48 protein-coding genes (1 of these 48 only partly in view) are annotated in these 57,671 nt (G+C 48.3%); 22 read left to right on the top strand and 26 right to left on the bottom strand.

Features of this window, described 5'->3' with window-relative positions:
- On the bottom strand, nt 1-523 hold the 5' portion of the coding sequence (locus ACY0JR_RS05330) for a mannose-1-phosphate guanylyltransferase (RefSeq protein WP_462632906.1). 554 nt of this gene lie to the left of the window's left edge; only the first 523 of its 1,077 coding nucleotides appear in the window; it begins with the start codon at nt 521-523; the stop codon falls past the left edge of the window.
- A gap of 2 nt (nt 524-525) precedes the next feature.
- Nucleotides 526-1,494 carry a KpsF/GutQ family sugar-phosphate isomerase gene (locus tag ACY0JR_RS05335; protein WP_462632907.1) on the bottom strand — a complete coding sequence of 323 codons (969 nt, stop codon included), beginning with the start codon at nt 1,492-1,494 and terminating at the stop codon, nt 526-528.
- Between the two features lie 69 nt (nt 1,495-1,563).
- On the opposite strand from ACY0JR_RS05335, the gene recQ reads away from it, so the two are divergent.
- From recQ to ACY0JR_RS05350, 3 genes are all read left to right on the top strand, one after another.
- A complete protein-coding gene (recQ, locus tag ACY0JR_RS05340; protein ID WP_462632908.1) occupies nt 1,564-3,741 on the top strand; it encodes a DNA helicase RecQ in 2,178 nt (725 codons plus the stop codon).
- A gap of 162 nt (nt 3,742-3,903) precedes the next feature.
- Nucleotides 3,904-5,208, top strand: coding sequence for a phosphoribosylamine--glycine ligase (gene purD, locus ACY0JR_RS05345; RefSeq protein WP_462632909.1), 1,305 nt, complete (start codon nt 3,904-3,906; stop codon nt 5,206-5,208).
- Between the two features lie 326 nt (nt 5,209-5,534).
- Nucleotides 5,535-6,818 (top strand): acetyl-CoA hydrolase/transferase family protein, encoded by a 1,284-nt coding sequence (locus ACY0JR_RS05350; protein WP_462632910.1) that lies wholly within the window; start codon nt 5,535-5,537, stop codon nt 6,816-6,818.
- A gap of 192 nt (nt 6,819-7,010) precedes the next feature.
- Here ACY0JR_RS05350 and ACY0JR_RS05355 read toward each other — a convergent pair whose 3' ends face one another.
- From ACY0JR_RS05355 to ACY0JR_RS05370, 4 genes are all read right to left on the bottom strand, one after another.
- A complete protein-coding gene (locus ACY0JR_RS05355; protein ID WP_462632911.1) occupies nt 7,011-7,427 on the bottom strand; it encodes a BrxA/BrxB family bacilliredoxin in 417 nt (138 codons plus the stop codon).
- Nucleotides 7,428-7,636: 209 nt separating this feature from the next.
- Nucleotides 7,637-8,683: a cytochrome-c peroxidase gene (locus tag ACY0JR_RS05360; RefSeq protein WP_462632912.1), complete on the bottom strand. Its 1,047-nt coding sequence runs from the start codon at nt 8,681-8,683 to the stop codon at nt 7,637-7,639.
- Nucleotides 8,684-8,747: 64 nt separating this feature from the next.
- Complete coding sequence (locus ACY0JR_RS05365) at nt 8,748-9,506, bottom strand: MbnP family protein (RefSeq protein ID WP_462632913.1); 759 nt, start codon at nt 9,504-9,506, stop codon at nt 8,748-8,750.
- Nucleotides 9,507-9,615: 109 nt separating this feature from the next.
- On the bottom strand, nt 9,616-10,686 hold the full coding sequence (locus tag ACY0JR_RS05370) for a cytochrome-c peroxidase (RefSeq protein ID WP_462632914.1): 1,071 nt from the start codon (nt 10,684-10,686) through the stop codon (nt 9,616-9,618).
- Nucleotides 10,687-11,116: 430 nt separating this feature from the next.
- Here ACY0JR_RS05370 and rpsT point away from each other — a divergent pair, with 430 nt between their 5' ends.
- The gene (rpsT, locus tag ACY0JR_RS05375) at nt 11,117-11,377 is read left to right on the top strand and encodes a 30S ribosomal protein S20 (protein WP_123127420.1); all 261 of its coding nucleotides are present in this window, start codon (nt 11,117-11,119) and stop codon (nt 11,375-11,377) included.
- A 744-nt stretch (nt 11,378-12,121) separates the two neighbouring features.
- Here the strand turns inward: rpsT and pyk are convergent.
- Nucleotides 12,122-13,552: a pyruvate kinase gene (gene pyk / locus ACY0JR_RS05380; RefSeq protein ID WP_462632915.1), complete on the bottom strand. Its 1,431-nt coding sequence runs from the start codon at nt 13,550-13,552 to the stop codon at nt 12,122-12,124.
- 3 nt (nt 13,553-13,555) lie between these two features.
- Nucleotides 13,556-13,981 (bottom strand): IPExxxVDY family protein, encoded by a 426-nt coding sequence (locus tag ACY0JR_RS05385; protein ID WP_462632916.1) that lies wholly within the window; start codon nt 13,979-13,981, stop codon nt 13,556-13,558.
- A gap of 175 nt (nt 13,982-14,156) precedes the next feature.
- Here ACY0JR_RS05385 and ACY0JR_RS05390 point away from each other — a divergent pair, with 175 nt between their 5' ends.
- From ACY0JR_RS05390 to ACY0JR_RS05410, 5 genes are all read left to right on the top strand, one after another.
- Complete coding sequence (locus tag ACY0JR_RS05390; RefSeq protein WP_048919546.1) at nt 14,157-14,393, top strand: acyl carrier protein; 237 nt, start codon at nt 14,157-14,159, stop codon at nt 14,391-14,393.
- Nucleotides 14,394-14,469: 76 nt separating this feature from the next.
- Nucleotides 14,470-15,723 carry a beta-ketoacyl-ACP synthase II gene (gene fabF, locus ACY0JR_RS05395; RefSeq protein WP_462632917.1) on the top strand — a complete coding sequence of 418 codons (1,254 nt, stop codon included), beginning with the start codon at nt 14,470-14,472 and terminating at the stop codon, nt 15,721-15,723.
- Nucleotides 15,724-15,725: 2 nt separating this feature from the next.
- A complete protein-coding gene (rnc, locus tag ACY0JR_RS05400; protein ID WP_462632918.1) occupies nt 15,726-16,478 on the top strand; it encodes a ribonuclease III in 753 nt (250 codons plus the stop codon).
- A 363-nt stretch (nt 16,479-16,841) separates the two neighbouring features.
- A complete protein-coding gene (gene nadE, locus ACY0JR_RS05405; RefSeq protein WP_462632919.1) occupies nt 16,842-18,698 on the top strand; it encodes an NAD(+) synthase in 1,857 nt (618 codons plus the stop codon).
- A gap of 163 nt (nt 18,699-18,861) precedes the next feature.
- Nucleotides 18,862-19,494 (top strand): HD domain-containing protein, encoded by a 633-nt coding sequence (locus ACY0JR_RS05410; protein ID WP_462632920.1) that lies wholly within the window; start codon nt 18,862-18,864, stop codon nt 19,492-19,494.
- A 113-nt stretch (nt 19,495-19,607) separates the two neighbouring features.
- Here the strand turns inward: ACY0JR_RS05410 and ACY0JR_RS05415 are convergent, their stop codons facing one another.
- Nucleotides 19,608-22,142 (bottom strand): TonB-dependent receptor, encoded by a 2,535-nt coding sequence (locus tag ACY0JR_RS05415; protein WP_462632921.1) that lies wholly within the window; start codon nt 22,140-22,142, stop codon nt 19,608-19,610.
- Nucleotides 22,143-22,144: 2 nt separating this feature from the next.
- On the opposite strand from ACY0JR_RS05415, the gene ACY0JR_RS05420 reads away from it, so the two are divergent.
- The gene (locus ACY0JR_RS05420) at nt 22,145-22,399 is read left to right on the top strand and encodes a hypothetical protein (RefSeq protein WP_462632922.1); all 255 of its coding nucleotides are present in this window, start codon (nt 22,145-22,147) and stop codon (nt 22,397-22,399) included.
- Between the two features lie 66 nt (nt 22,400-22,465).
- Here ACY0JR_RS05420 and ACY0JR_RS05425 read toward each other — a convergent pair whose 3' ends face one another.
- From ACY0JR_RS05425 to ACY0JR_RS05450, 6 genes are all read right to left on the bottom strand, one after another.
- Complete coding sequence (locus ACY0JR_RS05425) at nt 22,466-23,380, bottom strand: carboxypeptidase-like regulatory domain-containing protein (RefSeq protein WP_462632923.1); 915 nt, start codon at nt 23,378-23,380, stop codon at nt 22,466-22,468.
- Between the two features lie 309 nt (nt 23,381-23,689).
- On the bottom strand, nt 23,690-26,278 hold the full coding sequence (locus tag ACY0JR_RS05430) for a TonB-dependent receptor (protein WP_462632924.1): 2,589 nt from the start codon (nt 26,276-26,278) through the stop codon (nt 23,690-23,692).
- Between the two features lie 629 nt (nt 26,279-26,907).
- Entirely contained in the window at nt 26,908-27,672 is a 765-nt protein-coding gene (locus ACY0JR_RS05435) for a LuxR C-terminal-related transcriptional regulator (RefSeq protein WP_462632925.1), read from the bottom strand.
- 426 nt (nt 27,673-28,098) lie between these two features.
- A complete protein-coding gene (locus ACY0JR_RS05440) occupies nt 28,099-28,737 on the bottom strand; it encodes a hypothetical protein (RefSeq protein WP_462632926.1) in 639 nt (212 codons plus the stop codon).
- Between the two features lie 197 nt (nt 28,738-28,934).
- The gene (locus tag ACY0JR_RS05445; protein WP_462632927.1) at nt 28,935-29,261 is read right to left on the bottom strand and encodes a 2Fe-2S iron-sulfur cluster-binding protein; all 327 of its coding nucleotides are present in this window, start codon (nt 29,259-29,261) and stop codon (nt 28,935-28,937) included.
- A 4-nt stretch (nt 29,262-29,265) separates the two neighbouring features.
- The gene (locus ACY0JR_RS05450) at nt 29,266-30,279 is read right to left on the bottom strand and encodes an NAD(P)/FAD-dependent oxidoreductase (RefSeq protein ID WP_462632928.1); all 1,014 of its coding nucleotides are present in this window, start codon (nt 30,277-30,279) and stop codon (nt 29,266-29,268) included.
- Between the two features lie 191 nt (nt 30,280-30,470).
- On the opposite strand from ACY0JR_RS05450, the gene lgt reads away from it, so the two are divergent.
- Nucleotides 30,471-31,298 carry a prolipoprotein diacylglyceryl transferase gene (lgt, locus tag ACY0JR_RS05455; RefSeq protein ID WP_462632929.1) on the top strand — a complete coding sequence of 276 codons (828 nt, stop codon included), beginning with the start codon at nt 30,471-30,473 and terminating at the stop codon, nt 31,296-31,298.
- A gap of 107 nt (nt 31,299-31,405) precedes the next feature.
- On the opposite strand, the gene msrB is transcribed toward lgt, so the two are convergent.
- The 7 genes from msrB to yidD form a co-directional block, all read right to left on the bottom strand.
- Complete coding sequence (gene msrB / locus ACY0JR_RS05460) at nt 31,406-31,990, bottom strand: peptide-methionine (R)-S-oxide reductase MsrB (RefSeq protein WP_462632930.1); 585 nt, start codon at nt 31,988-31,990, stop codon at nt 31,406-31,408.
- A 316-nt stretch (nt 31,991-32,306) separates the two neighbouring features.
- Complete coding sequence (locus tag ACY0JR_RS05465) at nt 32,307-32,852, bottom strand: metal-dependent hydrolase (protein WP_462632931.1); 546 nt, start codon at nt 32,850-32,852, stop codon at nt 32,307-32,309.
- A 126-nt stretch (nt 32,853-32,978) separates the two neighbouring features.
- Entirely contained in the window at nt 32,979-33,416 is a 438-nt protein-coding gene (locus ACY0JR_RS05470; RefSeq protein ID WP_462632932.1) for a nucleoside deaminase, read from the bottom strand.
- 4 nt (nt 33,417-33,420) lie between these two features.
- On the bottom strand, nt 33,421-34,176 hold the full coding sequence (locus tag ACY0JR_RS05475) for a DUF4184 family protein (protein WP_462632933.1): 756 nt from the start codon (nt 34,174-34,176) through the stop codon (nt 33,421-33,423).
- A 145-nt stretch (nt 34,177-34,321) separates the two neighbouring features.
- Nucleotides 34,322-35,065: a DUF4184 family protein gene (locus ACY0JR_RS05480; protein WP_462632934.1), complete on the bottom strand. Its 744-nt coding sequence runs from the start codon at nt 35,063-35,065 to the stop codon at nt 34,322-34,324.
- A 93-nt stretch (nt 35,066-35,158) separates the two neighbouring features.
- Nucleotides 35,159-35,686 (bottom strand): hypothetical protein, encoded by a 528-nt coding sequence (locus ACY0JR_RS05485; protein ID WP_462632935.1) that lies wholly within the window; start codon nt 35,684-35,686, stop codon nt 35,159-35,161.
- Between the two features lie 79 nt (nt 35,687-35,765).
- On the bottom strand, nt 35,766-35,996 hold the full coding sequence (yidD, locus tag ACY0JR_RS05490) for a membrane protein insertion efficiency factor YidD (RefSeq protein WP_462632936.1): 231 nt from the start codon (nt 35,994-35,996) through the stop codon (nt 35,766-35,768).
- Between the two features lie 66 nt (nt 35,997-36,062).
- On the opposite strand from yidD, the gene ACY0JR_RS05495 reads away from it, so the two are divergent.
- From ACY0JR_RS05495 to ACY0JR_RS05505, 3 genes are all read left to right on the top strand, one after another.
- Nucleotides 36,063-38,369: a S46 family peptidase gene (locus ACY0JR_RS05495; RefSeq protein ID WP_462632937.1), complete on the top strand. Its 2,307-nt coding sequence runs from the start codon at nt 36,063-36,065 to the stop codon at nt 38,367-38,369.
- A 502-nt stretch (nt 38,370-38,871) separates the two neighbouring features.
- The gene (locus ACY0JR_RS05500) at nt 38,872-39,708 is read left to right on the top strand and encodes a PorV/PorQ family protein (RefSeq protein WP_462632938.1); all 837 of its coding nucleotides are present in this window, start codon (nt 38,872-38,874) and stop codon (nt 39,706-39,708) included.
- Between the two features lie 44 nt (nt 39,709-39,752).
- Complete coding sequence (locus ACY0JR_RS05505; RefSeq protein WP_462632939.1) at nt 39,753-41,786, top strand: ComEA family DNA-binding protein; 2,034 nt, start codon at nt 39,753-39,755, stop codon at nt 41,784-41,786.
- A 108-nt stretch (nt 41,787-41,894) separates the two neighbouring features.
- On the opposite strand, the gene ACY0JR_RS05510 is transcribed toward ACY0JR_RS05505, so the two are convergent.
- The 3 genes from ACY0JR_RS05510 to ACY0JR_RS05520 all read right to left on the bottom strand — a co-directional run bounded on the left by ACY0JR_RS05510 (nt 41,895) and on the right by ACY0JR_RS05520 (nt 46,590).
- Nucleotides 41,895-43,346, bottom strand: coding sequence for a hypothetical protein (locus ACY0JR_RS05510; RefSeq protein ID WP_462632940.1), 1,452 nt, complete (start codon nt 43,344-43,346; stop codon nt 41,895-41,897).
- A 120-nt stretch (nt 43,347-43,466) separates the two neighbouring features.
- The gene (locus ACY0JR_RS05515; RefSeq protein WP_462632941.1) at nt 43,467-45,032 is read right to left on the bottom strand and encodes a hypothetical protein; all 1,566 of its coding nucleotides are present in this window, start codon (nt 45,030-45,032) and stop codon (nt 43,467-43,469) included.
- Nucleotides 45,007-46,590: an NAD(P)/FAD-dependent oxidoreductase gene (locus tag ACY0JR_RS05520; RefSeq protein WP_462632942.1), complete on the bottom strand. Its 1,584-nt coding sequence runs from the start codon at nt 46,588-46,590 to the stop codon at nt 45,007-45,009. Before ACY0JR_RS05520 ends, ACY0JR_RS05515 begins: the two co-directional genes overlap by 26 nt.
- A gap of 254 nt (nt 46,591-46,844) precedes the next feature.
- Between ACY0JR_RS05520 and ACY0JR_RS05525 the strand changes: the two genes are divergently transcribed.
- The 6 genes from ACY0JR_RS05525 to ACY0JR_RS05550 all read left to right on the top strand — a co-directional run bounded on the left by ACY0JR_RS05525 (nt 46,845) and on the right by ACY0JR_RS05550 (nt 53,104).
- Nucleotides 46,845-47,246 carry a sugar 3,4-ketoisomerase gene (locus tag ACY0JR_RS05525; protein ID WP_462632943.1) on the top strand — a complete coding sequence of 134 codons (402 nt, stop codon included), beginning with the start codon at nt 46,845-46,847 and terminating at the stop codon, nt 47,244-47,246.
- Complete coding sequence (locus tag ACY0JR_RS05530) at nt 47,237-48,178, top strand: GNAT family protein (RefSeq protein ID WP_462632944.1); 942 nt, start codon at nt 47,237-47,239, stop codon at nt 48,176-48,178. Before ACY0JR_RS05525 ends, ACY0JR_RS05530 begins: the two co-directional genes overlap by 10 nt.
- Before the next feature lie 73 nt (nt 48,179-48,251).
- On the top strand, nt 48,252-49,178 hold the full coding sequence (locus ACY0JR_RS05535; RefSeq protein WP_462632945.1) for a glycosyltransferase family 2 protein: 927 nt from the start codon (nt 48,252-48,254) through the stop codon (nt 49,176-49,178).
- A 23-nt stretch (nt 49,179-49,201) separates the two neighbouring features.
- The gene (locus ACY0JR_RS05540; protein ID WP_462632946.1) at nt 49,202-50,992 is read left to right on the top strand and encodes a hypothetical protein; all 1,791 of its coding nucleotides are present in this window, start codon (nt 49,202-49,204) and stop codon (nt 50,990-50,992) included.
- Between the two features lie 405 nt (nt 50,993-51,397).
- The gene (locus ACY0JR_RS05545; protein ID WP_462632947.1) at nt 51,398-51,826 is read left to right on the top strand and encodes a LexA family protein; all 429 of its coding nucleotides are present in this window, start codon (nt 51,398-51,400) and stop codon (nt 51,824-51,826) included.
- Nucleotides 51,827-51,841: 15 nt separating this feature from the next.
- On the top strand, nt 51,842-53,104 hold the full coding sequence (locus tag ACY0JR_RS05550) for a Y-family DNA polymerase (RefSeq protein WP_462632948.1): 1,263 nt from the start codon (nt 51,842-51,844) through the stop codon (nt 53,102-53,104).
- Between the two features lie 343 nt (nt 53,105-53,447).
- On the opposite strand, the gene ACY0JR_RS05555 is transcribed toward ACY0JR_RS05550, so the two are convergent.
- On the bottom strand, nt 53,448-54,533 hold the full coding sequence (locus ACY0JR_RS05555) for a mannose-1-phosphate guanylyltransferase (protein ID WP_462632949.1): 1,086 nt from the start codon (nt 54,531-54,533) through the stop codon (nt 53,448-53,450).
- Nucleotides 54,534-54,996: 463 nt separating this feature from the next.
- Between ACY0JR_RS05555 and ACY0JR_RS05560 the strand changes: the two genes are divergently transcribed.
- On the top strand, nt 54,997-56,349 hold the full coding sequence (locus tag ACY0JR_RS05560; RefSeq protein WP_462632950.1) for a UDP-glucose dehydrogenase family protein: 1,353 nt from the start codon (nt 54,997-54,999) through the stop codon (nt 56,347-56,349).
- A 2-nt stretch (nt 56,350-56,351) separates the two neighbouring features.
- Complete coding sequence (locus tag ACY0JR_RS05565; RefSeq protein ID WP_462632951.1) at nt 56,352-57,329, top strand: UDP-glucuronic acid decarboxylase family protein; 978 nt, start codon at nt 56,352-56,354, stop codon at nt 57,327-57,329.
- Nucleotides 57,330-57,671 lie beyond the last annotated feature (342 nt).

The raw sequence follows: 57,671 nt of genomic DNA on the forward strand, positions 1-57,671 counted from the left end.
AGGTTTTTACCTTTTTAAGCGGTTTGCTTTCATCATCTATAAACTGAATATAGCCGTAACCGGTATGCGGACGGGTTGGCTTGATACCCAAGGTCACCAGAATCTCACTGTTGGCCGTGGCCGCTAGTGCTTCCCGCACGCAGTTCTTGAAAGCCTCTTCGCGCAAAATCACGTGGTCTGCCGGTGCAATGATGATATTGGCTTTGGGGTTCCGCTTCGCGATTTTAAAACAGGCATAAGCAATACAGGCGGCGGTGTTCCGCCCAATGGGTTCTTGCAGGATTTGATTCTCCGTTAAGTCTGGCAGATGCTCCCGCACCAGGTTAGCGTAGTCGCGGTGGGTGACCACAAAAATATTCTCTGGCGCACAGATGCCTTCAAAGCGTTTGGCGGTGGTTTGGATCATGCTTTCGCCAATGCCCAACACGTCATGGAATTGTTTGGGGTGGCTTACCCGGCTGAACGGCCAGAAGCGACTCCCGATGCCGCCTGCCATGATTACTACGTAGGTGTTGTTATCCATTTTTATACTAATCCTTCTTTTAAAAGATCATGCAGGTGCACAAAGCCAGTGAAGGAACCGCCTTTGGTGACAATGAGTTGGGTAATGTTTTTTTTCTGCATGGTGACCAGGGCTTCTACGGCATATTCCTCGCAATCAATGGTGAGTGGCGAGGGCGTCATGATGTCTGCGGCAGTAATACCCGTCAGATTATCAAAGTTAGAGAGCATACGCCGTAGGTCCCCGTCGGTGATAATACCGGTTAAGTTACCAGAATTATCCAGAACGGCAGTAGCCCCCAAGCGTTTTGAAGAAATTTCAATAATGATCTCCTTTAACGTGGCGCTCATATTTACCTGCGGAGCGGCGTTTAAACTGTAAATATCGCCTACTTTCAGGTAGAGACGTTTGCCCAGGGAACCGCCCGGGTGCAGGGCCCCAAAATCTTCTTTGCTGAAGTTGCGGCACTCTAGCAGGCAAACGGCCAGGGCATCGCCTAAAGCTAAATGCGCGGTGGTGCTGGTGGTAGGCGCCAGGTTATTGGGGCAGGCTTCGCGTTCAATGGTGGCGTTCAGGACATAATCGGCTTGCTGGGCCAGGTAAGAATCCACGTTAGACACCAGGGCAGCCAGGGGCGTGCCTTTGCGTTTGAGCAGCGGAACCAGCACCTTTATTTCTGGGGTATTGCCGCTCTTGGAAAGGCAGATCACGAAATCATGCGGTTGGATCATTCCCAGATCCCCGTGAATGGCATCGGCGGCGTGCATGAAAAGGGCAGGGGTACCTGTGGAGTTAAGCGTGGCCACCATCTTAGAGGCGATGTTCGCGCTTTTGCCAATGCCTGTGACCACCACACGCCCTTTAATCGCTAAAATAGCTTCTACACAGGCCTCAAAATCGGCGTTAAGGTAGTCGGCAAGTTTTAAGATAGCGGTGGCTTCTTCTTCCAACACTTTTTTTGCGATGCTTTTGATATTTTTCGTGATATTCAAGTTAGATTTGTATTAGACAAGACAACAACAGAAAGTACAAACCCTTGTTTCTCACAACAAGCATATTACATGTTAGTAAAACAAGAATCATTAAAGAACAAATTAAAGGAAGTTTTCGGCTATAGTCAATTCAGGGGAAACCAGGAGGCCATTATAGAAAACATCATGGCAGGCAAGAACACGTTTGTGATCATGCCTACCGGTGCCGGAAAGTCCCTTTGCTACCAGCTTCCGGCTTTGGCCATGGAAGGCACGGCCATTGTGATCTCGCCGCTTATTGCGCTGATGAAAAACCAGGTGGACCAGTTAAACGCTTTCGGGGTAAATGCCCAGTTCCTGAACTCCACGCTCTCCAAAGCGGAGATGAACAAGGTGAAGAAGGAAACGGTAAGCGGCGATGTGAAACTGCTGTACGTAGCCCCAGAGTCGCTTACCAAGGAAGATACCCTGGATTTTCTGAAACAGGCCAAAATCGCGTTTGTGGCCATTGACGAAGCCCACTGTATCTCAGAATGGGGACATGATTTCAGGCCGGAGTACCGCAAGATCAGAGGCATTATTGACAACATAGGCAACCTGCCTATCATTGCCCTGACTGCCACGGCTACCCCTAAAGTGCAATTAGACATCCAGAAAAACCTGCAGATGGATGATGCTTCGGTTTTCAAGTCCTCTTTCAATCGTACAAATCTGTACTATGAGGTACGGCCTAAGCACAATACCAAAAAGCAGCTGATCCAGTACATCAAAAAGCACAAAGGCAAAAGCGGTATTATCTACTGCCTCAGCCGCAAGAAGGTAGAGGAAATTGCCGAGCTGTTGCAGGTAAACGACATCAAAGCGTTGCCGTACCACGCCGGTCTGGACTCTAACGTGCGCATGGCCAACCAGGACGCCTTCCTGAACGAGGACGTGGACGTGATTGTAGCTACTATCGCCTTCGGCATGGGGATTGACAAGCCCGATGTCCGGTTCGTGATTCACTATGACACGCCTAAATCCATTGAAGGCTACTATCAGGAAACCGGTCGCGGCGGCCGCGACGGGCTGGAAGGTAACTGCCTCATGTTCTACAGCTACGATGACATTGTAAAGCTGGAGAAATTCAGCAAAGACAAGCCCGTTACGGAGCGCGACAACTCCAAACTGCTTTTGCAGGAAATGGCTTCTTACGCAGATTCAGCCGTTTGCCGTCGCCGTCAGTTATTGCACTACTTTGGCGAAAACTATGACAAAGACTGCGGTTTTTGCGACAACTGCGTGCACCCCAAAGAGAAGTTTGAAGCCGAGCAGGAACTGATCTATGCCCTGAAAGCGGTAGAGCAAACCAACCAACGGTTCGCGATTGACCATTTGGTGCACGTGCTTATTGGCTTGAAAGACCAGTACGTAGAAAGCTACAGCCATGACCAACTGGAAGTATTTGGCGTGGGCAAGGAACAGGAGCCCCAGTTCTGGAATTCCATCATCCGGCAGGCCTTGTTGTTCAATTACCTGGAGAAGGACATTGAGAACATAGGTACCCTGAAGATCACCGAGAAAGGCGCCAAATTCCTACAGAGTCCGCACGCTATCAAATTCGCCAAAGACCATAACTTTGACGAGGAGGTACAGCAGGAAGAGGAGAAAGAGGAAACCCAGGCCGCCGCCGGTCATGACGCCGTGCTCTTTGACATGCTCAAGGCCCTGCGCAAGAAAATGGCCAAAGACATGAACCTGCCGCCGTACGTGCTGTTCCAGGATCCGTCCATTAAAGAAATGGCCACTACGTACCCTACCACCAGAGAAGACCTGGCGCACATTGCCGGGGTAGGTATGGGAAAAGTGCAGAAGTTCGGGAAGCCGTTTCTGGAGCTTATTTCCAAATACGTAGAGGAAAACGACATTGTCACCGCCGCCGATGTAGTGGTGAAAACCACCGTGAACAAGTCTAAGCTCAAGATCTACGTGATTCAGCAGATAGATAAAAAGATGGATTTGGAGGAAATTGCCAACTCTAAAGGCATCACCATGGGTGAATTGATTGAAGAGATTGAGCACATCTGCTACTCCGGCACCAAACTGAACCTGGACTATTACATAGACGGTGTTCTGGACGAGGACCGTCAGCAGGAAGTGGTGGATTACTTCATGCACGCCACCACAGATAACATGGCCGAAGCCATTAAAGAACTAGGTACCGATGACTACACAGAGGACGACCTCCGCTTGATGCGGATTAAGTTCCTCTCTAAGTATGCGAACTAATTTTAGAGTAAAAACAGAAGAGCAGGTGGTGACGCCTGCTTTTCTGTTTTAAGTTCTATGACATCATTTTGGGTGTGTTTCCTGAAAACTAGCCTTAAAACGGTGACAATTTTACCATGATAACCTCGCTTGAGCATCGGCTTAAGCTTAAATCACGCTTGTATGAACGTATTGATAATAGGAGCGGGTGGCCGCGAGCACGCCCTGGCCTGGAAAATTAGCCAAAGTCCTTACGCAGAAAGAATCTTCGTGGCTCCGGGTAACGCCGGCACCGCGCAGATTGCCACTAACGTAGATATTTCCATCACCGATTTTGACGAGCTGGCCAAGTTCGCCACAGATTTCAACATCATGATGCTGGTGGTGGGCCAGGAGGCGGCGCTGGTGGAAGGCATCGCTGATTATTTTGCCGAGAAGGAATTCCTGAAACACATTCTGGTGGTGGGCCCACGCAAAGCCGGTGCCCAACTGGAAGGTAGTAAAGATTTCTCCAAGCAGTTTATGCTCAAATACGGCATCCCAACGGCCCGTTATCAAACCTTCACCGCCGATACTTTTAACCAGGCGCAAGCCTATCTGCAAAACCATCCGTACCCGGTAGTGCTCAAAGCCGATGGTCTGGCCGCCGGAAAAGGCGTAGTCATTGCCCAGAATTATGAAGAAGCAAGCGCCACCATTACCGGCATGCTGCAACAAAATAAATTCGGGGCAGCCGGAAGTAAAGTGGTGGTAGAGGAATTCCTGCAAGGCATTGAGCTCTCGGCCTTTATTCTCACAGATGGTAGAGAGTACGTGCTGCTGCCCGAAGCGAAAGATTACAAGCGCATTGGCGAGGGTGATGCCGGGCTGAACACCGGCGGCATGGGCGCTATCTCTCCCGTTCCGTTCGCCGATGAAGCTTTCATGAACAAGGTGCGCACCCGCATCATTGAGCCTACCTTACAAGGCTTGCAACAGGAAGGCATTCCGTACACTGGTTTCCTGTTCATCGGGCTCATGAACACCAACGGCGAACCCTACGTCATTGAATACAATGTGCGCCTGGGCGACCCAGAGACCGAAGCCATTCTGCCCCGCATCAACTCAGATTTGTTTGAACTCTTCAAGGCGCTGCATGACCATGAGTTGGGCCAGTTCCAACTGGAAGTAGATCCCCGCTCGGCTACTACTATTTTCCTGGTGTCTGGTGGTTATCCAGAGGAGTATGAGAAAGGCAAGCAGATTCAGGGTTTGGAGAATGCTTTGCCAGAAAACACGCTCTGCTTCCACGCCGGTACCAAACAAACCGAGAACGGACAGATAGTAACCGATGGCGGCAGGGTCATTGCCGTGACCGGCCTGGGACAAGACATGGAAGAAGCACTGGAGAGAGCAAACGCCGCCGCTGCCCAAATTACCTGGGAAGGCCGCAACTTCCGCCGTGACATTGGTTTTGACCTGAAGCAGTATCTGGCCGAACGCCTTTAAGATCAGCTAGTAGGTTACCTCAATTCATTTTGTCATCCTGAAAGGATCTTGTGGGCGAACTAGATAAGCGGTTAATAAACGCCCCTACCAATTCACTACTAAGATCCTTTCGGGAGGACAAAGAGAGTAGATAAAGTAAGTTTCAGCCCTATTGGTTAGTACTGTTTGAAAGGAAACGCTTTTATTTTAGAGCCGATTTCCTGAAAATGAGCTTAAAATGACAAAGGCCAGCACTGCCGCTAGCCTTTGTCATTTTTGAGGAGGCGCTAGAAGGTGAACTTTGCGGCAGATTTCCGTAAAACCTAACTCATCAAGCGTCAAAGACCATGTCCCTTCAACCTGACTATACCACTGCCGAGGAAGCCGTTAAACTGATTAAATCTGGAGACCGCGTATTTGTGCACGGAGCCGCCATGACGCCGCTGCGGCTGGTAAACGCGGTTTCGGCCCGTGGACCGGAATTGCAGGAGGTGGAGTTCATTCACATGCACACCGAAGGTCCGGCTCCTTACACCAATCCTGAGCACGCCGGAAGTTTCAAAACCAACGCCTGCTTTGTGGGCGGTAACATCAGACAAGCCCTCAATGAAGGCACCGCCGATTACATTCCCATTTTCCTGAGCGAGATTTCACTTCTCTTCCGCCGGAATATTCTGCCGCTGGATGTGGCTTTGGTGCAGGTGTCACCGCCAGATGCGCACGGATTCTGCAGTTTGGGTTCCTCGGTAGATGTGGCTTTGTCTGCGGTAGAGACCGCTAAGATTTTGATTGCCGAGGTGAATCCGCGGGTGCCGCGCTCGCACGGCGATGGGGTGGTGCACATCAGTAAGTTCCACGCCAAAGTACAGGTAGATGAGCCGCTGCCCGAACATACGAACAAACCGGCTGGGGAGGTGGAAACCCAGATTGGGCAATTGGTCGCCTCGTTGGTGGATGATGGGGCTACGCTGCAGATGGGCATTGGTGGTATCCCAGACGCGGTGCTGGCGCAGTTAGGTAACCACAAAGACCTGGGCATCCATACCGAGATGTTCTCAGATGGCATCATTCCGCTGGTGGAGAAAGGCATCATTACCGGGGCCAAAAAGAAAGTTTTGAAGCACAAGATTGTGTCCTGCTTTGTGAATGGTTCGCAGAAAGTTTTCGATTTTCTGCATGACAATCCGGCGGTGGTGATGAAAGAGACGGTCTTCACCAATGACACGTCCATTATCCGGCAAAACCCCAAGGTGACCGCCATTAACAGCGCCATTGAAGTTGACCTTACTGGTCAGGTCTGCGCCGATAGCATTGGCATGTACCAGTTCTCAGGAGTAGGTGGTCAGATGGACTTTATGCGCGGGGCGGCCTTGTCAGAAGGCGGCAAACCCATCATCGCGCTCCCGTCTATCACCAACAAAGGCGAATCTAAGATTGTGAACGTGCTTAAGGCGGGTGCCAGCGTGACCACCACCCGTGCCCACGTGCAGTACATTGTCACGGAATTTGGGATAGCTGATTTATACGGCAAGAACCTCCGGCAGCGCGCCAAAGAACTCATCCGCATTGCGCACCCCACGCACCAGGAGGAACTGGAGCGTTTGGCCTTTGAGCGGTTTAAGGTATTGTAATTATTAATTGCTAGTTGTTGATTGTTTTCAATAACGGGGTGCGTGTTGTAATACAAGCCATCAAACCTGTGAGGTTTTCAAAACCTCACAGATTTTTCGTTTATAGCCCATTTCCCTCAAAACAACTCTATAACAGAAAAGCCTGACTTCATCAGTCAGGCTTTTCTGTTATAGCTTAAAAACTACTGCAGATTAGCAGTACTCTTCAAAGGCACCTTGCAGGTTGTCTACAATGCGGGTTAAATCATTGCCTTCAATGTGGTGACGCTCAATTACGTGCACCAACTCACCGTCTTTGAATAGCGCGATGGAAGGGGAAGACGGAGGATATGGTAACATGAACTCCCGTACTTTGGCTACGGCTTCGGTTTCCATACCGGCAAACACGGTTACCAGTTTAGAAGGCTTCTGCTCGCTGCTAGCCACCGCCATTTTAAGGGCAGGGCGGGCTTTAGCGGCGGCGCAACCACACACTGAGTTCACGGCCACTAAAACGGTGCCTTCTTTCTGGGTCAATACAGCCTCTACTTCTTCGGGCGTCATTAATTGCTCAAAGCCAACGGAGGTTAGGTCTTCCCGGATAGGGGCTACCATATATTCAGGATACATTGCCATGGTAATGGATGAATTTAAAGGTGAATTCTGTTTCAGGGGTAAAATTACGAAATCAACGGTAAAACACCGCAGCTACCTTTCTGGTTTCCATAAGCATACTAATTCTCTTCTCAGAAACTGTAAATGGGTTCATATAGGTGGTTTTCTTCCCCATTACCTATTTTGAGCTAAGTCCCTGGCCGTTCTCAGGTTCTTTTTCAATATCACTTCTTAGGCGTATAAGCGGGATTCTGAAGGAAATTTCTGTCTGTTAGCGTATGTAAAAAGGAAATGATATCCATCTTTTCTGTGGCGGAGAGGGGGAGGCCTAAGGAGCCATCTTGGCGCATGAAGATGGGGTCAAGGGTGGCGGAGGGAACCATGCCATGGGTATAGTGATCCAGAACCTGCTGAAGGTTCTGAAACCGGCCATCGTGCATGTAGGGAGCTGTAATCGCAATGTTTCGCAACGTGGGTACCTTGTATTTGCCTACATCCTCTGGCCGTTTGGTAATGCGGCTCCTGCCCCAAGCCAGTTGCTCGTGGTCTTCAGGAAAAACAGTGTCTAAACCGTTGTTGCGGTAAGTTTGGTCGGTGAAAAAGCCGGTGGCGTGGCAGGGAGCACAATGTCGCCGCACCAAGGTTAACCCTCTCAGTTCAGCTGTGGTCAGCGTGGCATTGGGTTCCTGGCGTACGTAGCGGTCATAGGAAGAATTGCCGCTGATGAGCGTGCGCTGGAACTGCGCCAAAGCCCGCATAATTAAGGGGGTGGTGATGGAGTCTGTCCCGAAAGCTGCTTTGAACTGGTTGGGGTAAGTGGGGTGCGTTTGCAGTTCCTGGGCTAATTTTCTCAGATCTTGCGCCATTTCATCTGCGTGCATGAGCGGCCCGACGGCCAGTGATTCCAGGTCTTTGGCCCCGCCGTCCCAGAACCAGCCCTGCATCCAGGCCAGATTCTGCAGGGCTGGTACGTGCCTCCGCAAAGGCTGTCCAGATACTCCCACCGAAGTTAAGGCTAAGCCATCTGAGAATGCCTTCTCGGGCTGGTGGCAGGTGGCACAACTGATTTGGTTGTTTCCAGAGAGAATCGGGTCAAAAAACAGCTTTTCCCCCAGCAATATGCCCTCCTGGGTGAATGGATTCCGTTCTGGGAACGGCACGGACGTACCCAAGTTAGTGGGTACAACCACATCGTAGCGAATGGATGTTGGAGTATCGGGTTCAACCTTCGGCGTGCAGCCCATTGCCAAACCGCCCAGCAGGCCTAACAAGCAGCTCGGGAATCCAACCCATACGCGGAATGTTAGAGTAGGAAACAAGCCTCGCCGCATAGATTTATTTCAATTGAAACATCTGCCGGATGTTGTCTGCCACTAATGCAGCATTGGCTCCACCCATGACGCTGGAAAACCCAGTGGCACTCAGGTCTATCACATTGGGGCCGCCGAATAATGTTTTGGTGTTGGTGAGCAGGTCTAACGTGCGGGGTTCCCCGTTGAGGCCCCAATTGGCAGGTAGCGCAAGGGTTACAGTGCGGTAGTTTGCATCATGGCCAATGTGGTACAGAAAGTTCTTAAATGTACCCTCTTTGGTGTTGAAGTACTGGCCTTCGGCTACCAGAAACTTATAGCCCGTGTCCCAGTCCCAAGCCATGTTCTGGTTGGGGTCCAGATCGCCAACCTGATCGGTGGAGTGGTTATGGCTAGGGTCTACGCCTACGCTGAAGGTAAGCGTGGTATATTTCCCCGGAGGAACATCCTGCAAGGTGAAGCTTTCATGGGTGCGTTCTGCGGTTCGCTCAATGAGATGGTAGCTGTTGGGCTCCTGGTACGTGGTGCCGTCTTGCCGGGCAAGCTGCACATTGCTGATGTAGTACCTGAAGGAGTTAAACTTTACCCGGTGCCCGTAGGCGTTGGTGTACTCCTGTTCCAGCGTGAAAGGCTGCGTGTTGAAGGTGTGCTGGAAAGTCAACGTTACCTGACTTGGCCCTGCAGAAGGGACATCATCATTATCTGAGCAACCCAGGGAGAAGAGGGCAAGCACCAATATAAAAGCGGCAGATAGGTTTTTACCAATAGTAGCGAGTGGATTCATACTTATAAAGTAGGGGATTCTGTCTGGTGTGAACAGGAGCAGTTCTCCGTTTTTAGGTATTTTAGAGAAAACAGGCTGGAAGCTTGTTACTTGTTATTCGTTTTTAGGATCATTTAGTAGGATCAGAAAAGCGAGGATCTTTGATAAATGTCTCATCCGTAAGGGTGTGCAGAAAGGCGATGATTTGCCGCTTTTCTTCGGTCGTTAGCCCCAGTGACGTACCCCCAAATTCATTTCGGGCTTCCTCAATGAGGGGGTCCAGGTTGGGGTCATTCATATTAACGTGCTCGTTGTAATGGTCCAGTACTTCTTCCAGGGTCTTGAACCGGCCGTCATGCATGTAAGGTGCCGTGAGCGCGATGTTGCGGAGCGAAGGAGCCCTGAACTTGCCCCTATCACTTTCCTTACCTGTGATCAGCCCCCTGCCCGCGTCTTTTGGTGCTGCATCCAAGCCATTGTTGTGGAACGTGTTAAAGGTTTGCAGGGTACCGCCATGGCAGTCGCCGCAATTGCCACCGCGCAAGCTGATGTTGGGATCTGGGTGGGTGAGAAAAAGACGCATGCCCAGTAATTCATCAACGGTAAGGTTCACTTTCCCTTCCTGGTACAGGTCATACTTGGAATTGGAGGAAATGAGTGTGCGGGTAAATTGGGCCAAGGCTTTGAGCAGGTTCTCTTTGGTGATGGGGCCTTTGCCAAAAGCCTTCTCGAACAGCATTGGGTATTTCCCAATGGCCTGCAACTTGGCTACGGCTACATCCAAGTTCTGGTGTAATTCAATGGGGCTCTCCAGAGGAATCTTCGCCTGTTCTTCCAGTGATTTAGGTCCTCCGTCCCAATTGAATTGGGAGACCCACAGCAGATTGGCCAATGACATGGCACTGCGCGTCCCGGCAATTCCGTCAACTCCTTTGCTCAGCGCTTGTCCGTCTGTGAAGGCGAACTGTTGCTGGTGGCAACTGCCGCAAGACATGGTGTTGTTAGCAGAAAGGGCTTTCTCATAGAAAAGCACTCGGCCCAAAGCTACGCCCTCTTGGGTAAGCAGATTATCGGCTGGAATAGCCTGAATGCCCCCGAAGCGCTGGGGCAGCTCCAGTTGGTAGGGGGTAGGAAGAGGAAGAGGGACGGGTATCTCTTCTTCAGACGAGGCTTCCTTGCAACTTCCCAAAAAATGGGCCATCGTGATGCATCCCCAAAGAAAAAGCTTATGGTAAATACGCATAGGATCGTATTCTATTTTAAAGATAACGGTAAAATGCTCGATTTGCGTATTCAATAGGATTAGAGCTACTTTCAGAAAGGGAGGCCTAAACCAGCACTTAAGAACGGGAATTTAATTGAAAGGGCCTGCTGGCTTACGCTAGACTAAAGGAAAACTGCGCGTAAATCTTTTAGGAAGGGTGTCATATGAACTCTGTAAATGCTACCTTTGCAGGGCAGAACAACACAGGACCGTGCTCCTTTAGTGCTGGCTTAGCCTAAGCCATTGGAGAGAGGACGTAGAAACCTGATTATTTTTAACTGAGTTTCTTGGAATTTAGCAGGCAACCTTGTAGTTTTGCAAACTCATTTAGAATCAGAGTCAAAAGCATTTATCTATATTCACAACCATGGCTAACCATAAGTCAGCATTAAAGAGAATCAGATCTAACAACGCGAAACGCTTGCTGAATCGCTATCAGGCGAAAACCACCCGTACCTTTGTAAAGCGTTTAAGAAACACAACCGACAAAGCCGAGGCGCAGGAGCTGTTCAAGACGGTATCTGGTATGCTGGACAAGTTGGCCAAGAAGAACGTGATTCACAAAAACAAAGCAGCCAACAACAAGTCAAAATTGGCTAAGTTTGTTAATACATTAGCTGCTGCTTAATCTCCTTAGGTAGTATTTACCTTCTTGGGTAATCATTTAAAGCCTTGCTTGAAGCAAGGCTTTTTGTGTTGTAGGTGTTTTTTAAGGCTTTTTTCTGAGAAGTAGGCTTGAAATGCTCAGTGATTGACTGGTGCATGCAGTTGGCTGTTTGCTTGGCTTGTCTGATGTATTTGTGAATGGGGTTTGCCTGTTGCTGGCGAGGCGGGTGGTTGATGCGAGGCCCTTATGCTTTGTTGTTGCATGGTTTCTCTTCGTGCGCTCACGGCCGCGAGGCCCCGTCTTCCCCTCCCGCACTGCCCTTTCGGCCTGAGCTGTACTTTGCGCTTAGTTTTGCCTTTCCAGGGCCAAAAGCGAGGCGCGCTCGGGAAAGACTGGAATTGGGGAAAGTAGCAATGTACTTCTGCCTTCCAAACCAGGGACTCCCCCTTCGAAGGGGGCGAAGGGGATGTTTACACCTGCCGGTCACACGCATTCCCATTGGTAAACATGGTTCAAGTCTGTGACTTGGACCGACAATGTCTGGAAGTTTGCAACTTCCGTGAGGCGTGAGCCTCAAGAAAAGTGGTTCCCTGGTAAGACAGCAGGAAGTACAGAATGAAACAGTCCTACTCCCCAAAAGGTAAGCTTCGTCAATAAAGGCGTAAGCGTAACTTGTCCACAGGCACAGAAAGCAAACAGGCCAGTCTTCCTTGGTGGAAGACTGGCCTGTTACATTTTGGAAATGGGGCCGAAGAGCAGTAGGGCTTAATGCACCACGCTTAGTTTGATCATGTTGGCACGTTTCTTCTCCATGACGGGCATAGAGCCGATGTTGATGAAGATGTCGCCGGTTGCTAAGTGGCCTTCTTTTACCAGGATTTCTTTTAGATCAGCGATGGTCTCATCTGTAGACACGAAGCGGTCATAATAGTAGCCTCTGATGCCCCATACCAGGTTAAGGGTGTTCAAGAGCACGCGGTTGTCCGTGAACACGAAGATGTTGGCTTTAGGGCGGTGCTTGGCTAGCTGAATAGCCGTGTAACCCGACTTGGTGAGGCAGATTAGCGCTTTGGCATCGGTGTCACGGGCCAGGTTCACGGCACTTGCTACAACGGTGTCATTGTAGAAGGTAGGTGACTGCCGGTTGAAGACAAAGTTGCGGTGGTAAACCGCGGCTTGTGCCTCAACTGACTGGATGGTGCGCACCATGCTACGGATGGTCTCAATAGGATAGGCTCCCGCGGCAGTTTCGGCGCTTAGCATCAACGTGTCGGCACCGTCTACTACCGCGTTGGCTACGTCATTGGTTTCAGCACGGGTAGGGCGCGGGTTGGTGATCATGCTTTCCATCATTTGGGTAGCCACAATCACAGGTTTGCCTAGCGCATTGCATTTCTCCACAATCATCTTCTGGAGCATAGGAACGCCTTCCATGCCTACTTCCACCCCTAGGTCACCGCGGGCAACCATGATGGCGTCTGTGGCTTCAATGATGCTGTCAATATTACGGATAGCCTCCGGTTTTTCAATCTTGGCTACTACCTTGGTGTCTTTTCCACGCTCCGCAATTATTTGTTTGATTTCATGGATGTCTTCCACCTTCCTAACAAAGGAAAGCGCTACCCATTCTACATTGTTGTCTAAACCGAAATGCAGGTCCTGAATGTCTTTCTCGGTTAAAGAAGGAGCGGTGACCACGGTGTCTGGCAGGTTCATGCCCTTGCGGGGCTTCACCACGCCGCCATACACTACTTCGGTCAGCACTTCGTTTACCCCATCGGTACTAATGACGCGTACTTCCAGTTTACCATCGTCAATTAAAATGGCATCGCCGGGTTTCACGTCCTGGGCCAAACGGGTGTAGCTGTGCGACAGTCGCTGGGGTGTACCCATAGATTTATCACAGACAAACGTCAGTTGCTGGCCTTCCACAATCTCAATGGCGCCGTCCTGTACATCATTGATCCTGATTTTGGGGCCCTGCAAATCTTGTAAGAGGCATATATTAAAACCTTCTGCGGCATTGATGGACCGTACGGCCTCAATCACCTTCAAATGTTCTGGGTGGGTGCCGTGTGAGAAGTTTAAGCGAAAAACATCTACTCCTTCCTGAATAAGCGCGCGCAGGCGCTCAGGGGTGTTGCTGGCGGGGCCAACGGTGGCAATAATCTTGGTGTTGTTGAAATGGATAGCCATGCGCTAAAAAAGCAGGTTTTCTTTATAACGTAAACAATGTGGGTCAAAGGAACGCACGTACTGCACTAGGGGTACGGCGTTTAGGGTCTGAAGGATTTCCTGTTGCAATTGGCTCAGGACACCAGACACCTGGATAACATAATCATACTCTTTAATATCCGGTACCAGAAAAGGGGTGGCAAGGGTGCTGGTGCCTACGGAACGGTTCCGGAACAACCGGAGCGAGCCATGCTCGGCGCGGTGCAGGTAGTTAGAGATAATCAACCGGCCCTTGTTCAGGAAGTCAATACACAGGTCAGTCTGTTTTACCAGCCTTATGCCGAAGTACTTGTTAAGTGCCCAGGCAAGGGTGTATTCTTTGCTGGAAGATACCACGCCGTAAAGCTCGAAATCAAAATCGTGTTCTATGTCTAGACGGAAAGATTTCATGTGTTGCGGTACGCTGGGTAAGTGTAAAGTTGGGTTGGCAATTTAAAGAAGGGATTTGGAAACACAACTTAACTTTTTAGAAAAGTACCAGAATAAAACAAATGCATGCATTTTGTTTGACATTGTGTTGCCAAATCTATTTCTTTGCACTGTGTTTTAAAAAACTTCTAAAAAAATGTCAGAAATCGCAGAAAAAGTAAGAGCTATCATTATTGACAAATTAGGCGTTGAAGAATCTGAGGTAACGCCTGAGGCTAGCTTTACAAACGACCTGGGTGCCGACTCTCTTGATACCGTAGAATTGATCATGGAATTTGAGAAAGAATTCAATGTGTCTATTCCAGATGATCAAGCTGAGAATATTGCAACGGTAGGCCAAGCGATCAGCTACCTGGAAGAGCACGCAAAGTAATCTCCTCCTCCCTTTTTTCTTCTATCGATCCAATTTTACCTAATTAATATAGGTTCTTTTCCTCTACTAGCAGTGTATGGAGCTTAAGAGAGTTGTAGTAACAGGCCTTGGTGCGCTTACCCCACTGGGGAAGACAGTTTCTGAATATTGGGATGGCCTTGTGAACGGAGTAAGTGGGGCCGCGCCCATCACTCGCTTTGATGCCTCAAAATTTAAGACCCAGTTTGCCTGCGAAGTAAAAGGGTATGATCCTGAGCAGTATTTTGAGCGAAAAGAGGCCCGCAAGATGGACCTCTTTTCGCAATTTGCTGTCATTGTCGCCGATCAGGCCGTCATTGATGCCAATTTGCAGGATGAGTCACTAGACAAAGACCGCATTGGGGTGATCTGGGGCTCTGGCATCGGCGGCTTGCGTACGTTCCAGGAAGAATGCGTGAACTTCGCCAACGGCGACGGTACCCCACGCTTCAATCCTTTCTTCATTCCTAAGATGATCGCCGACATCAGCGCCGGTCATATTTCCATCAAATACGGCTTCAGAGGTCCTAACTTTGTGACTGTATCTGCTTGTGCTTCTGCCACCAACGCTTTGATTGACTCTTTCAACTATATCCGGTTGGGTATGGCGGATATTGTGTTGAGCGGTGGTTCTGAAGCAGCCGTAACCGAAGCCGGAGTAGGAGGGTTCAACGCCCTGAAAGCCCTTTCAGAGCGCAATGATTCCCCTGAAACTGCTTCACGTCCGTTTGACAAAGACCGCGATGGTTTTGTGTTGGGCGAAGGAGCCGCGGCCATTGTGCTGGAAGAGTACGAGCATGCCAAAGCCCGCGGTGCTAAAATCTACGCCGAGATCATTGGCGGCGGTATGTCAGCCGATGCTTACCACATCACGGCGCCGCATCCAGACGGTTTAGGTGCCCGCAACGTAATGCAGAACGCTTTGCGCGATGCTGGTATCAAACCAGAGCAGGTAGACTACATCAACGTGCACGGTACTTCCACGCCGCTGGGCGATGTGGGAGAAGCCAAGGCTATTGAGCACGTGTTCGGGGAGCATGCCTACAAGCTCAACATCAGTTCCACCAAATCAATGACCGGCCACTTGCTAGGTGCTGCCGGGGCTATAGAGGCTGTAGCTTCTATTTTGGCTATCCAAACGGGTATTGTTCCGCCTACCATCAACCACTTCACAGATGATGAGCAGTTCAATACCAAGCTGAACTTTACGTTCAACAAAGCTCAGAAGCGCGAAGTAAACATTGCTTTGAGCAATACCTTCGGATTTGGCGGACACAACACCTCTGTTATTTTCAAGAAATTCGCTGAGTAGCAGTGAGCCCGATCAAGCCGGTCTTTCGCGCAATCCATAAATTCTTTTACAAGGACAAGGCTTTTGTGAACGCCATTACCCACATTACGGGCATGGCACCAGATAACCTGCACTTGTATCAGTTGGCGTTCACGCACACTTCCTTTGTGCGCCAGAACCTGAATGGAAGCCAGGAAACCAATGAGCGGCTGGAGTTTCTGGGCGATGCCATCTTAGGCGCGGTCATAGCGGAGTACCTTTTCAAAAAATATCCTTACAAAGACGAAGGTTTCCTAACCGAGATCCGGTCTCGCATGGTGAACCGCGAGTCTTTGAACAACCTTGCCGTAAAAGTGGGGCTGCACTCGCTTATCAAAGTAGACAATATCTCTGGAGTAACGCGCCACAAGTTTATCAACGGCAACGCCTTGGAGGCCTTGGTTGGCGCCGTGTACCTGGACAAAGGCTACGAAGACACCAAAAGCTTCATCCTGAAGAAACTGGTGAAGCCGCACTTTGACCTGCACCAACTCACCACCACCACCAGCAATTTCAAAAGCAAACTCATTGAGTGGGCGCAGGGCCAGAACCGTAGCATCAGGTTTGAAATTGTAGGCCAGAAACAGAGCGGCAGCACCACTGAGTTTACCGCCGCCGTGGTGGTAGACAATGACATCATTGCCAGCGGCAGCGGTCTCTCCAAGAAAAAAGCTGAGCAAGCTGCCGCCGAGAAAAGCATGGAAGTGCTTAAAGCGACTGGTGCCATCTTGCCTTAATCACAGGCTTTCCTTTTCCCCGTCTTCTCAGTTTTAAGCGGCTTTTTCTGAAATCAGCCCTAAACGGTAGCTGATTACGTTTTCTGCTTTCGTAGGACAGGTCGCGACCTGTCCGTACATTTTCTGGGAAATAGCGTGTGGAATGGAAAAGGGCAACCACAAGGGATTGTCCCTACATCTGCAACGCCCATTTCAGGTGATAGTCGGGTAGCTCTTTTTCTGCGTTTTCTCCCCGTGTCTTGGTTCTATTGGTAAGGTTCTTAGTTTTGCATGGCTTCGCTGACCTACGTGTTACGTCTGCCAACCCGTGTTTTTAACTTGTAAGCCAATTCTTGCGTTAAAAAGCCTAAACTGTACCTACCTATGAAACTTGCCGGCGCCGCCCTCAACCAAACTCCCCTGGACTGGGAAAACAACCTCAAAAACATCAGAACCGCCATTGAACAGGCCAAAGCTGAGGAAGTAGACATTCTCTGCCTGCCAGAGATGAGTATTCCCGGGTACGGCTGCGAAGACCTGTTCCTGAGCGAATGGGTGTCTGTAGAATGCTTTGAGCGGCTGCTGGAGATAAAGGAGTGGTGCGAAGGCGTGATTGTGTGTGTAGGAGTGCCCATCAGGTTGAACAACACGACCTATAATTGCGCCTGCGTCATCAGAGACAAAGAGATTCTGGGCTTTACGGCCAAGCAGTTTCTGGCCAATGACGGCGTACACTATGAGCCGCGCTGGTTCAGTTCCTGGGTACCAAATACCATAGAGACGTTTGAAGCCTATGGCCAGACGTACCAGATTGGGGATATTATCTATGAGCACAAGGGCGTAAAATTCGCGTTTGAGATTTGCGAAGATGCGTGGCGCAACGCCAACCGTCCGGCGTATCGGCATAAAGAGAAGGGGGTGCAACTCATCATCAATCCTAGTGCCAGCCATTTCGCCATGAGCAAGACCGATGTGCGTTACCATCTGGTGGTAGATGCTTCGCGGGAGTTTGAATGCGCCTATCTGTACGTGAACCTGCTGGGGAATGAGGCTGGGAAAATGATATATGACGGGGAAATCATCATTGCCCAGAACGGGAACGTGCTGCTGCGCAATCAGCTGCTTTCCTTCAAAAGCGTGGATTTTGAGTGCGCCGAAGTTTCTTTTGAAGCGCCGCTGCCCCCGGCTCAGATGGATTTGCTGCCGGTAGACGAAAACATGGAATTTATCTCCGCCATTTCGCTGGCCTTGTTTGATTACCTGCGCAAAAGCCGTAGCCGTGGATTTGTACTGTCTTTGAGCGGTGGCGCCGATTCTTCTCTGTGCGCCGTGGCGGTGGCCGAAATGGTACGCCGGGCTGTCGCCGAAATTGGGTTGGAAGAGTTCGCCCACAAAACCAACTGCCTTACGCCCTATGAGATTTCTGATTATAGCCAGCTTTCCGGAGATGAGCTCAGAAACATCTTAGTGGGTAGATTACTGGTGACTGCTTACCAAGGCACCAAGAACTCCTCAGATGACACCTACCGCTCCGCCGAGGAACTCGCCAAATCCATAGGCGCCGTTTTCTACAACTGGACCATTGACGAAGAGGTGAAAAGCTACCAAGGCAAAATTGAACATGCCATTGACCGCCGCCTTACCTGGGAGCATGATGATATTACCTTGCAGAACATTCAGGCCCGCGTACGTGCCCCCGGCATCTGGATGCTAGCCAACCTCAAAAACTCGCTTCTGCTGGCTACCTCTAACCGCTCAGAAGCCAGCGTGGGTTACGCTACTATGGACGGTGACACGGCCGGTAGTATTTCGCCCATTGCGGGCGTAGACAAAGCTTTTATCCGGCAGTGGCTGGTGTGGGCCCAATTGGAGTTAGGGTACGAAGGCTTGCAGTACGTGAACAACCTGCAGCCTTCGGCCGAGCTGCGGCCCCTGGAAAATACCCAGACCGATGAGGAAGACCTCATGCCATACCCGCTCCTGAACCAGATTGAACGCCTTGCTTTCTATGACCGCCTTTCGCCGCAGCAGGTATTTGGTAAGTTGAAAGGCACCTATCCAGATGAGCAGCTACGGCAGTTCGTGCAGCGCTTTTACTCGCTCTGGAGTAGAAACCAATGGAAGCGTGAACGCTACGCCCCCGCTTTCCACCTGGACGACTACAACGTAGATCCACGTAGCTGGCTTCGGTTCCCCATCTTAAGCGGAGGTTTCCGGCAGGAGTTGGATGAACTTAGGTGATGTGGTTTTGATGTGGAAATTTGGAGATGTGAAGATGTGGGATTCTTGAATTTTAGGCCCATGTAGAGACGCAACATCTTGCGTCTTTGCTTTTGGTCTGTTTTAGGAAAATAGGCCGAAAACGTTTAGTACTTACGTCGCTGCAGCCCTGCAAAAAGTAACCATGGAAGAACTGGAGTGTCCACCTTATTTCAATGCCCTAGAGCAGCAGGTCTGGCAGTTTGCCGTAGCTGCGCATGGCGAACAGCGGCGAAAATACAACAACGAACCCTACGTGCGGCACGTGGAACGGGTAGCGCAAACGGTGATGGCGTACGGCGGTACCACGGGCATGGTCATGGCCGCGCTGCTGCATGATGTACTGGAAGACACGCCGGTACCTGAATCAGAAATGCAGGCCTTTTTGGAAGAGGTGTGTGCCGGTTCCATTGTGAAACCCGCCGAAGTGTTGCAGATGGTGCTGGAACTCACCGACCAATTCACCAAAGATCAAGCGCCCGGACACAACCGCAAACGCCGCAAACAAATGGAAGTGGAACGCCAGGGAAATATTTCGGGCCGTGCCCAGACCATTAAGTTAGCTGATATCATAGACAACACGCGTGACATCATTGCGCAGGACATCGGCTTCGCGAAGGTGTACATACCAGAAATTGTGGCCTTGCTGGAAGTATTGAAGAAAGCCGAGCCGTTCAAGTTGTACCTGCTGGCTTGTTATGAGGTGCAGAAAGCCTTGTTTACGCTGGAGGATGTACGCAGAGGCAAGCCGCAGGAAGATCACTTAATTGACACTTAAACAAGAACCCTGCTTTTAGGCTGATTTTCTAGATTCAACCTAAAAGCAGGGTTCAAAGTATATTGAGTACTTATTCTGAAGTTACAATCAAACGTACTTCGGCTAGTCAGACATTAATTGCTGTCACCGGCTTTGGCGTCATCGTTCCGGATGGAGCGTTTGCTGCGGGGCTGTTGTTTCATGTCCATTTTACCGAAACGGTAGGAGAAACTCACCCGCACGCTGCGGTTGTAATTCTGATTAATCGTATTCTGCACAAAATAGTCATTGGATAGCTCAGATTTGAATTGGATAGCCTTGCTGAACGGGTTGTCAACGCCAATGCTCAGGGTACCTTTCTTCTCCCACAGCTCTTTGCGTACACTTATGCTGGAGTAATAATAGCCCGAGAATTTACCTTGAATGCTGGGTCGCGGTGAGCTGAACGACCCGAAGAACTGCGCCGCCAATCCCTTACCAAAATCATAGCCCGAGTTTGCGTTTATGCTGTACTGCATGGCAGCATTGCTCTGAGGCCGGTCGTCAATGACACTCTCCAGTTTGATATAGTTCAGGTTAACACTTCCGCCAATGTTCCATTTAGGCATAGGTTTGGTGTTCCCCGAAAAGCTCATGCCGTACGTGGCGTTCTTGCCTATGTTCTGGTAAGTGGTGTAAGAGACATCGGGTTGCTGCCAGGTTCCATCCAATACGGGTAAAGCACCGTCTTCGCCTATAATTCGCCGGATAGATTCAATGGCGTTGTTGGTCTGGCGCAGGTACAAAGACACATTAATGGAGCTGGTCTTGAAGTAATTGCTGTAGCCTACCTCATACGCGTGTGACAGTTCCGGCTCCAACTCGGGGTTACCGAACGATACGTTTTTGGCATCAATGATATTCACGTACGGGTTCAGGTACCAGATCTGGGGTCTTTGAATCCGTTGCGTGTACCCTACCCTGAACGTCTGGCTCTTGAAGGTTCTGGAGACTAAGATGTTGGGAATGAAATTGTAATAATTGTCTTTGAACGGATCTTGGTAAGGCTGAATGTACCGGCCGTCAATGTTGGTGTATTCAAAACGGGCACCAGATTTTACGTTATAGTTTTTGAGCATTTTAAAGCCATAAGACCCATAAGCCGAATACACATCCTGGTCATAGGAGAATTCGTTGGGCCGCAGTTCCTCGGCAGCGGTGGAGAGCCTTAGTCTACGGTACATGGCATCGCTTTCCGCGTGGCGCAGTATACCTTTGGTTCCTACTTCCAGTTGGGTTTTGTTCTGGAACGGGTGCACATAGTCTACCTGAAACGTCATTTCGCGGTTTCCGCCTTCATTGGTGTTGCGCAGGAGCGTGTCTAGCCTGTAGTCCTGGTTCAGGTAGATGTCTTGGTCAGAAGAACTGCTCATGTTTCCTTTGTTCCATTGCGCTAAGACAGAAAGTTCTTGTTGCGGCTTGAAAATGTGGGTATAGCCCAGGTTCAGGTCTACCGAAGCATTCTTACTCAAGCCTCTGGCATCATTCTCTATGAACTGCTGGGTAGACAATGTTCGGGTCAGAGATTCCTGAAAGCCGCTGTTCCGGTTTCTTCCTCTGTAAATGTTTACGCCTGCGGTTATGGTGTTGGAAGTATCCAGGTCGGCATCAAACCCTAACTGTCCGTAGATACCGCCGCCTCTCCGTTTGGATTCTCCCATTTGTTCCAGCGTGGTATTAAAGCCTTCGGCGTCGGCATTGCTACGCGTGGCTCGGTATAATTCACTTTCGTTTTTGTTGTTGTATTGCTGGTGAGTGCCTAAACTAGCGTTGAACCCAACCTTGCCGCGCCTTACGTTCACATTTGCGTTTCCATTAGAACTGCGGGTCCCTACTGAGGTGCTCACGCTGCCGTTCACGCCGTATAAGGTATTCTTTTTAGTGACGATGTTGATGATCCCGGCGGTGCCTTCGGCGTCATACTTGGCCGAGGGACTGGTAATTACTTCCACGGTCTTAATCATGTCAGACGGAATCTGGCGCAGGGCATCGGCCACGCTGTTGGCCATAATGCTGGACGGCTTGTTGTTGATGAGCACCCGCACGTTAGACGAGCCCCGCAACTGCACGTTCCCGTCCAGGTCTACGGTTAATGAAGGCACTTTCTTGAGCACGTCTGAGGCGTTGCCGCCTATGTTGGTGATGTCCTGGTCGGCGTTGTACACCATACGGTCTACTTTGTCTTCCACCAGCGGTTTTTCGCCCACCACGGTTACTTCTTTCAGCTTATTCTGCACCGGTTTCAAGACAATTCTGCCTAACACCACCTCAGCATCTTGCTCAGAGACGTTGACACCCGCCCGGCTGAACGTTTCATAGCCAATAAAGCTCACCGAAATAGAATAGCTTCCGAAGGCCACTCGGGACAGCGTGAATCTACCGCGTTCATCGGTGACGGTACCATCAATAGGCTTTCCGGTGGCGGTATTTATGAGCGAAACCGTGGCAAACTCTACAGGCTTATTAGTAGAGGAGTCAGTGACTACGCCGCTAATTTTGCCGGAAGCCCGCTGAACGCCTCCGCCTGCTGCAGCGGTAGTGGAGGGAGTAGGGGTAAGGGAAGGAGCCTGGGCATGTAAAGAGGATACAGCCGCCCAACAAAAGAAGGCAATCAGTAAAGAATGACGCATGAATGGGGTTTGTAGAGGATTTTGAATGGGTTAGAAACAGTATAAATGAAGAATTGAATTTTATAGGTAGGAGAACCGCTGCAGTTCTGGTTTGTAATGAGTTAAGCTACAGCACAGAAAGACTCTTTGACATAAATAATAGCCAATGGTTTACTCTGTTGGAGAATATATTTTTCTGGCAAAATTCAGAAATGCCTATCCAAAGACAGTTTACTTTTGTAATGGTTGCTTCTTTCTCTAAAGCAGGTCTGATTTGAAGCTGTTTTTCTGAAAACAGGTCTAGATGAGTGCACCATGAAAGGAGTGAAAGAGTGTTGGTTAAGTTATTCTTTCCGCTGCACCTCCACGTTCATGCCCATGCCAACAGGAGACATTTTGTCCCATTTTGCCTGGCTTGCGTCTTTGTAGAAGGTGGTATGAAAACCGGGCATGGAAGCAGCAATGGTTAAGCTGTTGTTCTGTGTTCTGGGCTCACAATCCACCCATTCCAAGGCAATGGCAAAGTCTTGCGCCACGTATATGCCATAGGGTTCTAAATCAACATGAAACCAGCCTTTCTCTTTGTTCTTGATAGTGAAAAGCACATCTGTGGGAGTTATGTTCTGGGCTGGCTTACCCTCGTTAAGTGTATAAATTTTTACCCTAAATTTTACCAGATCATATCTGTTTGAAGTAAGGCAGAAGTTGAACTTGTTCAGGAAAGAAAGCTTGCCACCATTATTGATTAGAATTCCCAATTCGCGGCCAAGGTTCTCTTCAATTGGTCGTTGAAACACCCCGAAATTATGGTGAAAGAGGGTAATAGGCCCGGCATTACCGCCCAGTTCTTTTGTCTTCCATTTACTGGTGCCCACTTTCACTTCAGCTAGTTGCACTGGTGCCGGGTTGAGCGTTATGGTGAATTCGTTTTGGGCGGTTTGGCTAGCCAGCAGTTCTTCGATTTTCAGTTCTTTCGCCTCATATCCAATGGCTGAGATTCTGATAACCTTAGCCCGTTGATTGGCTGGAATGGTAAAGGCGAAAATGCCTTCTTTATCTGAGATAGTGCCTGTAGATTCGTCCAATACTCCTATACTGACGTACGCAATGGGTTTGTTGGTGTCACGGTCCAGTACTTTTCCGGCAAGGGAAGCCGCTTGGCGGTAGCTTTGGTAATGATCAAGACTTCTTGACCTGACGGGAGAAATGGAGGTGATCAGTGCGCAGGCTAAAAACGAGGCGAAAACAAATTGCTTCATGAACGGGAGAACTTTCTTTCAGCAAGAGAGTACCCCTTTGCCGGTAAGTAGTATGTAAGCTTTAAAGAACCGAAAGTACTGTACCTGAGCTACTCACCATCCAATCTCCACCGCCTGCAGCAGCCTACTTTCTAAACGGACTCGATATAGAAGTATTATATATAGATTTAAAATAATGTTTAGAAATGTTCCTTGCGTGCTATAAAAGCTGTTTTGGACCTGTTTTCTGTAAATTACCTCTAAAGTGGTCTAAACAAAAAGAGCGATGACCGGTGGGCCATCGCTCTTTCTCATTCACTTAAAAAGAACTTATTGCTGTACGCCTCCGCTGGCTTCGCCTTGTTTGGCGTCATCGTTGCGGATGGATTTTTTGCGGCGCGGCGGGCCTTGCTGCTGCATCTTCCCGAAGCGGTATTCAAAGGTTAACCGGAACCCACGGTTATACTGCGTGGCAATGCTGTTCACGCTGAAAGGAAGCCCGGAGGTCTGGCTGATGCCTTCCTGCTTGTTTCTGAACTCAAGAGCTCTTCTGAACGGGTTGTCCATGCCCACACTCAGCGAGCCTTTCTTCTCGAACAACTGCTTTCTGATGGCTAGGTTGTGGTAAGAGAAAGAAGACATAGTGCCTTGTAGCGCAATTCTGGAGGAGTTGAATCCGCCGGAGAACTGGGCACTTACGCCTTTGCCTAACTCATAACCAGAACTTAGGTTAATGTTGTACATCATGCCCGAGTTGCGGGCGAAAGGAGCATTCAACTGCACGTAGTACAAGTTCACGTTTCCGTTGATGTTCCAGGCGGGTACCGGTTTGGTAGATCCAGAAAAGCTCATGCCGTAAGTTTTATTTTTGGCGATGTTCTGGAAAGTGGTGAAAGTGGTGTCATTGATCACGTCAGACACGCTTTCAATCGCGTTGTCAGTCACGCGCATGTACGCCGATACGTTTAGGGAGGTGGTTTTGAAAAACGTGCTGTAATTCAGTTCGTAAGAATCGGTGAGTTCAGCGTCCAGTTCCGGGTTACCGAATAAGACCTGGTTAGGGCCTTGCTGCTGGCGGTACGGGTTCAGGAAGAACAACTGCGGACGCTGAATACGCTGGGTAAAGGAGGCGCGCAGCTTTTGGGTTGGTTTCAGGTCATAGGCTACCGTTACATTAGGAATGAAGTTGCCGTAATCAGTGGAGAAGTTATCCTGGGCGGGGTCCACAAAGTCGGCGGCTACTTTGGTGTGCTCGTAGCGGCCCCCAAATTTCACCTGGGTTTTCTTGTTCAGGCTGAATCCGTAGGAAAGGTAAGAGGCCAATACATCCTGGTCATAGGAGAAATCGCCCAGCGAGCTGAAACCATTGTAAAAGGAAGTACTGGTCACATCTCTGAGAATATTTTTGGCCCCAATTTCCAATAACGTGTTCTTGGGTAGGGGGTGCGCATAATCTGCCTGGAAGGTAAGTTCTTTGTTAAGGCCTTCGTTGCTGTTATTGGTGAGGGACAACACATTACCTTCCATGTTATATCTGTCCTGGAACATGGTGTTGTCCTGGTCTGTCTGGCTATAAAGGGCCAGTAACGCAAGTTCCTGCTGCGGTTTCTTGAACAGGTGGGTGTAGTCCAGGTTCAGGTCCATGCTCAGGCGCTGGTTGTTGTTTTTCATTTTCAGGTTATACTGCTTCTGCAACGTAGGTAGCGCAAACCCACCCTGCTCCGGCAGTTGATAAGCAATAAAATCAGTGGCGTTCTGGTTGGTGCGCATCTTGAACTGCCCGGTGTTTATCCGGATTCCGGCAGAAAGGCTGTTCTTTTCATTGATGTCATACTCCAGACCCAATTGCCCAAACCCGAACGCGCCGTTGGTGCGGTTGGTACCCAATTGCATAATGGAGCTTTCTACCAGTTGTTCCTGCTCCACTAATGGGGTAAGCGGATTGTCGCCTTCCAGTTCTGGCGTTCTGGGGTTATCTCTCAGTCTGCTCTGGTTCATGCGGGTCAGGTTCATCTTGCCTTTGCCGTAGAACATCTGCGTACCGGCGTTCAGGCTTATGCCTAGTTTTCCGCTTCTGATGCTGAGGTTGGTATTGCCATTGCTGGCCCGGGTGCCGCCAGTCACGCTCACAGATCCGGTTACGCCCTGCAACGCGTTCTTCTTGGTCACAATGTTGATGATCCCGGCCGTACCTTCGGCGTCATATTTAGACGAAGGGCTGGTGATTACTTCTACGTTTTTGATAACGTCGGCGGGAATCTGCTTCAGGGCATCGGCTACGCTACCGGCCATCATGGTAGACGGTTTGCCGTTGATGAGCACCCGCACGTTGCCACTACCGCGCATCTGGATATTGCCATCCTGGTCCAGCGAAATGGACGGTACTTTCTGCATGACATCGGCGGCGGTACCACCAACGTTGGTGATGTCTTTTTCGGCGTTGTAAACCAGGCGGTCTACTTTGTCTTCAATCAAAGGTTTCTCGCCTACCACGGTCACTTCTTGCAATTTGGTTTGGGCAGGGTTAAGCGTGATCCGGTTCAGGTTTGCGTTCTGGTCATTGGCCGAGAGGGTGACTTGTTTCAGTTCTTTGGTTTCATACCCAATAAAGCTGATGTTGAGGGTATAGGTACCGTTGGCAACTCTAGCCAGCGTGAAGCGGCCTTTCTCATCGGTAACGGTGCCGTCTACGGTTTTGCCGGTGCTATTGATCAGGGCAATGGTCGCGAATTCTACTGGTTTAGCGTTTTCGGCGTCTACAATGGTGCCGGTGATTCTTCCGGTTCCCTGGTTCATCTGAGTTACAGGAGCACCACCTGCGGGGGCTGTCTGTGGTTTGGAAGTGTTTACTGGGTTCTGCGCCCACAGGGGGGCAGACGTGGCGCAGCTTAACAAGGTTAAGAGCAGAAGTTTTTTCATAAAAAGGGTTAAAGGAATAAAAGCGTCTTGCAACGGAAAAGATGGTGGGAGTAGTACTTGAGAAGCCGAGCCGGCTTGTGGCTCCTCTAACCGCCTCCTTATCTTTTCAGTTGAAGCATTAGTATAGAGTGGGTAGGGAATATTACAGCACGAATTATAAAAAGAAGTTATTTAACAAATTCTTAACGCGGTACTGACAGCACCATCTGGGGGAAGACAAAGGTAGTAAAAGGATCAGGGTTTGCTCCCATTACTTTTCCTATGCACTGGACCTGTTGAGAAGCAGAAAGTAAGTTGGGGTGAAGGCGAATATGCCCCAGAAGGGTTAAAACTTGAGGTAGTAAGCAAAGTGCGTACCGGCTAATGGTATAATAGATAAGGGCAACCCTTTATGGTTGCCCTTATCTATTATACGTGATTTCCTTTTGTAAACCTGCAAGGATTATGTTGGGATGGTTATGCGCTTACGTAACGATTGTCTGGTCCGTCCACAAGATCCTTTCAGGATGAAAAAAGGAAGGAAGGGTAGAGGACGATAGGGAGATGTTATCTTAGATTCGTCAAAGCTGGTTAATAGCTAGTTTATAGAAAAGAGCCTGAATGCACACTGGTGCTCCACTTACTTGTGCCTACAACCAACCTTCGCGCACGGCTTTCGCCACTAATTCTGAGGTACTGGCGACGCCGGTTTTAGCCAGAATATTTCTCCTATGCGTGTTTACGGTGTGTTGGCTGATGTAGAGTTTCTCGCCAATCTCGGGACTATGATTTCCGGAGATGAGCAAAGACAGGATTTCCTTTTCCCGTTTGCTTAGCACTTCCTTGTCTGAGCAGAAAATGTGCTTGGCGTTCACGTCCAGGTAAGAGGGTTCGCCTTCCAGCCCAATGAAAGAGAGGGTAGGTTTTCCTTCTTTTTTGAGGTGGGAAATGTCGGTATGGACACCTAGGGTACGCAGCACGGCCCCTGTCTCATCGGCTTGGATGGTGACTACCTGCTGAAGAATGCGGAGGTACTCGCCGTTGGCTTTCCTGATGCGGTAATCATAGCGCACTTTGTACTTGAGGCTTTTCTCTGGGGGCAGTTGCAGGAAAAACTCGGTAACGGCATTCTCAAAATTAAGGAAATACGGCAGATCGTCGGGGTGTATTCTGTCCAGAATGGCAGGCACGGTGAAGTCTTCAGGATGGTAGCCCAACAGGCACGTCACATTCTCATTGACATACTCAATCTTGGCTTCCTGGCAGTTGAAAATGTAATAATAGAACTCTCCTACCTCAAAGATATTCAGCAGTTTCTTATGAATCTCCAGTTCGTATTTCAGTTCAGGAACGGAAGAATCTTTGGATATCTGTTGCCAGATTTTTCGGGCCTCTTCAAATGCAACTACTCTCATCTTCTTTACGCGTTAAAAGTATCAAATACGGTATGTCTTTCTGCAATAAGTGTTTATCTAAAGTTACGTATTAGAAAAAGAAAGTCTCACATTAATTGCAATATTTTACCAAAAAATAGGTTATAAATGATTTTAGTCATGCTTTCTCTGGTATAAAACTCCGTTAAGCTTTGTTCTCTGGTAAAATGAACCTCGTTTTCCCTCTGTTTTCCGGAAACTGGAGGTAGAACGTGTTTCAGCTTTGCGATGGAAAATGAAAACGACGAGAGGACGCCTCCACCCTGAGAAAGCCTGTTCAAGCGCCTTACAGCAGAATAGATTGCCAGCTCCGTGTAAAAAAAGGAAGCCCGTGCTTTCAGGTTATTTTTCTGAAAATAACCTGAAAGCACGGGCTTCCTACAGGAGGCTCCGTATGGACGGGAACTTTTAACTTACTTGATTCTGAAGCAGCAATTCTTCGTGTTTAATCCGCTTCAGCGCCTTGCTCCCAATGACCAACCGGGTAAGGAAGATGAATTTAATGATAAGTCCCGAAACGGGGTTGGCACCTGTTTCAGTGGCGTAGACAACCGTAAACACCATGTCTAGCACCAGTAACCCAATGGCCACATACAGGGCACCCAGTGATTGTTTTTTCTTCACCAGATAGCCCAACAGCAGGTAAACGGCCCCAATCAGGATGGCACCCCAGCCCAAACCCAGCGCACTCAGGAATTCCAGGTGGAACAGTTCGGTTAGAAGCCCTAGCAGGATGTTGAAGCCGGCAATAAACCACAGCACGGCTTGGGCGGTTTTCACTTGCTCCTGCGGGTGGGTGCCGCTGCCGGGCACTGGTTGCCCCTCTAGCAGCACTTCCAGCTCAGGGTTGATGCCTTGCTGCTTCAACTGCACCAAAAGCAAACGACCGTCAGAGAGCGGAAGGGTTTGTCCTTTCTTTAACTCTTTTGCGTTGGGAATCTGGCCTATGACGGTACCATCCTGCGTGATGGTCATGTTCTTCCAGTTGAAACTCCATTGAACCGTGATGGTTTCTTGGGAAGGTAGCGTAAAAGTTCTGGTGGGCATAAAAGCGTACGGATGATGAAGGGTTGTTGTAAGATAGAGGAAGGGGAGGGGAGTTGCAAGCGGTGCCGCTGCGCCGGGAAAGTGTTCTTCCATTTGATATCCTTTTCTGGTTCTTTTTCCAGAAACGGCATTAAAACAGAACTCCCGGCAGCTACTTGGAAAATAACTGCCGGGAGTTCATTTATGAAAGAAGAATCTTACTCAAAATCGGCCATGACGCGTAATACAGTGCCGTCCAACTCTGGGGTGACCTTGATTTGGCAGGAAAGGCGGCTAGTGCTGGTAGGGTTGGGTAAGTTTTCCAAGGTATATAGCTCGTCATCAGAGGCCTCCGGAAGCTCAGGAGCTTCCACCAGCTGTACATGGCAGGTAGCACAAAGCGCCATTCCGCCGCAGGTAGCCTGTACGTTGAATTCGCTGGCTTTCAATACTTCCATCAGGCTCAAGCCCATGTCTGTAGGGGCGGGAACGGCAATACGCTCGCCAGTGGGGGTTTCTACGTAAACGGTGATGTCTTCTTGCATGGCATTACATGGTTGGCACTCCGTTCACGGTAGTGTATTTCAGAACGAATTTCTTGTCTGGGTTGATGATGGAGTACGCGCTCTGCGCCATCAAAGCCGCCTCATGGTACCCGCACAGAATAAGCTTCAGTTTGCCAGGATACGTGTTGATATCGCCGATGGCGTAGATGCCGGGCACGTTGGTGCTGTAGTCTACAGTGTTCACCACAATGGCAGATTTCTCCAGTTCCAGTCCCCAGTTTTCCAGCGGCCCCAACTTAGGCACCAACCCGAAAAGCGGGATAAAGTAATCAGTTTCTATTTGGTAAGGGTCTGCGCCGTCTGGCACTAGAGTCACCGCATCTAGTTTGCCGTTGCCGTGTACTTCAGTAACGTTAGACTTCAATAACAGGCGCATGTGGCCTTCCTCGGCTAAGCTGGCCACTCTGGCGGCAGATTCTGGGGCACCTCTGAAGGTAGTACCGCGGTGTACTAACGTAAGCTCTTTGGCGACATCAGCTAAGTAAATAGCCCAGTCCAGGGCAGAGTCTCCGCCACCGGCCAGTACCACGCGCTTGTCACGGTAGTGCTCTGGGTCCAGAATCATGTAGTTCACGCCTTTGCCGCCTTCAAAGTTGGACAGGTTGTCAATGGCGGGTTTGCGGGGCTCAAAAGAACCCAAGCCCCCGGCAATGACTACTACTTTGCAGAAAATCTCAGTGTTTTCGTTTGTAACTAGTCTAAACGAACCGTCTTCCAGTTTTTCCAGGTCTTCTACGCGCTCACCCAGGGTGAAGGTAGGGTGGAAGGGGGCAATCTGCTCCATCTGGTTCTTGATGAGGTCACCGGCCAGAATAGACGGAAAGCCCGGAATGTCATAGATGGGTTTTTTGGGGTAGATTTCAGAAAGCTGACCGCCTACCTGGGGCAGCGCGTCTACCACGTGGCACTTCATTTTGAGAAGCCCCGCTTCAAACACGGCAAAAAGCCCCACCGGCCCGGCGCCAATAATACAGATATCAGTAGTTACAGTTGACATATAAAGTATAGTAGTTCTAACCGGCAGTCAGGCATTTGCTTTTCTGCCATCATCATGACGCAAACCACACACGTTCAGGTTTGCGCCCACAAAGTAACATCATTTTAGCCAAAAGTGTTTCCTAAGAAGCAGAACTGATTCTTGCCCCTCATAGATTAAATTGTAATTTTAGCGCTCCTAACTGTTTCTACATGCTAAACTTTATCACCTGGGACGTTTCTCCCGATATTTTTTCTCTGGGTCCGGTAACGGTTCGCTGGTACGGTCTGCTGTTCGCCATGGCGTTTGTGCTCACCCAACCTATTGAGAAGTACATTTACCGCAAAGACGGCCGTACCGATGAAGACGTGGACATCCTGACCATGTACATGATTGTGGGTACCGTAATTGGCGCACGCCTAGGGCATTGTCTGTTCTATGATCCGGTGCATTACCTGTCTAACCCTATTGAGATTTTCAAGATTTGGGAAGGCGGTCTGGCCAGCCACGGCGGTACCATAGGTATTCTGATTGCCCTGTACCTGTTCTGCCGCAAACACAAGTTTGATTACCTGTGGGTGTTAGACCGAATTGTGATTGTGGTAGCCGTAGGCGGAGCCTGCATCAGATTAGGGAACTTGATGAACTCTGAGATTATTGGCCGGCCCAGTGATGTGCCGTGGGCGTTTAAGTTTATGCGGAACAACGAGATATTCAACGGCGTACCTGCGTACGTAGATCCGCGGCATCCGTCGCAGTTGTACGAGAGCCTTTTCTGCGTACTTCTGTTCATTCTGCTGTACACGCTTTGGAAACGCGGTGCCGGACAAATAAGAGGATTCTTGTTTGGTCTATTTGTGACACTGCTGTTCACGTTCAGGTTTCTGATTGAGTTCCTGAAGGAAAACCAGGAAGCCTTTGAAGATAAATTGCCCCTGAACATGGGCCAATGGCTGAGTATTCCGTTGGTGCTGGTGGGCATAGGAGTTTTGATTTATGCTGCCAGACAACCTCGCCAACCCAGGCAAGTAAGCGCGTAGGTTTTCACCTGTTTTTGGAAAATCAGCATAAAAGAGTCGGGGCCCTGCGGCGTAAACTGCAGGGCCCCGACTCTTCTTTATTTATAGCCTTAATGTATACGCTGAATCTATCTGGCCATTAAACCATTGTTGGGTACAAAGTCCAGGGAAACGGAGTTCATGCAGTAGCGTTTGTAGGTAGGAGCGGGGCCATCATCAAACAAGTGGCCTAAGTGGGCATCGCAACGGCCGCAAAGGACTTCTATGCGTTCCATGCCGTAAGAGTTGTCTGCTTCGTATTTAACGGCCGTTTTCCGGAAAGTCTCAAAGAAACTCGGCCAGCCGCAGTCACTCGCAAACTTAGCATCAGAGGCAAACAACTTGTTCCCGCAGGCGGCGCAGTAGTAGGTGCCTATGCCGGTGTAGTTCCAGAGCTTGCCGGTGAACGCGCGTTCCGTGTCTTTCTTGCGGGCCACCTGGTACAAATGGGGCGGTAATACTTTCTTCCACTCGGCATCAGAAACGTGCAGGGTGGTGGTATCGGTGCGGGAATAATATGGGTTCTTGGGGTTCTGAGCAGTCGCAGGGTTTTGATGGGCCATGACCATCGCGGTTGCCGTAGGAGCGGCATGTTGCGAAACTTTATCTGCGGAACTCTGGCAACTCATGAGCGGGAGCATGCAGAGGAAATATAGGAGGAAGGTGGATTTCATGAGGAAGAATTGTAGGAAAAATGTAACTGCATAACAGATACGAACTCCCAATAGTTTACGGATTTCTATGTCAGGCAATTCAGGCACCGCAGCCTATTGCTTTTAGCCTGGTTATCAAAATGTAGCCTCTAAACTAGGTTCGCCTAATATTAAGTAAAGGAACAAATCAAAAACACTCCCTCTTTTGTCATCCTGAAAGGATCTTGTGGGCAAACTAGTCATGCTTTAAAGAAACGCTTTTATCGTTCGCCACCAAGATCCTTTCAGGATGACAGTAAAAAGAGGAGATTCTTATTTTCTTGTTTGTAGACACAAGCTACTTAGATGCGGTAAATCTCTTAAAGACAGCAAGCACCAGGAAAAGCCCCAGGCACGGCAAGGCCACCCAGCCTATTTCGCTTTGGATCACGGCCAACCCGCTTTCGCTGAAAAACCTTCCCACGCCTATGGGAGAAACTTGTATGGGACGCCAGGGCAGAAAATAGCGGGAGTTGTCAAAAGGGGAGAACACGGCCACGCCCAAGCCACCGTTGGTGAGGGCATCCAGCAAAATATGGGAGGCGGTGCAAAGAAAGAAGAAACTGATGAGCGTTAAGCCGCGCTTTGAAAACAGAGACGTATTCCGGTAGAAAAGGGCGGTGATGAACACGCCAAGCAACAGGGCAAATACCAGAGAATGAGAGAACCCGCGGTGACCCAGAAAATGATGATACGGCACCCCGAACTTGAACATGATCACATCCGCATCGGGGAAAATGGTGCAGAATGCCCCTAGAAGCAGGAATTTCCGTGGGTTCCCGTGCTCTTGGTATCCTTTGCACAGGGTAACTGCCAGAAGCGCGTGGGCGAATGCTGATGCCATTTCTTGTTTCTTGTCTGTCTTGAAAAAAGAACGGCAGCTTGAAGTGCTGCCGTTTAATCCATGCCAAAGGTGGTGGCGTTTCAGGCCTTAAAGTAAAGAAAAAAGCCGAAACGCAGAACCCGGAAATTACACCCCAATGTCCTCGTTCCAGACGGTGGGTTTCTCTTGGATGAACTGCTGCATAAGCTCATAACACTCCTGGTTGTCTTCTACTGTGATGTTTACCCCGCGCGAGCGCAGCAGTTCTTCCTCGCCCATAAACGACTTGTTTTCGCCAATCACTACGTTGGGAATGCCATACAGCAGAATGGTGCCCGAGCACATGGAGCATGGCGACAAAGTGGTGTACATGGTGCACTCGCGGTACACCGAGGCGGGTTGACGGCCCGCATTTTCCAAAGCATCCATTTCGCCGTGCAGAATGGCGCTGCCGTCCTGCACCCGTTTGTTGTGGCCCCGGCCGATGATCTTGCCGTTGTGCACCAACACAGACCCGATGGGAATACCACCCTCTTCGTATCCTTTCTTCGCCTCTTCCAGGGCGGCTTGCAAAAATTCGTTCATAGTTCTATTGTTTACGATAATGTCTGAGGCCCAACAGCACCGGCGAAACCACCAGACTAATGAGCCCCGCCGAGATGAGCACAATGGTAGGGTGGTAAGGGTCTAACGTAATGCCATCGCCCAGTTGCGATCTGATTCCCACCACCGCAGCCATCACTGCTATAACCACTAACCAGTACGTACTTTTTCTTCTTTTATTTTTGGGTACTTCCTTTTGTTTGGGAAGCCGAAAAATAAATCCCGCCAAAACCAACAGGCCAACCAAAGAAACAATACTCTGCATCCATAAACCAGTCATCTGTCTGCTAATGGGTTTGGTTAAAGCATCTGTTCCCAGTTCCAGAAAGGGCAATATTTCTTCCCGGTGCCCCGGCGAATGGGTAAGTACATCCAGTACTAAATGGGAGAACGTGCCTACTATGATGCTAAGGAGCACCACGCCATACTTCTGCCTGAAATAAGCGACCCAATCAAACGCGGTGTATTTCAGAAGTCGCCGCCGCAGAAACGCAGGTAAGTTCTGGATTAGCGCATTGCGTACCACCAGGTGAAAAAGAAAGGAGAGCAGCAATGCCAGCGGCAGGTTGAAGTAAAAGATTCCCCACCAGGTATGGCTGTAAGGGTCATGCTCGCTCATGCTCAGGAATTTCTCAAAATCAGGAGCCATGCTGCCAATCACCAGCCCTGTGCCAGAGCGCCACTTTTTAGGAAGTGCCAGCAGCGGCAGCACTACCGCCGGATGGGAAAAGGTAAAAGACATGAACGCGAGGTAAGAATCAGGAAAGAGTGCCCAAAGGTACAAAGCCGCCCGTAAGGAGAAAGGTTCTTGGCTTGTTTTAAGCCCAGTTTTCCAAATCTAGGCCAAAAAGAGCAGTAGCGTTGAAGCCTTTAAATGCTTCGTGTTATCAGGATCTGGAGAAAACCAGTTGCTTGATTTTGATCAGGAAAGGCAGAATAATCAGGCTTAGCAATCCCGCTGAGATAGCCGCCACAAAGATATAATACCGGTTTCGCATGCCGCCGCCCAAAAACCATAGCGCAACCACCACACACACAATCACGCCAGACGTAAACCAGAACCCCAGAATGGATTTCTTCTCCAACGGTCTTCTTTCCTGCGGAAGCTCATAAATAAAAATGGCCATCACAAAACCGCCAATCACAGACAGTACCTGTTGTAAGAACGTAAACCAGGGTCGGCTGAAAGGCTCTGGCAACACCTCCTGCAACAGAAACGGGAACATGCGCACCCCTCGGCCTTCTTTGTGGGTAAACGCATCCCAGACTAAGTGCGAGACAATTCCTATCAGCAAAGACAGCAACACCACCGGCCAGTGCTTTTTGAAATGCGTCTTCCAGTCAACCTGCTTGAACCGGTTGAAGCGCTTCCGCAGGAAATAGGGCAAGTGGTCAATGAGCGTATCCCTAACAATTACGTGAAAAAGAAAGCAAACCAGCAGCCCCACCGGCAAGTTGAAGTAGAAGATACTGGGCCAGGTATGGCTGTAGGGGTCGTGCAAACTCATCCGGATGAACTTCTCAAAATCCGGCGCCATGCTGCCCACAATCAACCCCGTGGCCGAGCGCCATCTCTGGGGCAAACTAATCAAGGGCAATACAACAGCAGGGTGCGAAAAAGTGAAGGGCATGGGAACAAACTTAAATCACCTTAACGGCAAGGAGAAGGAAATGGATGCGCTCCCCATATAGCGATAAATCCTTTAGCTTTGTAGAAATTCCAATTAATCATCCTCTTTAGCCGTCAAGAAAACCTCTATAAGTTTATTACGCAGTGCAGGAGAATCCTTCGATTTAGGGTACGCAGCATTCACAGAGATACAATACCCTGCATTGGGTATACGAAGGAAGCCTTGGAGCATTGTGTAATGCTCATGCTGAATAGTGTCTGGTGAAAGAATTTTTGAAACGTTGACAAACATCTCTCTTCCGTTGTTCTTAACGGTAAAACTGTCTAAATAAACAGTTGTCATATTAGAAAAAGTATTTGTTTTGGAGCCTTTCTGTATGCTGTTCCTTACTCCCTCAAAAGGGGCCGGTATAATAACAGCAACCACCTTCGCTTTCAAGGTAGAACTTTCGTAACCACTCTCACCAATTAATGGAGTAAAAGAATTGTCTGGCTTTTTAAAAGACAATTTACTTTCATACATCTTTAGTATGTTTTTGCCAATGGAGTCGCTGCTTTGAGTTTGGGTATAACCTAACGTTGATGCGCCTAAGGCAAGCATTAATAGAAATAATCTTTTCATAAGTAGAATCTCAATAATATTAATTGCCTTTGATCAACTCCATCACTAAGGTATTTTGGAGTTATAGTTCTTAGAGATTCTACGGCACCGGATCGTACCCGTGTCCGCCCCAGGGTTGGCAGCGGCCTATTCGTTTCAGGGCCATCCAGCCGCCTTTGAAGGGGCCGTACTTCACAATAGCCTGGTGCGCGTACCCAGAGCAGGTGGGCGTGAAGCGGCAACTGCCGGGCGTAAGCGGCGATATCAGGTAGCGGTACACCCACACCAACGCCAGGAATAAGTGCTTGAAAAGCCAGTTGATTACCTGCATATACTGCTAGTTTCGGGAAAAAAAGTCATAAATCCTTACCTTTGGTTTTTCTAACTAACAAACGTTATGCTTAAAAAGATCTATAGCTTACTCCTTGTGGGCTGCCTGGGCTTGTCTATGACAGCCCGCGCCGATGAGGGCATGTGGTTGCCGCTGCTGGTAAAGCGCCTCAACCACGTGGATATGCAGAAACAAGGCCTGCAACTCACCGCCGAGGAAATCTACAACGTGAACAACGCCAGCCTGAAAGACGCCATTGTGCAGTTCGGAGGGTTCTGTACCGGCGAGTTCGTGTCTAAAGAAGGTTTGCTGCTCACCAACCACCACTGCGGTTATGATGCCATCGCCAACAACTCTACCCCGCAGGATGACATCCTGAAGAACGGCTGGTGGGCCATGACCCGCGAGCAGGAAAAGAAAAACGAAGGCCTGTTTGTAGACATTCTGGTGCGCATGGAAGACGTGACTAGCCAGGTGCTGCAGGGCATCACGCCGCAAACGCCAGAGCAGGAGCGTGCCCGTTTGGTAGCCGAGCGTTCCAAGTCCATTGCTGATGCCGCTAAAAACAACGGCCAGTACGTGAGTTACGTGCGCGATTTCTTCAATGGCAACGAGTTCTACATGTTCGTGTACGAGCGTTTCTCTGATGTGCGCCTGGTGGGAACTCCGCCGGAAAGCATCGGGAAGTTTGGTGGCGATACCGACAACTGGATGTGGCCGCGCCATACCGGCGATTTCTCAGTGTTCCGGGTGTACATGGCCCCAGACGGAAAACCAGCCACATATTCTGAGAAGAACGTCCCGTATCGTCCGAAGCACCATTTGCCGGTCTCTATGAGCCCCGTGAAAGAAGGCGATTTCTCTATGGTTTTCGGGTTCCCGGGCCGTACTACGCGCTTTATGGCTGGTTCAGGTCTGAGCATGGCGGTGGAGCAATCCAACCCCGCCCGTATCAAATTGCGCGAACGCCGTCTGGCTTTGATGAAAGAAGCCATGGACGCATCGCCGGCCAATCGTCTGAAACTGGCTTCTGAGTACGCCAGCATCAGCAACTATTACAAATACTACATCGGGCAGAACGAAGGCATCAAGCGCATGAAAACGCTGGAAAAGAAAGCCTCTGAAGAGAAAGCCTTCCAGGAGTGGGCTAACGGAAACGCCAACCGCAAAGCCCTTTACGGCAACGCTCTGGCAGATATCAACGCTTCCTACGCCGGACAACGCAGCTACAACTTGTCGTCAATTTATCGTTCCGAAGCCGCTTTGGCACCGCAGTTGATTGCGCACGCGTACCAGTACACGCCGTTGTACAATATGCTTAAAGCCGGAAACGGAGACAAAGCGGCTATGCAACAATTAGTTGAAGCTTACAAAGGCATGAACAAAGAGTTCTACGCCAGCTACGTGCCCTCTTCTGACCAGAAAATCTTTGCGGAGCTGATGCAGATGTACTACAACGATGTACCCAAAGCCCAGCACGCCGATATCTTCAAAGACCTGACGTCTACCTACAAAGGTGATTTCAAGAAGTGGGCCGCCGATGTGTACAGCAAATCCCTGCTTTCCTCAGAAGCCAAAGCCAACGCGTTTTTGGCCAATCCTACGCTAAAGACCCTGGAAACGGACCCAGCTTTCAAGTTCATGCGCGCCGTGCAAACCAACTACCAGGACAACGTGCTGCCTAAGCTGAACGAATATAACGCTGCCTTGGGCCGCGCCAACCGTCTGTACGTGGCAGGCTTACGTGAAATGCAGCCGAACAAGGTGTTCTACCCAGACGCTAACTCTACGCTACGTTTAAGCTACGGAACGGTAAAAGACTACGAACCCCGCGATGGCGTGCAGTACAAGTATTACACTACGCTGCAAGGCATCGCTGAGAAAGAAGACCCTACCAACCCAGAGTTCATCGTGCCAGCTAAATTGATGGAGTTGTACAATAAGAAAGATTTTGGCCGCTACGGGCAAGACGGCGAGCTGCGCGTGGGCTTCATCACCAACAATGACATTACGGGCGGTAACTCCGGCTCGCCGGTCATTAACGGTCGTGGTGAGTTGATGGGCCTGGCTTTCGACGGTAACTGGGAAGCCATGACCGGTGATCTGGTGTTTGACCCTGAGTACAAGCGCTGCATCAACGTAGACATCAAGTACGTGCTCTTCGTGATGGACAAACTAGGCGGCGCTGGTCACCTGGTAAACGAGATGACCTTGGTAGACAAAGGAAACCCGAACAACACCTTCAACCCCGCCATCAATGACGTGAACATGAGCGGCAAGATGGAAATTGAAACCGCCGATTCTGAGATTAAGATCAAGAGGAAAGGCAACGAGACTAAAATCAAGAAGGAAGTGAAGAAAAAGAAAAGCTAAGCTGATTTCGGCCTGATTTTCAAAAGATAGACTTAAAACGCCTGGAGCTTCTCCAGGCGTTTTTTTATTGCTTTAAAAGTAAAAGGATTCTGTATTTCCCTGCCTCAAAGCCAAAGTAATACCCTCGCCCTTGCTTCGTATTTTCACCAAATAAGCGGAAAGGCTTCTGCGGCAGGGCTGACTAGAGGTGAGCTTACTTACAATGTACGTAACAAAGTACCTGCTCACATTTACCCCACTGTCTGTTTTTACACTGCTTTCCGGTTGATTTGGCAGTAGCCGTACACTGTGGATTGTAAGCAGAAGTTTCAGCAAAAGGAGAGGAGAAAGAAAGCAGCAGACTTACACTGGCAGTAGATAACAGCGAGGTAAAAAGTTTCTTCATGTAATCAGGGTTTGGGTAATACATCTAGGGAGCTAAATATAGAAAATATTAATATTAAATTAAGGCTATTTTATTGCGTTATTCGTAGTAGAAGCATTGGTCAATTCTTGTCTGCCTATGCTCCAACTGCTACGCTACAGCCTGTTGCTTACCTGTTTATGTCATGCTTTCTACTGTCATGGCCAAGTGACCAATTCTGCAGTAGGTGCCAGGGCGGTAAGCCTGGGCGGAGCTGCCGTCACCTTAACCGATGTCTGGTCCTTAAGCAATAATCCGGCGGGTATTGCCGCTCAGAAGCAGCTGGAGTTGGGTGCCTACGCCCATAACCGGTTTTCCATCAAAGAACTCACCACCGTAGGGCTGTTGGCGGTGTATCCGCTGGCAAAGGTGGGAACCGTAGGGCTTGACGTGCAACGCTTCGGCGGAGACTTGTACAACGAGCAGCGGCTGGGCATTGGGGTGGCGCACCAATTGGGCGTGGTTCGGTTGGGTTTAAAGGCCGATTTACTGCAAGTAAGGGTAAAGGAGTGGGGCAGCCGCAAAGCCGTGGCCCTGAGCATGGGCATCCAATCTGAGATAGTGCCGGGACTTACGTTTGGGGCGCACATCTATAATATCAATCAAGCCAAACTAGCGGAGTTTGAAGATGAGCGCGTGCCTACTGTTATGAAGATTGGCTTGGGTTTTCAGGCCGCCACCAAAGTGTTGCTGGTTCTGGAGGCCGAAAAGGAGTTGGAGCATGCGGTAGCGGTGAAGGGAGGCATTGAATATAGGTTATTACCCGCCTTGGGGCTCAGGACAGGATTCAACACAGGTACCAGAACGGGCTCGGCGGGCGTAGATGTCCGGTTCAAACAGTTTCAGGTGGCGTATGCGTTGGGTGCGCAGAACCAGTTGGGGCTCAGCAACCACTTGTCAGTAGGCTATCAGCTGAAAAAGGAGCCACAGCCATGAAGCGCTGTTTTTGGCTCGTTTTCTTATTAATTGGCCTAAAACAGATGGCACTGGGTCAGGAGGTGCCGCGCCCTGCGGTAGATGTAGAACTGTTGGTGCAGGAACTCTTCGCGCAGCAAAACGATGAAAATTCGGTGGCTTACGAAGACCTTTACGAAACGCTGCTCCAGTATTACCGCCAACGCTTGGACCTGAACCGCGCTTCCCGCGAAGAATTACGCAGCCTTTTCCTGCTCTCTGAGGGGCAAATCTCTGCGCTCCTGCAGCACATTCAGGAGAATGGTCGTCTGATTAGTTTGTATGAGTTGCAAGCCATTCCTGGGTTCGACCTTATCTCCATTAGGCGGCTGTTGCCATTTGTCACGGTGCAGGCTTTGGGGCAAATAGGCCAACGGCCTTGGCGTGAACGCCTCCGGAACGCCGACAACCATTCGCTGCTTTTGCGCTATGACCGCACCTTGCAGGAACGCCGCGGCTACACGCCCCCTGAGGGCCGGTCCACTACTCGTTACCAAGGTTCACCAGATAAATACCTGCTCCGCTACCGCCTCAGCCATCCGCGCGATTTCAGCTTTGGCGTCACCGCCGAGAAGGATGCCGGGGAACTCTTCACGTGGAACCCCGGCCAGCGACTTTACGGGTTTGATTTTCTTTCGGCGCACGCCCAACTATACAACCGAGGGGTTTTCAAAACCATTGCCTTAGGCGATTACCAACTGCAGTTTGGGCAGGGCTTGTTGCTCTCCAGCGGCTTGAGCGTGGGCAAAGGCAGTGAAACCATCACTACCGTTCGGCGCAGTCAATTGGGCATACGGCCCCACACCTCCAGTTTGGAAACCAATTTTTTCAGGGGAGCTGCGGCTACGCACCGCTGGCGGAGGCTGGAAACCACGCTCTTTTACTCCAACAGGAGAGTGGATGCATCTGTAGGTGATGCTTTGGCCGAGGATACTACCTTGCTGACGCTTGGTGGACTGCAAACCTCAGGCCTGCACCGTACGCCTACCGAACTGGCAAACCGCCAGCGGGCGCGGGAACAAGTAATAGGCGGCAATATCACGTACCGAAACCCGCAGCAGACATTCAGCCTGGGCATAACCGCTCTACAGACCCTGTATAATGTGGCGCTTCAGCAAAAACCGGAACCGTACAACCTTTTCACCTTTAGCGGGAGCAAGAATACGGCCGTGGGGCTGCATTACAGCTATCTGTGGCAGAATTTCAATTTCTTCGGGGAAACGGCGCGCTCTGGCAACGGTGGTTTGGGTACGGTGAACGGCGTGTTGGCGAGTTTGTCTGAGAAAGTGGAGGTAGCCCTGCTGTACCGCTATTATGCGAAAGATTTTCAAACCCTGTACGGCGCAGCCTTCGGCGAAGGGAGCCGAAACCAGAATGAAAGCGGCCTTTACACGGGTTTGAAGCTGAAACTGAGCAACCGCTGGCAACTCACCGGCTACTATGACCGCTTCGCTTTTCCGTGGCTCCGCTACCGCGTAGATGCTCCCTCTTCGGGTGAAGAATACCTGCTGCGCCTTCAGTTTATGCCCTCCAAAATCACGCTGCTCTACGGCCAATACCAATATGAGCGCAAGGCCCGCAATGAAACCATAGCAGGCGAAGCATTACGCCGGGTAACTGATACGCATGCGCACCGCTACTTGCTGCTGTTAGATGTAAGTCCGTTGCCTGCTTTGCGGTTGCGGTCCAGAGTGCAGGCCAGCCAGTTCCGGCAAACCGGGCCCAGCCGCACCGGTTACTTCACGGCCCAGGACGTGAGTTGGGAGCACGGCAATACGCGCCTCAGTACCCGTTACGCCCTCTTTGACACCGATGATTACGATACCCGCCTCTACGTGCCCGAACAGGATGTGCTCTATGCATTCTCCATTCCGGTTTTCACCGGCCGCGGCACCCACCTGTACCTGCTGGCGCAGCAACGTGTTACCCGTCACCTAGATTTCTGGTTCAAGCTCAGCCATACCCATTACCGGGGGCAAAGGAGTATTAGTTCAGGGCTAGAGCAGATACAAGGCCCTCAACGCACCGATGTGCGGGTGCAGGTGCGTTATCGTTTTTAGGGCTTGTCTATATAAGAGCGTCTTTCACCTATGTTTGAGGTTGTTTTCTCAAACATAGGCCAAAAACAGAATCATAAATATCAATTTGTTCTAATTCTTGTGCTAATATTACGGTTGGGAGGCAGGCAGCCCCGCCGTAAAGTCCCGCTCAGGGAAAGGGCCTGGGTCTATTTGGTAAAGGTGGAACCCGTAGGGTGTTATATATCCTTTATCAAAAGAAGTAAGTGCCTTTATTGTGATAGGATAAAATTCTAGTGCAATCTTGGTTGTGGATATCAAAATAACCGTTTTTCCTTCTTTCTGCGCCAATGCTTTTGCCCAATCTAGCATCTGATAGGATGTAAGTCTGTTATATTCTGGCTTTTCTACTTGGAAGAAAGAGGTGAGAGTGCCCAGAGGCAGGTAATGGAGTGGCTTTCCTTGATAGGCAGCAATGGCGGAGGAAATAACTTCATGGTCTGTGGCTACCAAGAAGGAAGATGGGGTATGGGTTCTAAGATAAGCATCAACGTCTCTGGCTGCATGAAACGGATGTTTTATCTCTACCACTATTGCGTAAATGCCTGCTACCGTTTGTACTGCTACTGACATGAAAAGCAACTTTTGTAAAGAAAGGAAGGCCGCTTTTGCCTCTGCTGAAAAAGAGGTATAATACTGGAGAAGCCAAACGGAAGCTACGCTGAATAAAAAGTAGTGACCCCAATGCCGCAGGCTGCCCACGTAATTAAACGCGAAGAAGAAAAACATACCAGAAATCAACAGGAGAAACGCGAACATAAGCTGACGCACCGTTTTTAATTTCAGGACCACGTATGCCAGCAATGCAACTGACAGGAAACAGCAGGACACCTTGATCCAAGTGGTATCGTCAAAGAGAGAAGTATTCCAAAATTGGACGTTGAACTGGGGTACTGGGAAAAAAGCCTGCCAAGGGCGAAAAGGAAACCACAGGTTCACCATCTTTTTTTTGAGTTCGTCCGGTCTAATCATGCTCCATAAAGACAGCAGGCAAGCCGCCGCCCATAGAAGGATACTCAGAAGAAGTTTTATCCGTGAAATATCCTGTCGATACGGCACCTGTCCCCATACACCGTATGCTTCAGAGAATAGCAGGAGACCAATTACTCCAGAGAAAAACAACCCAAAAAGGTGAGTGTGAGCATTAAGCATCAATACAAGTAGGAACAGATACCAATGCGTGAAGCGCTTAGGATACAAAGCACATATCAGGAATGTAGTCAACAACTCCATGGCGTAAAGCCGACTGATAATGCCGTACTCAAACACCCCGTAATATCCAAAGCAGAATAATAGCCTTATACTCCAATGAAATGGGGCATACCGCAGGAAAACAAAGACGAATCCTACGGCAAAGACAAATTGAGTAGCTTGTAAAGCCCGCAGATCTTGAGTGAAGTGTGTTATTATAAACAGCAGGCTGTACCAAAGGTTAGGATGGCCTTCATATATTTTATTCTGGAGGAGTTCTGTATAAGAGTTGCTGTAAAGCGCTAAAAGCCAAGGCTCTGTCTCATCAAACCACAACTCATGGAAAGGCATGAGCCAGGTCAGCAGTAAAGCGTAAAGTAGGGTGCACCATAGAGCGAACAAGCTATTGCGTGAAAGTAGCCGCATATGGTGGATTTATTTAATGTTTGTAAATACTAGAATAAGGAAAAGTTACCGCTGCACTGCCGGATATTGTGCCATCATGTGTTTTACGGGCAGAGGAAGTGGGTTAATTTTATAAACGAAGAAAGCAAATTGAGTAATGGAATTCCCCCTGAAAGTGGCGATATATTCAATAGGAAACGATGACCATTGGTAGGGCAACTCAAATGCGCAGACAAGTATCACCGGAGCGTTTTTTTGCTGCGCCACTGCCATTGCCCAGTCAAGCAGAATGTAGGGGCGTAGATCATTTTCTTCATTAGGGTCAAGGGTGTAAAAGCTCCACAGATTTCCGTCTGAAAGTTTCAGAACTGGTTTGCCCAAATAAGCAGTGATATTGGAACCAGCAAGTGAATTGTCTATGGCAATGGTGTAGGTAGAAGGTAAGGTGTTTAGAAACCGGACCACCTGTTTGCCCATAAAGAAGGGATACTGTATTTCAGTTTTTAAGGCGTAGACTCCGGCAATTACTTGCAGAAAAGCAAAAAGGATCAAGCACGAGTGAAGGGCCGTGTTTAACCAATTGGGAGAAAGTTTAAAGAAATGGCTGTCCGATTTATTCTGAATATAGTACGTTTTGAGCCAAAAGAAGGCAAGGGTGTAAAAGAAGAAGTGCGCATGGTGCCTCATACTGCCTTCCATTTTGAAGGCAAAAAAACAGAATAACACACCAAATAGAAGGTAGAGGGCAAGCAGTAAGCGTTTGGTGTGGTAAAAAGCAGCAAAGAGTAAGAGTAACAGGAAAACAGTAAGAGGTATTTCAAGGCTTGTCTTTAGAAAGGACGTGTTCCAGAAAGAGGTGGTGAGATTAGGAACGGGTACAAAGGCCTGCCAGAGACGGGCAATGGATTGGTAAATATAATAGGGCTGAAAATAAGTGAAGCCTTGGTTTTCATTAGGGCGCACCATGCTCCAGAGAGAGAAGCAGCAGCCTAGTGTCCAGAATAAGAACCCGGTTACTTTCTGCAGGGTAGAGAGAGAAAACCAATTGGGAACTTCCTTCCATACTTTGAAAGCCTCAGAAAACAGCAGTAGCCCTAAGACGCCAGCCATCAAAAAACCGAACAGATTGGTCTGCGCGAGGACGGCTAATAGTGCAATGTAGAAGTACCAGTGGGAAAATCGCTTAGGATAGAAGGTGCAAACCAGAAACAGGCTGAGCATCTCAATGGCATATAAACGACTAATGATGCCGTATTCAAACAAACCATAGTAGCCAAAGCAGATCAGGAGCTTAAGCAGACGTGAGAATGGAGCAAAACGGAGAAAGACGAATACGAAGCTAACCGCAAAAGCAGCTTGGGTAAGCTGTAGCGCCTTAAGATTAGTAGTGAACTTAGTGATAACAAAAAGGATGCTGTACCATAGATTAGGGTGGCCCTCAAAGCGTTTGTTGTAGAGCAATTCACTGTAAGAGTCGCTGTAGAGGGCCAGAAGCCAGGGTTCGGTTTCGTCAAACCAAAGCTCGTGGTAGCCCATGAAAAAGGCTAGTAGCAACCCATACACAATAGTGAAGAGTACGGCAAATCGGTTATCGCTCAAGTTCAGGTTACTTCTCATTTGAAGAATGTTCATGGTACTCCTGCTCTGTGTTGACCTCCCAAATATTGGCCTTATCGGTTCTGCCAGCCGCAATATTCTCTACCGCCAACATAGCAGTTAGCATAGAATGATCTTGGTTGTTGTACTTGTGCATGCCGTTACGACCTACTAGAAACAGATTCTCAATGTCATCCAAAAAGGCCTGCACCTTCGGAAACTCGTTGTAAGAGCCAAAATAAGCCGGATACGCCTTCGGTATTTTTACTACTGTGCCATCTATGACCTGGTCTGCCGAGATAATACCTAGTTTTTGCAGTTCATCAATGGCTAATTGTTGCAAATCGGCTTCAGTCATATGCCAGAGTTCATCTTCTTCCTGGCAGAAATATTCGGCCCCCAGCCAAACTTTATCTGGATCTGTGACCAAGTAAGGACTCCAGTTGTTAAATAATTGAAGGCGCCCCACCTGTACATCGGGTTCCTGTATGTAAATCCAGTTATCCTGAATTAGGCGGTTATTCTCCTGCTGAACGGCTAACCTGTGCAGCAATAATCCTACGGATATAAAATTTCGGTAAGGTAAATGCTCAGCAATCTCCCTTATGTCGGGAGGTACTACGTCGCCCAGCGCGCGGATCAAACTTCTGATGGGCATGGTGGAGAGAGTGTAGTCCGGTTTTATCTGGTAGGTAGCGCCTGTTGACGTTTCCTGAATGGTGGCAGAGACAATCTTTTTCCCCTGTAGCTCCAAACCTATCACTTTCTGCTGTAAGTGTACTTCGCCACCTTGTTCTTGAATCTGGCGGGTGACAACTTCCCACAAGTGTCCCGGGCCTAGTTTAGGATATAGGAACTGCTCAATCAAGGAGGTTTCTGTTTTCTTCTGGGTAAAATCAGTAGATGGGGAAAAGAACTGTTGCCGCAGAAAGTGTTTTATGGCTTGGGTGATGGATAACGCTTTAATGCGTTGTGCCCCCCACTCCGCACTTATCTGCTGGCAGGGTACACCCCACACCTTTTCGGTGTACGCCTTAAAGAACGTCAGGTACAGGTGCTCTCCGAAACGGTTGATGAAAAAGTCCTCCAAGTTCTTTTCTTCCTTGATAGGCCGTATAACCTGTTTTAGGTAACTCGCGACAGCCTTTACTGACCATCCAATTCCTAACTGAGAAAGAGTACCAATGGAAAAAGACAGAGGGTAATCAAAAAACTTACGCCGGAAGAAAATGCGTGATTTACGTTGGCGCAACAGCATGAGATTGTCCCCGGCAGACGTATCGGTAGCAGAAACGGTAGGGATAGAACGACTTTTGCCTTGATAGTTGAGTTCGCCAATAGTTTGCCCAGGTTCCAGTTGCAGCGGAAGAATGGAGAGCCACCAATCCATCACCCGGTCAGACTTGGAGAAAAAACGGTGCCCGCCAATGTCCATCCGGTTGCCCTTGTAGTTAATAGTAGCCGAAATGCCCCCAATACGGTCTGTGGCTTCTACCACGTACGGGTGCACTGGGGTATGTTGCAGAAATTCATGGGCAGCCGTTAAACCGGCCGGGCCAGCTCCAATAATGAGAGCTGTAGAGGGAAATGGCATAAAAGCAGGAAAAGCTCTCCAAAGATAACAGCAAAAGGGCCTCTCCCAAAGTTCCTATGAAGGTAATGTCCTTAAAAGATGGTTGCGCTAATACAACTAGACAAAGTGGCGTATAGCTGGAATACAAGCAACAGCCTTCGGCATTCTTCTTTTTAGTACCTTGCTGCCTTATGTTTTTAACTAGTTTACAAGAAAGTAGGCCATAAACAACAGAGGTATAGTTAGGGATTGCCTTACCAAATGGAAGTTAGCGCGTGAATAAACCATACATAATAGAATTCCCCGTTATTGGAAGCTCAGAGATAGGGTATATTTCGGTTGCTGAAATTGGTGCGTTTTTGCCATTTGAGGTCAAAAGAGTGTTCTGGACCTATGGTACCCCAGAAAACATAGTAAGGGGCAGACATGCGCACCATCACACCCAACAAGTGATTATAGCCGTGAGTGGCCGAATTTTGGTTACTACGGAGCAAGCAGATGGAACAATGGAAGTATTTGTTTTGGAGAAGCCTAACGCTGGCGTATATGTACCTCCCAATGTGTGGCATACCATGCAGTATTCCCAGTCGGCGGTGCAGATGGTCCTGGCCTCTACTCCCTATAGCGAACAAGACTACATTAGAGATCACTCAGAATTTAAAAGTGTATGGAAATAAGCCTGGAAGAATTAACCAACAGCCGAAAGGATGCACTGGTAAATTACAGTCCTTATGTTTTCATCAAGGAAATAAAAGCCCAGGATCAATTTGATCTATTTGTCAAAAGCGAGTTAGAAAGGTTTGGGGCAGTTGATACGTGCCATACTTTGAACATTACCGTGGAGGAGATAGACTTCGTTTTTCTCTATGAATATCTGCCTTGGGATAGCCAACACTTCCATAGAAACTGCTACAAGTTATTTACTGTTTTATACACCCAACAAAAGGCATCGGCGCTTATCAAAGCCATTCGCCATTTCAAAAGCAAGCTACAACTGGAAGGGAATGTTTACTGTTTTGCTGAAATTCCGGCAGAAGACATATTCCTGATCCAGTGCCTCAATGAAGCCGGACTTAGGTTAGTAGAGACAAGACTGCATTATTTCAGAAGGAAGTTGGAAGACTTCACCGCAGAGCGATACCCCGTCAGGAAAGCAACCCCAGCCGATATTCCTGTGCTAGCCAACGTGGCAGCCGTCAACAGAAATAATTTTGACCGGTTACATGCCGATTATTCGTTTTCAGAGCAGGACGCAGATCATTACCTGGCTACGTATGCCGAGGCCGCAGTAAACGGTTTTTGCGATACGGTTTTGGTCCCGAATGTTCCGAACTTTGCGGTGGCCTCTTTTATTGCCTTTGACTACCATGAAAAGGTTTCTCCACAACATAAGTTGAGTTTGATGCATGCCAGATTAGCGGCTGTAGCCCCAGAGAATAGAGGCTGGTATGTAAAGCTATTGACGGAGTTTATGCAACAGGCAAAAGAACAGCAAGCCTCTTATGTGAAAATTACCACGCAGTCAACAAATAAAACTGTTATTAGAACCTTTGAGAAACTAGGTTGTAGCTTTGGAGCAGCCTCCCATATTCTAACTTTTAGTTATTGAAATACTTGTAGTTAGTAACAAATGAATTTAGCCTATCAGGCTTCAATACTCTGTTGTAAATGAGCGACCTAAGATGCCATTACTTTCTGTTATAATCCCCTGCTATTTCAATGAGCAGAACATACCTGTCACCATCAAAGAACTGATCAGCAATGAAAATAACTTTCCCGCAGATGTAAAGTTTGAATACGTGTTCATTGATGATGGCTCCAAAGATAATACTCTCCATGAATTGCTTAAAGCCAAAGCTTCTTATCCCGAAAAGGTTAAGGTAATAAAACTAGCCGGAAACGTGGGGTCTTATAATGCTGTGATTGCCGGGATGGAATATGCCTCCGGAGACTGTGCCGTCATAATCTCCGCTGATTTACAAGATCCACCAGAGTTAATGGTAAAGATGTATGCCCATTGGCAGCAAGGGATTAAATTGGTTATTGGAAGTAGAAAGGATAGAGAGGATTCTTTTGCAGAGAATTTCTTTGCTAGTGTATTCCATAAAGTCATGAGGAAAATTGCTTTTAGGAATTTGCCTGACGGCGGGTTTGATTATATTCTGTTTGATAAGAAAATTGCAGTAGAGGTCCTGAAAATAAAAGAAAGGAACAGCAATGTGATGTACTTAATGGCATGGTTAGGCTTCGAATTTGTGAATATCCCCTATATTAGAAGCAAAAGAGAATTTGGCGTTTCTAGATGGACATTCAGGAGAAAAGTGAAATTGTTTATTGATTCTATTGTGTCATTCTCTTTCTTTCCAATTAGAGTAATCTCTATTATGGGTTTGTTATTGGGAATAGTTGCTTTTGTGTACGGGATATTTGTTGTTATTGCTAAAATAAAGGGAGCTGTTTTGGTGGAAGGCTGGTCTGCTTTGATGGTGGTGCTGTTATTTGTCTCTTCTTTCCAGATGATTGCCCTTGGCGTTATTGGAGAATATGTATGGCGGGCATTGGATGTATCTAGAAAGAGGCCTCTTTATATTGTAGAGCAGGTGCTCTAAGCCGCTAAAATTAATAGGGTAATATGATGATATCTGTTTTGGTTTTAGGAGTCTTGTTTTTTGTCTTCTTTTACCTGATTGGCTCTTTTTTCTTGCATTTTAGTCTAAAGAATAAGAATAGCTTTCTTCAGCACGTTGTAAATCTTTGGGTAGGGTTTTTATTGGCAGTTTCCATATATGCCATTGTGAAAGCTGCCTTCGTTACTGTTCTTATTTTCATCCCGTTTATATTGCTGTTTTACCGAAAGCCCCTTGCAGACTTTTCAGGAAGGGGGCATATGTCAAATCTTTTATTTATTATTTGCTTAATAGGAACCTATGTTCTGCTGTTTTTCTTGCAGGTAAATTTCAATATAAATTTTTTAGAGAATCCGTTCCCCTATATGTCTTTCATTCATCCCTTTGATGGCGAGAGATATATTTATAGTACTATTGTCAGTACTTTGCATTACAAGGGTGTAGAAACAATAAGTGCAGAAACTGTGCTAAAAGGCATTTCTGGTGTTTCGCTTTACCATTTTATTGAGTTTTGGTTAGCTAGTATGTTCAAAACTGTCTACAATGTAAAAAGTGATATAGCGCTATTTTATTTTGTATTCCCTCTTTTTAAGGCCTTTGTAGTACTGGTAGTATTTTCTGTATTTTCTGAAAAAATAGATAGTAAGGATATTCTGTTCTTAGTACTAGCTATAGTTCTAGCTTTTTTTGTTTTCGGCTTCTTGTGGGTATCGCCACCAGTGTATAAAGCTCATCTACGGGATCAAGTATTTATCTCTATTTTTGTGTTAGTGGCTAAGTCTCTATATGAAAAAAAGTATAGTGTTAGTTTAGCGTTCTTGATGCTCGCATCTGTTGAGAATATTCTTTTTATGCCAGCTTTGGTCATTACTATAGGTTTGTTCTATGCTGGTTATGAAAAATTTGATTATATAAAAGTAGTGCTTTTTATTGTGTTTTACTTTTTGTTTTTTTATTTATTTAAAGAAAATGTGCATGATAAATACTATGATTTAGGAGTGTGCGATACTATAGATAAAGTATTTACATGGAGCAAAGTAAAAGGAGTTTACAGGGTAATATTGCTAGCCGTTCTAAGTTATCCTTTTAGATATGTGATAGCCTATTTTATTTTAACAAGATTTAGGTCTGTGCTAAATAAAACTTTGGAGATAGGATTGGCCTATTGGCTAGGTGTTTTATTTTTTGTGTATTATTTTTTGTACGCATTAATGTCTGATTTATCAATAGATGCATGGCAAGTTAGATTTGTAGCTCTTGTACTAGCGAAAGTCTCTTTATTGTTTTTGATGTATGAACTTGTGAAACGAAGAAAAGTTATGTTGTCTGTTATTGGTTTGTTATTGATAACTGATTTTAATTACCCCTTTGCTAGAATAGAAGCTAAAGTGGAACATGATTTCTTGCTAGAAGAGAAGATCGCACAAGTAAGTGCAGATAAGCCATTGATAGGGTTGTTTGTAGATGAAGCAGCAATTTTGCCAAATGTATGGGCTTTGAACCTTTATCCAGTCCATAATACTGATTATGCCCGTGCTAATGATTATAGAATGTATCTTTTTAACTATGACATTACAGCTTTAAGAAGTTCTATAAGGAATTTGGATCCTTCTGCCCAGCCCATATTACGTAGACATATACAACCCCTTTTTCCCTTGAATACAAATATTTTAGGAAATATCAGAAATTATGATGTTTCCATTGTCTGGATCAGTAAAAAATCAAAGTATTTAGATTTCTTTAGAGGGAATAAACCATTGCATGAATTAGATGAGTATTATATCTATAATTTATAGCAAATAATGTTGGAGGTTGTTGGAGACAACACAAAGCGCAGGTGATGTTGTGAAATTACTTCCTCTTTGCCTAAAATATTAGTCTTATCTCTCTGCACTTTTTAGTGCTAGCCTCTAACCTCATCGGTGTCTATCAAATAACAAAGAATTCCACGCAAGACGGAAGTATTCAGAAGAATTTAAGAATCCTACATCCTCGGTTCCGAATAGTTTTAGGCAAGTTGTGCTAAAACTGTTCGCAATCCTCATGCTTGCTTGCTGTTGTAGTAGAGATGACATAGTAAGTTTGGTCTAATTTATGAACATGTGAGAAAATAAGTTAGCAAAAGAATAAAGAAGGTAAACAAATTGCTAAAAATATTAGTAAAATTGAGCCATCAATCGTTTTACCTAATATTTGAAGCTATGCTTGTAGAAGAACTGTACACTGCCGAAGTAGAATATGCTGCCTTTGAGATGCCATTTTTTGGCGCATTAGTCCCAGCTGGGTTTCCATCGCCCGCCGATGATTACCTGGAAACCCAGCTTAACCTACATACTTATTTAATTCCCCGGCCCGCTACTACTTTTTTGGTCCGGGTAAGTGGGGAGTCCATGGTGAAGGCGGGCATCCGTTCCGGAGACTTGCTGGTGGTTGATCGGTCACTAGGTGCTGCAGACCAGCGCATTGTATTGGCAGCTGTGAATGGTGAATATACGGTGAAACGCTACTGTGAAGTAGGTGGCAAAAGGTTTTTGAAAGCTGAAAATGACCTATATCCTACTATTGAGCTAAAGCCAGAAGACGAGTTTTCTATTTGGGGTGTGGTGACCTCTGTGGTGCATCAGTTCTAAAGAAAGGAGACAGACATGTTCGCTTTGGTAGATTGCAACAATTTTTATGCGTCTTGTGAACGGGTTTTCGATGCGAGTCTCCATCAAAAGCCGGTGGTGGTACTGTCCAATAATGATGGTTGTATCATCTCGCGTTCACAGGAAGCAAAAGATTTAGGTATAAAAATGGGGGAACCCTTCTTCAAGCGAAAGCAATGGCTGGCTGAGCAAGGGGTGCGGGTTTTCTCCTCCAACTACACGCTTTACGGCGATATGTCAGGACGAGTGATGGAGATTCTGAGCGGTTTCACGCCGGAGTTAGAAGTCTATTCCATTGATGAAGCTTTCCTTCGGCTAGATGGCTTTCGGCAAGACGAACTGCAAACCTATAGCCACACCATACAAGAAGCCGTAGGGCGCGGGTTGGGAATTCCGGTCTGCATAGGGATTGCGCCTACTAAAACATTAGCCAAAGTGGCGAATCATTTGGCCAAGAAGCGCCGGCAGCAGAGTGGTGGCGTATGGCTCATTAGCAATGAACAGGAGCGAAAGCAGGCGTTGTGTGCCATGTCCATTGGTGATGTGTGGGGCGTAGGACGTCAATATGCGGCACGATTGCAAAGTGCTGGAGTGCAGACTGCCTGGGATCTAACCCAATGCAGCCCTGATTGGGTTAGGCAGCAACTAGGGGGAGTGATAGGAGTGCGCTTACTTAAAGAATTGCAGGGAAAGTCTTGTTTGCAGACCTCTATGCCGCAGGAAAAAAAGAGCATTGCCTGTACCCGTTCCTTCGGGAAGCCAGTGCAGAGTCTAGTGCAACTGCAGGAAGCCGTGGCTACTTACGCCACCCGGGCAGCAGAGAAGTTGCGGAAGCAAGAGTCGGCGGTAGGAGCCATCACCGTGTTCATTCATACCAACCGATACGCGCCAGTAGAGCAGTACTTCAAAAGCATTACTTTGGAATTGCCAGTAGCCACAGATTCCACTTTGGAGTTAGTGCGGCTTGCGGTAGATGGCGTAAAGAAGATTTTCCGCCCAGACATCCAGTACGGGAAAGCCGGAGTTATTCTCACCGGGCTGGTGCCAGTGCAAGGTGTGCAGGCCAATATATTCAGTGTGCCCACAGTTGTGGAACACAAAGGGCTTATGAAAGCAGTGGACTACCTCAACAAGACTTGGGGCAGCGGGACCGTGGTAGTGGCTTCCGTAGGCATTCAGCAGGAATGGCAGATGCTAAAAGGAATGCGGTCCCAAAGATTCACAACCCATTGGGATGATTTGCTGCGGGTAAGCTGTTAGAGCGTTTTTGAGGAGTTTTCTATGAATTAGGCCTAAAGCGGGGAGGGGTGCTATCAAAAGAATCTTTCAGGTACCTGTGGGCACCTGGTTAAAAATTACCGTCTGCGTTTTCTGCGTGAATGCCAGGCCTGCACTTTGTACAAAAAAAGAACAGGTCTCTGCATGTGAAAGGCCTGTTCTTTTTTTGTGTAAATCAGTAGTTGAGATGCTTTATTTCAACTACTGATTTCCCAAAATGAATTTAAAATAATCAAATCGGGAAATTATTTTTCTAGCGCTTCGGGCTTTTGCTTCTTTAATGAGGTATCATTGGCAGATTGAGCTTTGCTAGGGCTTAGGAAACTCAGACGTACAAGGCTCCTTTGTTTGCCTTTACATCAGAGACAAAATCCTTTACCTGCTGCTCGTTTTTACGCTCGCAAATCATAAGCACATTGTCGTGCTCGGCTACTATATAATCATGAAGGCCTTGAATAACCACTAATTTGCCTTGGGGCGTTTTAATGATGCAATTCTGGGTGTCATAAAGCATAGTATTGCCGTCTACCACATTCCCTTCTGGTGTTTTAAGGGCAATGCTGTACAATGAATTCCAAGTGCCCACATCAGACCAACCCAGGTCTCCTAAAATCACATACACGTTCTCTGCTTTTTCCATGATGCCATAATCAATGGATACATTGCGGGACTGTTCATAAACCGTATTGATAAAGGACTCTTCGCCTGCCGTATAGTAAGTAGATGCTCCCGTCTCAAATAAATCCGCGATGTCTGTCAGGTGCTCCTTGAAGGCACCAACAATGGCTTGAATGTTCCAGATGAAAATGCCTGCGTTCCAAACAAAGTCGCCACTTTGTAAAAACGACTGAGCAAGCTCTAAAGAAGGTTTTTCCCTAAAAGTTTTTACCTTCTGCAACGCCTGGGCACCATCTGGGGCATACTGGATATAGCCATATCCAGTATCAGGACGGGTAGGTTTAATGCCAATGGTAACTAAGATGTTTTCTTGGCCGGCTGCCGCTACTCCCTGGTGTACACATTCCAGGAACGCCTGCTCACGTAAAATCACATGGTCTGCCGGAGCCACTATAACAACGGCATTGGGGTCTTTTTGGGCTATTTTGAAACAGGCATACGCGATGCAGGGAGCGGTATTACGCCCTACAGGTTCCTGTAAAATCTGATCAGAAGTTAATTCAGGCAGGTGTTCCTGTACCAGGTCTTTGTATTCCCTATTGGTGACAACGTATATGTTTTCTGTAGGGCAAACAGTAGAGAAACGTTTTACAGTTGACTGGATCAGGCTTTCCCCAATACCGAGAACATCATGAAACTGTTTTGGGTGATTGTTTCTGCTGAACGGCCAAAAGCGACTCCCTACTCCGCCGGCCATTACTACTACATATATGTTTTCTGGTAAAGTATTCATATCTGATTTTATTTTATATAAATGATGTAAGATTAAATTTTATTGTGGCAAAGGTAAGTAGTTCTTTAAAATTTACAAATAGATGTGAAATGGCTTCAAAAGAATAAATGCCAACGTTTGATTTTTAAAGTATTTTACTAGATATGAAATTATGATGCCAACAAATTGAAAATTTCTAAATCAAACAAGAGTGGAAGTAGCTTAATTGCCTGATTTACACATTCAAGAACTAGAACCTTCTTCTTGAGTTGGCATGAAAGCTGTAGGATTAGACACGAGAATGACGTACTTTAGTAAAGGAGTTGGAGCTGTTTGTTGAACATTTTGCATTGTTTAACAATAAAGCAACTAAAGCGTGTACTATTATCTATTGGTTATAAGATGCTTTTAGTATGTTTTATAATTTAATAGATATATTCTTACATTTGTCCGAAAATCAAAAATTTAATATAAGAAAAACACCATGAGAATAGCAGTAGTAGGAACGGGCTACGTGGGCCTGGTGACAGGCACATGTTTTGCCGAGGTAGGTATTGATGTAACCTGTATTGACGTGAATGTCAAGAAGATTGAAGATCTTAAGCAGGGTATCCTGCCCATTTACGAGCCCGGCTTGGAAGAAATGGTGCTCCGTAATGTGGAGAAAGGCCGTCTTCATTTCTCTACCAACTTAGCCTCCGCCATCAAAGGCTGCGACGCGGCATTTATCGCCGTAGGTACGCCTCCGGGCGAGGACGGCTCAGCTGACCTTAAGTATGTATTAGGCGTGGCCCGCGAGATCGGTCAGCACATGGATGACTACTTGGTGGTGGTAACCAAAAGCACCGTTCCAGTAGGTACCGCTAACAAAGTGAAGCAAGCCGTTGCTGAGGAGTTGGAGAAACGCCAGTCTACTTTAACCTACGATGTGGCCTCAAACCCTGAGTTCCTCAAAGAAGGTGCAGCCATTGATGACTTCCTTAAGCCAGACCGTATTGTGATAGGGGTGGAGAGTGAGCAAGCCGAGGAAGTGATGCGCAAGCTTTACAAGCCTTTCCTGATGAACGGGCACCCGATCATCTTTATGGACGTTCCTTCCGCTGAGATGACCAAGTATGCCGCCAACTCCATGCTGGCCACCAAGATCAGCTTCATGAACGATATTGCCAATCTGTGCGAGATCATGGGTGCCGATGTGAACATGGTGCGCAGAGGCATTGGCTCCGATAGCCGTATAGGTAACAAGTTCATTTACCCTGGCATCGGTTATGGCGGTTCTTGCTTTCCTAAAGACGTGAAAGCGTTGATCAAAACTGCCGAGGACAACGGCTATGAGATGCAGATTCTCAAAGCGGTGGAGTCAGTGAACGAGAACCAGAAGGAGGTTTTGTTCAACAAGGTGATGAAGCACTTCGGTGGGGAAATCGCCGGTAAGACGTTTGCTCTTTGGGGCCTTTCCTTCAAGCCAAAAACCGATGACATGCGCGAGGCACCATCTCTGGTGATCATTGAGAAGTTGTTAGCGGAGGGTGCCAGTGTGAAGGCCTATGACCCAGTGGCTATCAAAGAAGCCAAGCACATGATTGGCGACAATGACAGTGTAGAATATTCAAAAGACGAATATGAGGCTCTGATTGATGCTGACGCATTGCTTATTGTAACTGAGTGGCCTGAATTCCGCTCACCAAATTTCCAAGTGATTGGGAAGCTGTTGAAAAATAAAGTCATCATTGATGGCCGCAACATCTACGAGGCCAAGGAACTGCAGGAGCTGGGCTTCGCCTATTACGGCATCGGGGTTCAGGAAGTACAACCTGTTATCGAGACAACAAACTAAGAATGGCAAAAGAGAATAGAAAACGCGTACTGATTACCGGTGCGGCCGGATTCCTGGGCTCGCACCTGTGCGACCGCTTCATCCGCGAGGACTACCACGTGATTGCGATGGATAACCTCATCACCGGTGACCTGAAGAACATAGAGCACCTGTTTAAGCTGGAGAACTTCGAGTTCTACAACCATGACGTCTCCAAGTACGTGCACGTGCCTGGCCACCTGGACTATATCCTGCACTTCGCCTCCCCGGCTTCGCCGATAGACTACCTCAAGATCCCGATCCAGACGCTGAAGGTGGGCTCCTTGGGTACGCACAACCTGCTGGGCCTGGCCCGGGCAAAGGGCGCACGCATGCTGATTGCCTCCACCTCTGAGGTGTACGGTGACCCCGAGGTGCACCCGCAGGTGGAGGAGTACTGGGGTAACGTGAACCCGGTAGGCCCGCGCGGCTGCTACGACGAGGCCAAGCGTTTCCAAGAGGCCATCACCATGGCCTACCACACGCACCACGGGGTGGAGACGCGCATTGTGCGCATCTTCAACACCTACGGCCCGCGCATGCGCCTCAACGACGGTCGCGTACTTCCCGCCTTCATGAGCCAGGCGCTCAGGGGCGAAGAGTTGAGCATCTTCGGGGACGGCTCACAGACCCGCTCCTTCTGCTACGTAGACGACCTGATAGAGGGGATCTACCGTCTGCTCCTGAGCGATTACGTCCTTCCGGTGAACATCGGTAACCCATCTGAGGTGACCATCAAGGAGTTCGCCGAAGAGATCTGTCGCCTGACCGGCGTTGAGCTGAAACTGGGCTACCAACCCCTGCCGGAGAATGACCCGCAACGCCGCCGTCCTGATATCTCCAAAGCCAAGGAGATTCTGGGCTGGGAGCCGCAGGTGTCCCGCTCGGAAGGTCTGAGACGCACCCTGGAGTACTTCAAAGAGCACGTGGAAACCGCTCCCACTGAGGCCTTGACGTTCTAGAAAGTAATTAAGTTAAACACAAAGAGGGTTTGCGGATGTTGTCTGTAAACCCTCTTTGTGTTTAGGTGCCTCGTTTCTGAGCCATTTTAAGGAAATAAGCTTAAAAGCCTCATAGCACTGGAAGACCTGCGAGTCTCTGCATCAGTAGTTTCGTCTGCTAACTCTGCCTATAACTCGTCGAGTTAGAGGCTAAAGGTAACTGTGCAGAAAAGAACCGGAAGTGTCATTATGAAGCGGTCGGAGCTTTGCTGGGTAGTGGCTCGTTTTACAACAGATTTGAAGAAAAGAGCCTGTAAATAGGTTTTAAGCGTGTCTATAGGCCTTGCGTAGATTATTTCTATA

The organism is Rufibacter sp. JT3400010 (genome assembly GCF_054956755.1).

Bases quoted from the DNA above. Each gene is read 5' to 3' on its own strand.
- pyk (WP_462632915.1), bottom strand. From the start codon at position 13,552: ATGGCTATCCATTTCAACAACACCAAGATTATTGCCACCGTTGGCCCC.
- nadE (WP_462632919.1), top strand. From the start codon at position 16,842: ATGAAACTTGCCGGCGCCGCCCTCAACCAAACTCCCCTGGACTGGGAA.
- yidD (WP_462632936.1), bottom strand. From the start codon at position 35,996: ATGCAGGTAATCAACTGGCTTTTCAAGCACTTATTCCTGGCGTTGGTG.
- ACY0JR_RS05465 (WP_462632931.1), bottom strand. From the start codon at position 32,852: ATGGCATCAGCATTCGCCCACGCGCTTCTGGCAGTTACCCTGTGCAAA.
- ACY0JR_RS05520 (WP_462632942.1), bottom strand. From the start codon at position 46,590: ATGCCATTTCCCTCTACAGCTCTCATTATTGGAGCTGGCCCGGCCGGT.
- ACY0JR_RS05480 (WP_462632934.1), bottom strand. From the start codon at position 35,065: ATGCCCTTCACTTTTTCGCACCCTGCTGTTGTATTGCCCTTGATTAGT.
- ACY0JR_RS05535 (WP_462632945.1), top strand. From the start codon at position 48,252: ATGCCATTACTTTCTGTTATAATCCCCTGCTATTTCAATGAGCAGAAC.
- ACY0JR_RS05435 (WP_462632925.1), bottom strand. From the start codon at position 27,672: ATGAGAGTAGTTGCATTTGAAGAGGCCCGAAAAATCTGGCAACAGATA.
- ACY0JR_RS05450 (WP_462632928.1), bottom strand. From the start codon at position 30,279: ATGTCAACTGTAACTACTGATATCTGTATTATTGGCGCCGGGCCGGTG.
- ACY0JR_RS05415 (WP_462632921.1), bottom strand. From the start codon at position 22,142: ATGCGTCATTCTTTACTGATTGCCTTCTTTTGTTGGGCGGCTGTATCC.
- ACY0JR_RS05440 (WP_462632926.1), bottom strand. From the start codon at position 28,737: ATGCCCACCAGAACTTTTACGCTACCTTCCCAAGAAACCATCACGGTT.
- rpsT (WP_123127420.1), top strand. From the start codon at position 11,117: ATGGCTAACCATAAGTCAGCATTAAAGAGAATCAGATCTAACAACGCG.
- ACY0JR_RS05540 (WP_462632946.1), top strand. From the start codon at position 49,202: ATGATGATATCTGTTTTGGTTTTAGGAGTCTTGTTTTTTGTCTTCTTT.
- lgt (WP_462632929.1), top strand. From the start codon at position 30,471: ATGCTAAACTTTATCACCTGGGACGTTTCTCCCGATATTTTTTCTCTG.
- recQ (WP_462632908.1), top strand. From the start codon at position 1,564: ATGTTAGTAAAACAAGAATCATTAAAGAACAAATTAAAGGAAGTTTTC.
- ACY0JR_RS05495 (WP_462632937.1), top strand. From the start codon at position 36,063: ATGCTTAAAAAGATCTATAGCTTACTCCTTGTGGGCTGCCTGGGCTTG.
- ACY0JR_RS05530 (WP_462632944.1), top strand. From the start codon at position 47,237: ATGGAAATAAGCCTGGAAGAATTAACCAACAGCCGAAAGGATGCACTG.
- ACY0JR_RS05500 (WP_462632938.1), top strand. From the start codon at position 38,872: ATGCTCCAACTGCTACGCTACAGCCTGTTGCTTACCTGTTTATGTCAT.
- ACY0JR_RS05445 (WP_462632927.1), bottom strand. From the start codon at position 29,261: ATGCAAGAAGACATCACCGTTTACGTAGAAACCCCCACTGGCGAGCGT.
- ACY0JR_RS05545 (WP_462632947.1), top strand. From the start codon at position 51,398: ATGCTTGTAGAAGAACTGTACACTGCCGAAGTAGAATATGCTGCCTTT.
- ACY0JR_RS05410 (WP_462632920.1), top strand. From the start codon at position 18,862: ATGGAAGAACTGGAGTGTCCACCTTATTTCAATGCCCTAGAGCAGCAG.
- msrB (WP_462632930.1), bottom strand. From the start codon at position 31,990: ATGAAATCCACCTTCCTCCTATATTTCCTCTGCATGCTCCCGCTCATG.
- purD (WP_462632909.1), top strand. From the start codon at position 3,904: ATGAACGTATTGATAATAGGAGCGGGTGGCCGCGAGCACGCCCTGGCC.
- ACY0JR_RS05485 (WP_462632935.1), bottom strand. From the start codon at position 35,686: ATGAAAAGATTATTTCTATTAATGCTTGCCTTAGGCGCATCAACGTTA.
- ACY0JR_RS05420 (WP_462632922.1), top strand. From the start codon at position 22,145: ATGGGGTTTGTAGAGGATTTTGAATGGGTTAGAAACAGTATAAATGAA.
- fabF (WP_462632917.1), top strand. From the start codon at position 14,470: ATGGAGCTTAAGAGAGTTGTAGTAACAGGCCTTGGTGCGCTTACCCCA.
- ACY0JR_RS05355 (WP_462632911.1), bottom strand. From the start codon at position 7,427: ATGTATCCTGAATATATGGTAGCCCCTATCCGGGAAGACCTAACCTCC.
- ACY0JR_RS05350 (WP_462632910.1), top strand. From the start codon at position 5,535: ATGTCCCTTCAACCTGACTATACCACTGCCGAGGAAGCCGTTAAACTG.
- ACY0JR_RS05425 (WP_462632923.1), bottom strand. From the start codon at position 23,380: ATGAAGCAATTTGTTTTCGCCTCGTTTTTAGCCTGCGCACTGATCACC.
- ACY0JR_RS05475 (WP_462632933.1), bottom strand. From the start codon at position 34,176: ATGTCTTTTACCTTTTCCCATCCGGCGGTAGTGCTGCCGCTGCTGGCA.
- ACY0JR_RS05515 (WP_462632941.1), bottom strand. From the start codon at position 45,032: ATGAACATTCTTCAAATGAGAAGTAACCTGAACTTGAGCGATAACCGA.
- ACY0JR_RS05510 (WP_462632940.1), bottom strand. From the start codon at position 43,346: ATGCCTTTCCATGAGTTGTGGTTTGATGAGACAGAGCCTTGGCTTTTA.
- ACY0JR_RS05365 (WP_462632913.1), bottom strand. From the start codon at position 9,506: ATGAATCCACTCGCTACTATTGGTAAAAACCTATCTGCCGCTTTTATA.
- ACY0JR_RS05505 (WP_462632939.1), top strand. From the start codon at position 39,753: ATGGCACTGGGTCAGGAGGTGCCGCGCCCTGCGGTAGATGTAGAACTG.
- ACY0JR_RS05370 (WP_462632914.1), bottom strand. From the start codon at position 10,686: ATGGCCCATTTTTTGGGAAGTTGCAAGGAAGCCTCGTCTGAAGAAGAG.
- ACY0JR_RS05390 (WP_048919546.1), top strand. From the start codon at position 14,157: ATGTCAGAAATCGCAGAAAAAGTAAGAGCTATCATTATTGACAAATTA.
- ACY0JR_RS05560 (WP_462632950.1), top strand. From the start codon at position 54,997: ATGAGAATAGCAGTAGTAGGAACGGGCTACGTGGGCCTGGTGACAGGC.
- ACY0JR_RS05470 (WP_462632932.1), bottom strand. From the start codon at position 33,416: ATGAACGAATTTTTGCAAGCCGCCCTGGAAGAGGCGAAGAAAGGATAC.
- ACY0JR_RS05550 (WP_462632948.1), top strand. From the start codon at position 51,842: ATGTTCGCTTTGGTAGATTGCAACAATTTTTATGCGTCTTGTGAACGG.
- ACY0JR_RS05430 (WP_462632924.1), bottom strand. From the start codon at position 26,278: ATGAAAAAACTTCTGCTCTTAACCTTGTTAAGCTGCGCCACGTCTGCC.
- ACY0JR_RS05555 (WP_462632949.1), bottom strand. From the start codon at position 54,533: ATGAATACTTTACCAGAAAACATATATGTAGTAGTAATGGCCGGCGGA.
- ACY0JR_RS05385 (WP_462632916.1), bottom strand. From the start codon at position 13,981: ATGAAATCTTTCCGTCTAGACATAGAACACGATTTTGATTTCGAGCTT.
- ACY0JR_RS05565 (WP_462632951.1), top strand. From the start codon at position 56,352: ATGGCAAAAGAGAATAGAAAACGCGTACTGATTACCGGTGCGGCCGGA.